This window comes from Vibrio anguillarum (genome assembly GCF_001989995.2).
Lineage (GTDB): Bacteria > Pseudomonadota > Gammaproteobacteria > Enterobacterales > Vibrionaceae > Vibrio > Vibrio anguillarum.
Genome location: NZ_JAHGUP010000049.1, coordinates 1 through 55462 on the forward strand (window position 1 = coordinate 1; position 55462 = coordinate 55462).

At 45.9% G+C, this 55462-nt stretch carries 45 protein-coding genes and 1 pseudogene; 21 read left to right on the plus strand and 25 right to left on the minus strand.

Annotation, left to right across the window (positions count from 1 at the left end; genetic code table 11):
• Nucleotides 1–18 precede the first annotated feature (18 nt).
• Together PL85_RS12155 and slyA are read right to left on the minus strand one after the other, a co-directional pair.
• Nucleotides 19–585: pseudogene (locus PL85_RS12155) on the minus strand (HlyD family secretion protein); the annotation flags it as partial.
• Between the two features lie 6 nt (nt 586–591).
• Nucleotides 592–1074 carry a transcriptional regulator SlyA gene (gene slyA / locus PL85_RS12160; protein WP_019283056.1) on the minus strand — a complete coding sequence of 161 codons (483 nt, stop codon included), beginning with the start codon at nt 1072–1074 and terminating at the stop codon, nt 592–594.
• Nucleotides 1075–1187: 113 nt separating this feature from the next.
• Between slyA and PL85_RS12165 the strand changes: the two genes are divergently transcribed.
• Entirely contained in the window at nt 1188–2216 is a 1029-nt protein-coding gene (locus tag PL85_RS12165) for a VirK/YbjX family protein (protein ID WP_115339980.1), read from the plus strand.
• Nucleotides 2217–2249: 33 nt separating this feature from the next.
• Here PL85_RS12165 and PL85_RS12170 read toward each other — a convergent pair whose 3' ends face one another.
• The 12 genes from PL85_RS12170 to PL85_RS12225 form a co-directional block, all read right to left on the minus strand.
• Nucleotides 2250–3008 (minus strand): EAL domain-containing protein, encoded by a 759-nt coding sequence (locus PL85_RS12170; RefSeq protein WP_026027758.1) that lies wholly within the window; start codon nt 3006–3008, stop codon nt 2250–2252.
• A 98-nt stretch (nt 3009–3106) separates the two neighbouring features.
• A complete protein-coding gene (locus tag PL85_RS12175; RefSeq protein WP_115339981.1) occupies nt 3107–4660 on the minus strand; it encodes a cryptochrome/photolyase family protein in 1554 nt (517 codons plus the stop codon).
• Between the two features lie 154 nt (nt 4661–4814).
• The gene (locus tag PL85_RS12180; protein WP_017049317.1) at nt 4815–5189 is read right to left on the minus strand and encodes a rhodanese-like domain-containing protein; all 375 of its coding nucleotides are present in this window, start codon (nt 5187–5189) and stop codon (nt 4815–4817) included.
• 50 nt (nt 5190–5239) lie between these two features.
• A complete protein-coding gene (locus PL85_RS12185; protein ID WP_017046838.1) occupies nt 5240–6337 on the minus strand; it encodes an ABC transporter permease in 1098 nt (365 codons plus the stop codon).
• Complete coding sequence (locus PL85_RS12190) at nt 6334–7260, minus strand: ABC transporter ATP-binding protein (RefSeq protein WP_017044975.1); 927 nt, start codon at nt 7258–7260, stop codon at nt 6334–6336. Before PL85_RS12190 ends, PL85_RS12185 begins: the two co-directional genes overlap by 4 nt.
• On the minus strand, nt 7260–8222 hold the full coding sequence (locus tag PL85_RS12195; protein ID WP_115339982.1) for an HlyD family secretion protein: 963 nt from the start codon (nt 8220–8222) through the stop codon (nt 7260–7262). Before PL85_RS12195 ends, PL85_RS12190 begins: the two co-directional genes overlap by 1 nt.
• A 91-nt stretch (nt 8223–8313) precedes the next feature.
• On the minus strand, nt 8314–8973 hold the full coding sequence (locus PL85_RS12200) for an HAD family hydrolase (protein ID WP_019280796.1): 660 nt from the start codon (nt 8971–8973) through the stop codon (nt 8314–8316).
• A 4-nt stretch (nt 8974–8977) separates the two neighbouring features.
• Nucleotides 8978–10027, minus strand: a complete 1050-nt coding sequence (locus PL85_RS12205; RefSeq protein ID WP_017046834.1) for an ABC transporter ATP-binding protein — start codon at nt 10025–10027, stop codon at nt 8978–8980.
• Nucleotides 10024–10827 (minus strand): ABC transporter permease, encoded by an 804-nt coding sequence (locus PL85_RS12210; protein ID WP_115339983.1) that lies wholly within the window; start codon nt 10825–10827, stop codon nt 10024–10026. The genes PL85_RS12205 and PL85_RS12210 overlap by 4 nt, the downstream gene beginning before the upstream one ends.
• Nucleotides 10814–11713, minus strand: a complete 900-nt coding sequence (locus tag PL85_RS12215; protein ID WP_026027756.1) for an ABC transporter permease — start codon at nt 11711–11713, stop codon at nt 10814–10816. The genes PL85_RS12210 and PL85_RS12215 overlap by 14 nt, the downstream gene beginning before the upstream one ends.
• Complete coding sequence (locus PL85_RS12220; protein ID WP_047687600.1) at nt 11713–12516, minus strand: alkaline phosphatase family protein; 804 nt, start codon at nt 12514–12516, stop codon at nt 11713–11715. The genes PL85_RS12215 and PL85_RS12220 overlap by 1 nt, the downstream gene beginning before the upstream one ends.
• Before the next feature lie 9 nt (nt 12517–12525).
• Nucleotides 12526–13587: an ABC transporter substrate-binding protein gene (locus PL85_RS12225; protein WP_047687599.1), complete on the minus strand. Its 1062-nt coding sequence runs from the start codon at nt 13585–13587 to the stop codon at nt 12526–12528.
• Between the two features lie 212 nt (nt 13588–13799).
• Between PL85_RS12225 and PL85_RS12230 the strand changes: the two genes are divergently transcribed.
• The 3 genes from PL85_RS12230 (at nt 13800) to PL85_RS12240 (ending at nt 17506) form a co-directional block, all read left to right on the plus strand.
• Nucleotides 13800–14552, plus strand: coding sequence for a UTRA domain-containing protein (locus PL85_RS12230; RefSeq protein ID WP_013868276.1), 753 nt, complete (start codon nt 13800–13802; stop codon nt 14550–14552).
• A gap of 45 nt (nt 14553–14597) precedes the next feature.
• Entirely contained in the window at nt 14598–15824 is a 1227-nt protein-coding gene (locus tag PL85_RS12235) for a DEAD/DEAH box helicase (protein ID WP_115339984.1), read from the plus strand.
• 446 nt (nt 15825–16270) lie between these two features.
• Nucleotides 16271–17506: a RidA family protein gene (locus tag PL85_RS12240; RefSeq protein WP_064626555.1), complete on the plus strand. Its 1236-nt coding sequence runs from the start codon at nt 16271–16273 to the stop codon at nt 17504–17506.
• 129 nt (nt 17507–17635) lie between these two features.
• Here PL85_RS12240 and PL85_RS12245 read toward each other — a convergent pair whose 3' ends face one another.
• Complete coding sequence (locus PL85_RS12245) at nt 17636–18292, minus strand: HAD family hydrolase (protein ID WP_064626556.1); 657 nt, start codon at nt 18290–18292, stop codon at nt 17636–17638.
• A 216-nt stretch (nt 18293–18508) separates the two neighbouring features.
• Here PL85_RS12245 and PL85_RS12250 point away from each other — a divergent pair, with 216 nt between their 5' ends.
• Nucleotides 18509–20245 (plus strand): SulP family inorganic anion transporter, encoded by a 1737-nt coding sequence (locus PL85_RS12250; protein ID WP_050934249.1) that lies wholly within the window; start codon nt 18509–18511, stop codon nt 20243–20245.
• Between the two features lie 253 nt (nt 20246–20498).
• On the opposite strand, the gene PL85_RS12255 is transcribed toward PL85_RS12250, so the two are convergent.
• The 10 genes from PL85_RS12255 to PL85_RS12300 all read right to left on the minus strand — a co-directional run bounded on the left by PL85_RS12255 (nt 20499) and on the right by PL85_RS12300 (nt 32652).
• Nucleotides 20499–21380, minus strand: a complete 882-nt coding sequence (locus PL85_RS12255) for a YjjW family glycine radical enzyme activase (RefSeq protein WP_115339985.1) — start codon at nt 21378–21380, stop codon at nt 20499–20501.
• Nucleotides 21380–22933, minus strand: a complete 1554-nt coding sequence (locus PL85_RS12260; RefSeq protein WP_115339986.1) for a YjjI family glycine radical enzyme — start codon at nt 22931–22933, stop codon at nt 21380–21382. The genes PL85_RS12255 and PL85_RS12260 overlap by 1 nt, the downstream gene beginning before the upstream one ends.
• 145 nt (nt 22934–23078) lie before the next feature.
• Complete coding sequence (locus tag PL85_RS12265) at nt 23079–23693, minus strand: glutathione S-transferase family protein (RefSeq protein WP_064626559.1); 615 nt, start codon at nt 23691–23693, stop codon at nt 23079–23081.
• Between the two features lie 13 nt (nt 23694–23706).
• Nucleotides 23707–24738: an NADP-dependent oxidoreductase gene (locus PL85_RS12270; RefSeq protein WP_094123575.1), complete on the minus strand. Its 1032-nt coding sequence runs from the start codon at nt 24736–24738 to the stop codon at nt 23707–23709.
• Nucleotides 24739–24821: 83 nt separating this feature from the next.
• Nucleotides 24822–25418: a TetR/AcrR family transcriptional regulator gene (locus tag PL85_RS12275; RefSeq protein WP_164996811.1), complete on the minus strand. Its 597-nt coding sequence runs from the start codon at nt 25416–25418 to the stop codon at nt 24822–24824.
• A 154-nt stretch (nt 25419–25572) separates the two neighbouring features.
• Nucleotides 25573–27870: a glycoside hydrolase gene (locus PL85_RS12280; RefSeq protein WP_115339988.1), complete on the minus strand. Its 2298-nt coding sequence runs from the start codon at nt 27868–27870 to the stop codon at nt 25573–25575.
• Between the two features lie 75 nt (nt 27871–27945).
• A complete protein-coding gene (locus tag PL85_RS12285; protein WP_115339989.1) occupies nt 27946–28773 on the minus strand; it encodes a DUF2861 family protein in 828 nt (275 codons plus the stop codon).
• Nucleotides 28766–29419 carry a response regulator transcription factor gene (locus PL85_RS12290; protein WP_013868288.1) on the minus strand — a complete coding sequence of 218 codons (654 nt, stop codon included), beginning with the start codon at nt 29417–29419 and terminating at the stop codon, nt 28766–28768. The genes PL85_RS12285 and PL85_RS12290 overlap by 8 nt, the downstream gene beginning before the upstream one ends.
• Nucleotides 29416–30861, minus strand: coding sequence for an ATP-binding protein (locus tag PL85_RS12295; protein ID WP_115339990.1), 1446 nt, complete (start codon nt 30859–30861; stop codon nt 29416–29418). The genes PL85_RS12290 and PL85_RS12295 overlap by 4 nt, the downstream gene beginning before the upstream one ends.
• A gap of 93 nt (nt 30862–30954) precedes the next feature.
• On the minus strand, nt 30955–32652 hold the full coding sequence (locus PL85_RS12300; protein ID WP_019283072.1) for an RluA family pseudouridine synthase: 1698 nt from the start codon (nt 32650–32652) through the stop codon (nt 30955–30957).
• Nucleotides 32653–33226: 574 nt separating this feature from the next.
• Between PL85_RS12300 and PL85_RS12305 the strand changes: the two genes are divergently transcribed.
• The 16 genes from PL85_RS12305 to PL85_RS12380 all read left to right on the plus strand — a co-directional run bounded on the left by PL85_RS12305 (nt 33227) and on the right by PL85_RS12380 (nt 55200).
• Entirely contained in the window at nt 33227–34315 is a 1089-nt protein-coding gene (locus PL85_RS12305; protein WP_115339991.1) for a sel1 repeat family protein, read from the plus strand.
• A 388-nt stretch (nt 34316–34703) separates the two neighbouring features.
• Complete coding sequence (gene tssB / locus PL85_RS12310; protein ID WP_017043584.1) at nt 34704–35213, plus strand: type VI secretion system contractile sheath small subunit; 510 nt, start codon at nt 34704–34706, stop codon at nt 35211–35213.
• A 49-nt stretch (nt 35214–35262) separates the two neighbouring features.
• Nucleotides 35263–36738, plus strand: a complete 1476-nt coding sequence (gene tssC, locus PL85_RS12315; protein ID WP_026027753.1) for a type VI secretion system contractile sheath large subunit — start codon at nt 35263–35265, stop codon at nt 36736–36738.
• A gap of 2 nt (nt 36739–36740) precedes the next feature.
• Nucleotides 36741–37178 (plus strand): type VI secretion system baseplate subunit TssE, encoded by a 438-nt coding sequence (tssE, locus tag PL85_RS12320; protein WP_115339992.1) that lies wholly within the window; start codon nt 36741–36743, stop codon nt 37176–37178.
• 6 nt (nt 37179–37184) lie between these two features.
• Complete coding sequence (tssF, locus tag PL85_RS12325; protein WP_013868296.1) at nt 37185–38954, plus strand: type VI secretion system baseplate subunit TssF; 1770 nt, start codon at nt 37185–37187, stop codon at nt 38952–38954.
• Nucleotides 38918–39940, plus strand: coding sequence for a type VI secretion system baseplate subunit TssG (tssG, locus tag PL85_RS12330; protein ID WP_026028436.1), 1023 nt, complete (start codon nt 38918–38920; stop codon nt 39938–39940). The genes tssF and tssG overlap by 37 nt, the downstream gene beginning before the upstream one ends.
• 4 nt (nt 39941–39944) lie before the next feature.
• Nucleotides 39945–41417 (plus strand): type VI secretion system-associated FHA domain protein TagH, encoded by a 1473-nt coding sequence (gene tagH / locus PL85_RS12335; RefSeq protein WP_094125344.1) that lies wholly within the window; start codon nt 39945–39947, stop codon nt 41415–41417.
• A gap of 2 nt (nt 41418–41419) precedes the next feature.
• On the plus strand, nt 41420–41899 hold the full coding sequence (gene tssJ, locus PL85_RS12340) for a type VI secretion system lipoprotein TssJ (RefSeq protein WP_013868298.1): 480 nt from the start codon (nt 41420–41422) through the stop codon (nt 41897–41899).
• Between the two features lie 4 nt (nt 41900–41903).
• Nucleotides 41904–43238, plus strand: coding sequence for a type VI secretion system baseplate subunit TssK (gene tssK / locus PL85_RS12345; protein WP_017044997.1), 1335 nt, complete (start codon nt 41904–41906; stop codon nt 43236–43238).
• Between the two features lie 2 nt (nt 43239–43240).
• Complete coding sequence (icmH, locus tag PL85_RS12350) at nt 43241–44014, plus strand: type IVB secretion system protein IcmH/DotU (RefSeq protein WP_026028435.1); 774 nt, start codon at nt 43241–43243, stop codon at nt 44012–44014.
• Between the two features lie 23 nt (nt 44015–44037).
• Complete coding sequence (tssH, locus tag PL85_RS12355) at nt 44038–46656, plus strand: type VI secretion system ATPase TssH (protein WP_094145617.1); 2619 nt, start codon at nt 44038–44040, stop codon at nt 46654–46656.
• Between the two features lie 2 nt (nt 46657–46658).
• On the plus strand, nt 46659–48221 hold the full coding sequence (locus tag PL85_RS12360; protein WP_174223856.1) for a sigma-54 interaction domain-containing protein: 1563 nt from the start codon (nt 46659–46661) through the stop codon (nt 48219–48221).
• Nucleotides 48218–48877 carry a type VI secretion system-associated protein VasI gene (gene vasI, locus PL85_RS12365; protein ID WP_115339993.1) on the plus strand — a complete coding sequence of 220 codons (660 nt, stop codon included), beginning with the start codon at nt 48218–48220 and terminating at the stop codon, nt 48875–48877. Before PL85_RS12360 ends, vasI begins: the two co-directional genes overlap by 4 nt.
• A 9-nt stretch (nt 48878–48886) precedes the next feature.
• On the plus strand, nt 48887–50284 hold the full coding sequence (tssA, locus tag PL85_RS12370; RefSeq protein ID WP_115339994.1) for a type VI secretion system protein TssA: 1398 nt from the start codon (nt 48887–48889) through the stop codon (nt 50282–50284).
• A gap of 17 nt (nt 50285–50301) precedes the next feature.
• Nucleotides 50302–53847, plus strand: a complete 3546-nt coding sequence (gene tssM / locus PL85_RS12375; protein ID WP_115339995.1) for a type VI secretion system membrane subunit TssM — start codon at nt 50302–50304, stop codon at nt 53845–53847.
• A 57-nt stretch (nt 53848–53904) separates the two neighbouring features.
• Nucleotides 53905–55200: a type VI secretion system ImpA family N-terminal domain-containing protein gene (locus PL85_RS12380; RefSeq protein WP_115339996.1), complete on the plus strand. Its 1296-nt coding sequence runs from the start codon at nt 53905–53907 to the stop codon at nt 55198–55200.
• The last annotated feature ends 262 nt before the right edge of the window (nt 55201–55462 follow it).

The following is a 55462-nucleotide window of genomic DNA, read 5'->3' on the forward strand; positions in this document are numbered from 1 at the left end:
TGTTCATGCGGTTTCCGTAGCCAATTGGTTCAAAGCGGCGCGAATGCTGACGTTACTCTCGTCACTATTACCTCGACTGACGTGCAATTCTTGCAGGTGAGCTTGCGCTGCAACCAAATTGGCTTTCGCGGCGGTAGCGCCACTTTGTGCATCGTCTTTAAGTTGTTGAGAAGTCCCATTGCGTGCAAACAGAGTGTTTAATCGGTTAGCTTCGCGCAACTTTTGATCGGCAACGATACGGCTTGCCGTGACATTAGCTTCTGCGGCTGCAATCGATGCATCCAATTGAGCATTACCTTGTACCGCACGTTCATAATTGAGTTGGGCCTGCTCTACCGCCAGTTGATAGGGTTGTGGGTCGATGGTGAAAAGTACTTCACCCTTGTGTACGGTTTGATTATTAGTGACAAAAACATCACTGATTTGACCATTAACTCGGGGAGATATTTTGGTCACAGTCCGCGTTGCCATGGCTTGCGGTGTTAAAGGCATAGCCAAATCGGCCACCAAAAAATAGGCAAAGAGCGCCACAAAAGCGACGATGGAATATTTGATCCAAAGTGCAAATTTTTGATCAGGTGTCATAAGTAATTATTGTTCCTTTGAAGGTGTTGCTATCGGTTTGCTGAGCGTATCTAGAGCGTTGTGTGAGATTTGTTCGAGCGTAAGAGTCAGTTGGTGCAATTGTTGATCGTCAATATTACCCAGTAAGTTTTGGCGAACTTGCAAAATACGGGTTTCCATCTGCTTGATAAGAGCACGCCCGTTACTCGTCAAACTGACGATTCGAGCGCGCTTATCGTTGTGACAGCAGTGACGTTCGATCAGCGATTGTTCTTCGAGCTGCTTTAAAGTTCGCATTAAAGAAGCCAGTTCTATTTCTAACGCTTCGGCTAAGGTTTTTTGACTGACGTTGTCACCGAGACGCTGTAATTTCCACAATGCGGTCCAACGAGGATGGGTAAGGCCCAAGGGTGAGAGTTCTCGGTCCGCCACCATTTTCCATAAGCGTGAGAGACGAGCAAACTGCTCAGCGAGTGATAATTCTTTCAGGGTGTGCGTATTTTCAATCATAACGAGTTACATATTACTTAGCGTGCTAAGTAATATAATTTAGTTAGCGCGCTAAGTAAATAGCTAATGACGAAGGCTGACATTTTCATACAAACTCAGGACAGCACCCCTCAATGAAACACTGTACATTATTTTCAATGAGCGACTCCCCAATGTTTGAGGTTGTCCTAGCTGCTGAAATTCTGGTCCATACTATGATAATTGAAAATAAACTCGACTACCTGTTTAGCCTGTCTGAACTCTCCGAAACGATTTACCCCAATACCAAAGGCTGGTCTAAAATCAGGAAGAATATCCGTTTTTGTCTATGGGGCGTGACCAATGCCTATGCTCTAAAAAGTATGCTGAGGCTGTTTTCGTGCTCCGAGTTAGCGGAGGTATTGAAGCAATGCCCACAGTTTTTGGAAAAACCATTAAAACCTTATCTCTGCGTCAATTGGTCTGCCAAAGAGCGTACATGGCACATTAATCAACATTTTATCTACTTAGTTGAACAGTTTGGCTTTAATGCTGCGAAGTTTTTCTCAGAATCAGGCTTCTCTATTTTTGATTTTTACGACAAAAATGGGGCGAGTTATTCATTAAGCCTGTGCAGTGGAGAGATAAGAGAAGGCTCGTTGGGGCTGCAACTGACGGATGAAAAAGGGCAGAAAATTTACTCGATCAGTTTCAATGTTTCTGATCAAGGGCGCAGTATTTACATTGGTTCACTACAAGGTCCAAGCAGTGGTGTGACCGATCGTAATCAAATCATTAAAGATTTGACGCGCACGACTCACGGCTTAAGAACTAAAGCACTGATGGTTGAAATGATCATGACGCTAGCGCGTATTTTAGGGGTTGAAAACCTGTATGCGATTTCTAACCGCGGCCATATGTATCAAGCGTTGCGTTATATTGGCTCAAAGCGCAAATCAGTAAGCTTTGATTACGATGAACTGTGGACAGAGTACGAAGCAGAGAAAATGAGCAAATATTTGTACCGTTTGCCAACCACGCCAAACCGCAAAGGTGTTGAGACGCTAAATCGCAATAAACGCCGTCTATATACTAAACGTTATGAGTGGTTAGCCGAGGTGGAAACAGCCATGTCGGGCCGTATTGAACAGTTGAAACTTATGCCCAAGCATTTCGTGGTTTGATGGATCCACAAAATTAGAGGCTGATGTTATGGTTCAAAACGTCACTGTAGGCAACGCTTCAAACTCAGGTTTCGCAAAATAGTAGCCTTGCATGAGTTCAATGCCGAGTCGTTTTAGCCATAACATTTCTTGTTGAGTTTCAATACCTTCAGCGAGTGGACAAATCCCTAGCTCAATGAGCATTGCGACAGTATGACGGACGATTGCTTGCTTCGTGATGTCTTGATCGATATTACGCAGCAGTGACATATCTAATTTTACTATTTTAGTTTGGAAGTTAACCAATAGCCCAAGCCCGGCGTAGCCTGCACCGAAATCATCAATCGCGGTAGTAAATCCTAGGTTGGAGTAATAAGCGACGATCCGTTTTATGTGCGCTGTGTCTACGATTTTTTCCACCTCAGTAAATTCAAACATGATCCGTTCTGTCGGGAAACCGAACTGCTTTGCTGCCTCTAATGTGGTGCGGATACAGCGCTCTGGTTGGTAAACGGCATTAGGTAAAAAATTAATGCTCAAAATACCTGACAGTTTTAGTTTAGCCGCGAGTTTAATCGCTTTGATTCGACAAAGTTGGTCAAAGCGGTATCGGTTGTCATCACTGACTTGTTCAATGATGGAGTAAGCCGATTCATTATTCAGACCTCGTACGAGTGCTTCGTAGCCAAAGATGGTGTTATCTGCAACGTTAACTATGGGTTGGAAAGCCATGGTGAAGTCAAAAGGCAAGCTTTGTTTTTCTGAGCATTGCTGGCAAATACGTTGGTCCATATGGACTTGCTGTTGTTGCATAATCACTCACTGATATTTAATCGAATAGCATGATTATAGTTACTTGCAGCGTGCTCACCAAATTGCATAAATCAAAACGTGACCAGTAAGCCGACGAGCTACAGCTCTTCAATATGGTGTAGATAGTATTGAGCTTGATCTAAGATTGCTTGTTGAGTGGCGTTTTCAGTGTTATCCCAATTTTTATAAATCATGCCTATCCTTGGATTTTTGGCTAACCGTTCACGATGAGTGAGCATGAACTGCCAATATAAACTATTGAATGGACATGAATTTAGACCACTACGGCTCTTTACTTGGTAGTGACAATCTTTGCAGTAATCACTCATTTTATTGATGTAAGAGCCGCTTGCGGCATAAGGCTTGGTAGCAACAATTCCCCCATCAGCAAACAGAGCCATACCTCGGGTATTGGGCATTTCTACCCATTGCAATGCATCAATATAAATACCTAAGTACCAGTCATCCACCTCATCCGGCTCGCAACCTGATAGGAGTGCAAAATTACCCGTGATCATCAAACGTTGGATATGATGTGCGTAGGAAAATTCCAGTGATTGAGTTACGGCTTGTTTAACACAATACATACGAGTATCCCCTGTCCAATAATAGTGAGGAAGAGGTCGTTGAGCGTCAAGGGCGTTGTGCTTGGCGTATTGGGGCATGTTCGCCCAATAAATGCCTCGAATGTACTCACGCCAGCCCAAAATTTGCCTAATGAATCCTTCGATTTGTGCTAAATCCATCGTATTGTCATTCTCAAATCGCATGAGTGCACTTTGAATGACTTCTGCAGGCGATAGTAGTTTGCAGTTGAGTGCAAAAGAGAGCCGGCTATGGTAGAGGCTCCAACGATGTGGGCTCTTTGCCGTCATTGCATCTTGAAAGCGACCAAACAGCGGCAAGCCGTACTGACAAAAGTGGGCCAATAATGACAGTGCTTGTGAGCGGTTAATCGGCCATAGCAATGAAGGAGTATACAGGCCGAAAACGTGAATATTGTGATGCTGTAAACGGTTATAAATTGCACTGACATTGTTTTGAAAGCTAAGTGGTTTGGGTAGGTTTTCTATGTCTTGCACGCTGAGCCTATTGCGATTTTGGTGATCAAAATTCCAACGCCCACCCAAAGGCGTTTGATGATCATCTTGCAGAAGAATACCGAATCGCTTACGCATTTTGCGATAAAACGGCTCCATAATAGTGGTTTTGTTGGTGTTAAAATGCTGAGTGATCTCGTCAAAAGGCAATAAAAAGTGTTCAGTATCAAAACAAGTCACTTGTGCATGAGAGAGGTTTAGCTCCTGCAACTGTTGCCAAACTCGGTATTCATCAGGTCGCTGATAGTGAAAGTATTCTGCGTTGATCTGATGACACAGATCACTGATCAATGGTGGTAGCTGCCAATAATCGGCAGTTTCATCAAGGGTCAAGTAGAGAACCTGGTGTCCCTCACTTTGCAATAATTCGGCAAAAGCTTCCATCGCGGCAAAAAAGGCGCAGATTTTTTGAATGTGATGTTTTACATAGCTTGTTTCTTGTTTAAGTTCAGCTACCACGTACAGTATGGAATCATCCGTTTTGTTAAACCAAGAGTGCTTGATATTGAGCTGATCGCCTAGGATCAAGCGTAAGGTTTTGTACGTTTGCATGCTGTATACCGTTGAGATTGGTTACCGAACATCTTCTACGTTCCAATCAAAAAATCGATCATTGTTGCCGAATAACAAGCTGTGTCTTTCTGTTGCGCTTTGAGAGCCAATTAAAAACAAACAGAGCGATAACGTGAATGTGAGTAGGCTAACATCAATTGAGCGGCTTTATTGCCGAAGGATGAATGATCATTTCCTCTAAACCGCCGCCGTTATGTACTTGAGTAAACCCTTGCTCGAGTAAATAGGCCATGGCTTGGCCCGATCGATTGCCGCTGCGGCAGTAAACCACAATCGGTTGTTGTTTATCGATGTGAGAAAAAGCACTGCTAACAGTATCAAGTGGGTAGTTTAGCGCACCTTCAATATGGCCAGCTGCAAATTCTGCTGCGGTTCGAACATCGACTAAAAGCGCGCCATTTTCAATCCATTGCCATGCTATCGTTGAGCGCTCTGATGCCAATGCATCTGAGGTATTGGAGATCAGGCCTACACACAATAACGCTTTGGTCATCAGTGACTTTAACATGTTAGTTTCCTTCTTTTGGCTTAAAAATTAGCCTTTAAATGTGAATGGCGTTAATCAAGGGATTTCTTAAATCTCAACGACGCGACGATAATCCCACCGACGGTAAAGCTCAACATCCATAGCGCATCTCGCCATAGATCCATGAGGTTAGCACCGCGCAACACAATCCCGCGGATCATGCGCATAAAGTGAGTCGCAGGCAACGCTTCAGAAATCCACTGCGCTGCTAGTGGCATGCCTTCGTAGGGAAACATAAATCCAGAAAGTAAAATCGAAGGCAGTAAAATAAAAACAGTCATTTGCATGGCTTGCAGTTGAGTGGAAGCAATGGTTGAAATCACCAAACCTAAGGTCAAACTGGCAGCGATAAACAGCAGCGTACCGAAGAGAATTTGGCTGATCGCACCATTAATGGGCACGTCAAAAATAAAATGCCCTAAGCCCAAGATGATGAAGACCTGAATTAATCCGACAAAAATATAGGGCACAATTTTGGCGACCATAAGCTCAATAGAGTGAATTGGCGTTGTGATCAGCAGTTCTAAATTGCCGCGCTCTTTTTCTCGCACAATCGCGGCACTGGTGAAGAGGATCATCGTCATGGTTAAAATGACCCCCAGCAAACCGGGTACGATATTGACCGCAGAGCGGCGAGTGGGGTTATAAAACAGCGTGACTTCAAAGGTTTTGACGGTAGCTGGACGAATGTCAAAATCAAAATCGGTCAGCGGCATGGATTGCAGACCTAAAATGGAGGCACTGATCATCGTATCGGAGCCATCAACAATCCACTGACCTAACACGCGTTTTTGCACCGCGCGCTGGGTGAGATCTTTTGGCAGGATCAGCGCTGCTCTCACGTTACCTTGTTCAATCGCATGTTCAGCTTGCTCTGCTGTGGCAAAAGTGTGTTTGACGCTCACAACCTGTGTGGCTTTGACTGACTCTACAATTAACCGTCCGAGTGTACTTTCACTTTGATCAACGATGGCGATCGGAATATTGCGTACGTCAGTATTGATGGCAAAGCCAAACAGCAACAGCTGGATCAGTGGGATCATCACTACCATGCCAAACGTAATTCTGTCTCGCGAGAGTTGGCGTATCTCTTTCACCATCACCGCTTTCATTCGAAATAGTGCTTTCATTGACGCCCCTTGCCAGTCACAGTGACAAAGACATCTTCCAAACTTGGGCGAGCTAGATTCATCTCAGCTTCAGCCAGTTCAGGGAAGGTTGTTTTTAGCCACGCGATAGGTTGTGTGACTTGTTGATGAATAAGGATCCGCAAGCGGATGCCAAGTTGCGCAGCAGAGCGAACCTCCGCCCGAGCCATGACTTTTTCTTTTAATTGGCGCAAATTATGGGCTCGGACTTCGACAATGTTGACGCCCATCGTGTTCATTAAGGTTTCTGGCTCACCATCTGCACGAATTAAACCCGATTCCATGATGGCTAAACGGTGGCAGCGTTCTGCTTCATCCATGTAGTGAGTGGTGATCAAAATGGTGGTGCCTTGGTCTGAAAGATCGAACAATTGTTCCCAAAATTCCCGTCTATTTTCAGGATCGACCGCCGACGTTGGTTCATCCAAAAACAGCAGTTCAGGTTTATGCATCGTGGCGGCTGCTAGTGACAAGCGCTGCTTTTGGCCGCCACTCATCCCACTTACGCGTTGTTTTCGGCGCTGATCAAGCCCATAAGTGCACAACTGTTCATTGAGCCGTTGTGCCAATGCTTTGCGCGGCATACCAAAAATTTGCCCAATAAATTGTAGGTTTTCCTCGACGGTTAAATCATCGTATAACGAAAATTTTTGCGTCATATAACCAATTTTTAGGCGCAATTGCTCGGATTGTTTTGGGATCGCTAACCCCAGCACATCAACACTGCCGGAGGTAGGGCTTAATAAACCCGTGAGTACGCGAATTGTGGTCGATTTGCCACAACCATTTGGGCCGAGAAAACCGTAAATGGTTCCTTTGGGGACACTCAGATTGATGCCTTCAATCGCAGTGAAATCACCAAATTTTTTGACCACATTACGGGCGTGAATGGCGAGTTCAGTCACTATTTTTGCCTCGCTAAATCGACTTGCGCTGGAATGCCAGAAGGGAGCGATTGCGCGGATTCGGGCAGATCCACTTCGGCTAGATACATTAAGCGGGCGCGTTCATTTTCGGTCAGTGCGTAGTAAGGCGTGAAAGAGGGTTCCGTTGCCACCCAACGCACTGTGCCTTGCAGCGGCTCTTTTATACCGTCGATATGCACTGGAAACTGTGCGCCCGGCACGACAGCTAAACGGTGTGGTGCGGGAACGTAGACGCGAGCATAAGGGGTGCGGCTGGCTTGGATGATAGCGACAATGCCGTTGTTTGGGACGCGCTCACCCAAGTTGTATGGGAGGTTATCCAAAATTCCATCGCGGGTGGCGACAATGGTTAACTCGTCGAGCTTTTGCTGTTGCAGTGAGACGTCGGCTTTGGCGGCGGTCAGCGCCGCTTGGGCTTGTTCGATATCTTCAGGGCGAGTACCAGCGGTTAGCTTAGCAAACTCTTCTTTTGCAGAATCGAGTTCGGCGCGAGCGGCATCACGCGTGGCGGTGGCGCTGTCTTTTTCTGATTGGCTGAGGAGCTTTTTACCGACCAGTTCTTCCACACGTTTGAAGTTTTGCAACGCCTCTGTCAGTTTGGCTTGTGCGCGATTGACTTTGGCTTGTGCGGCCGCCGTGTCTTCTTGGCGTTCACCATTGCTCAGTTTGAGCAAATACGCTTGCGCTTTGGCCGCCTCTGCGAGTGCATGGGCCAGCACCGCCTGCTGATTTCTGGTATCCAGTCGAACCAATACTTCGCCAGCATGCACTGCGCTGCCTTCCGCGACAGGAAGCGCACGAATGATCTCATTGGCGGTGGCGGAAAAAGTGATGCGGTCTCGTTCTAAAGTGCCCAATGCTTGCGCGCTATTTTCCGGCGAGCAAGCATTGAGAGTTGACAGTAAAAGAGAGATAAAGGCAATGCGGTGTTTCATGCTCATGGCGAGAGGCTCGGTTAACTTATTGTCTTCATACTAGAAGTTTACCGCCAGCGCCTCAAGCTACATGGTTCATCAAAAGTAGAGGATGTGATTAGCCCCACTTTAATATCGGCCATTGTTGGGGCTGCGCGTATTGGATGAGGCGCGTGCATGGGTTGACCAAATAGGTAAAATCGGCGTGTAGACACAAAGGTAAATCATTGATCGAGTCAGTGAAAAAATGCACTTGACCCACGTATTGTGGGCGCTTAGCTAGCCATTCATTTAAGCGAGTGACTTTACCGTCTCGGTAGGTGGGTGTTCCCAAAATATGCGTGGTGTAATGGTTGTTCTCTATGACCATATCGATACCCATCGCCTCTGCAACGCCGATTTTACGGGCGACAGCTTTAACCAAAAAACTGACCGACGCCGAAATAATGAGCATTTGGATACGCTCGTCCGTTAACTGTTTAATGAGTGCTTTGGCTTGAGGAAATAGCCTAGGTACGATGCGTGTAGCGACACAATCGTCCGCCAAGCGCTGGACTTGCTCTGTGGGCAGGGTGAGCAAAGGTTGCATCGCAAAATCGAGGTAATCTTCCATGTCCATTTCACCGCTGGCATAGCGTGACATGATCAGCCTATCCTGCGCGACAAAATCAGGGTCGCTCGCTATGCCCTTATCGGCCAAATATTCGCTCCAAATCATTGCGCAGTCGCCGTCAATCAATGTGTCGTCCATATCAAAAACGTATAGAGGTGTCGGCATCTATTTAGGCTCTCACAGGTTGTATTTCGTTAAGGTTAAACAGTAATTCTAGCTGACTGCCAGTGGCAAATAATCGCTCTGACGAACGATTGAGTAAATCGACCGTGAGCTCGCAGCCTCGCACATCCACATGGTAGCGAATGACATTACCCAGTAATTGGTGATGCTTGATGGTGCCATGTTGCGGCGCAGAAACATGGGCACCATAGCTCCGCCCAGCTTCCTTGACGTAGATGGATTCGGGGCGAATAGCCACTTTCCAAGCCGTGTCTATGTTAAACAACTGCTTGGCGGTGGCCGCCTCTACTAAATTGTAATGGCCCATAAAACCGGCCACAAACTCATTGGCTGGCTGAGTATAAATGCTTTCTGGGGAGCCTTGCTGAACGATTTCACCTTGGTGCATTAAAAAAATACGATCAGAGAGAATCATCGCCTCTTCTTGATCATGGGTTACAAATACGGTGGTGAGATTGAGCTCTTTTTGAATATCACGGATCTGCTGGCGCAAGTGTTTGCGAATTTTGGCATCCAGTGCTGAAAGGGGCTCATCAAGTAGCAAAATACGCGGTTTGACCACTAAGGCGCGAGCTAAAGCGACGCGTTGGCGCTGTCCACCCGAGAGCTGGTTGGGATAGTGTTTTTCTTTCCCTATCAGAGAAACCAGTTCGACCACTTTTTGCACTTCACGCGCGATGTAAGCTCTGTCTTGCCCTTGCATTTTGAGGCCAAAGGCGATGTTTTCAGCTACCGTCATATTCGGAAATAGAGCGTAGGATTGAAACACCATGCCAATGCCGCGTTGCTGTGGTGTTTGGTTAGTGATGTTTTCACCGTTGACCCAAATTTCGCCGTCATCGACGGGATTTAAGCCAGCCAAACTGCGTAATAGAGTCGATTTCCCGCAGCCGCTCGGACCAAGTAGCGTGACAAATTCCCCTTGCTCAATGGAAAATTCAATCCCTTCAAAAACGGTATTGTTGCCAAAGCGTTTGGTGAGGTTGGCGACGTGGACGTAATCAGAGCGAGAGGTTGTGTGGGTCGTGGAATTCATTGAGTGGATCCTCGGCTAAAACGACTGGCGAGCCAAGTCAGTAAAAAGATAAATAGGAAGTAAGTCATCACTAACGCGGAGGTGAAGTGACCACTAGTCTGACGCATGTTGTAGAGATAAATCTGCAAGGTTTCATAGCGCGTGCCGACCAGAATGTTCGCAAATACAAACTCGCCAAGTAGAAAAGAGAAGGATAGAAACAGCGAAGCCATCAACCCTTTTCTAATGTTTGGCAGTACGATCAGTAAAAAAGCACGGCTGGTGCTTGCGCCGAGCAGGTGCGCGGCGTCCATGAGATCGTGTAGATGGATCGCCTCAAAACTGTTGGCAATTGCACGGTACATAAACGGCAGCGCAATGGTGAAATAAGTGCCAATCAAAATCCAAGGTGTACCCACAATTGGAAATTGGCTATCGGCGTACAGTTGCAGTAATCCAACTGAAGAGACCACAGGCGGCACTGCAAAAGGGATTAAAATCAGCAGGTTCATCACTTTATCGAGACGAGGAAAATAGTAAAACACCACGAAGATCGCCGGAATAATCAAAACTGCGCTGAGTGTCAGAGAAGCGATGCCAATCAGCAATGAGCGGCTAAATGCATCGAGAAAGCGAGGGTCGGTCAGCAGTTCGAGATACCAGTCAAAGGTGAAGCCATCGGGTAAAATCGTTGCGCCCCAGCGTGAAGAAAAGGAATAAACCAAGGTGGCTAAAATGGGCAGCAACATCATTCCCACGATGGAATAGACCACACTTTTATGAAAGGTGATTTTATCAAGGGTAGGATTAGCGTTTTGCATGAGTGTTCCTTGCGCTATAGCTTTTCGCAATTAGCCACTGATTGATCACAGTAATGAAGGCTAAAATTAGCATCAATACCACGGAAATGGCGGCGGCCAAATTGGGCTCTAAGAACAGATCTCCCGCCACTAAACTGGCAATGCGTACCGTAATGACGTTGTAGTTGCCGGATGTGAGTGCGTAGACGCTGGCATATGCGCCCATCGCATTGGCGATTAGGATAATCAAGGTGCCGAGTAGGGCTGGTGAAAGCACAGGCAAGGCGATTTTTTGCCAATATTGCCATCCGTTGGCACCCAGAGTGGACGCCGCCGCTTGCCAGTCATCACTGAGCGCATCAAATGCAGGATAGAGCAGCAGCACGCCAAGAGGGATCTGAAAGTAGATATACATCGCCAGCAGTCCCCATTTGCCGTACAGGTTGAACTCTTCAATCAAACCGTATTGCTTGAGCAACAAAGTCAGTGCGCCGTTGACCCCAAGAATAATAATGAAAGCGAATGCCAAAGGGACGCCAGCAAAATTACTGCTCATATTGGTAAAGGCGATCACACCATCGCGCAGCTTGCCATCGACTCGGCGTAAGGAGGCGACCAACATTGCTGCAATCGCAAGGCCCGCGACGCTGGACCATATGGCGAGCCACAAACTGTTGCCCAGCCCTTGTAAAATAAAGGATGAGCTGAAGATTTCGCGATAATGGTCCAGTGACCATTGATCGTCAGAGATAAAGCTGTTGAACAAAACCCACAGCATGGGGGCGAGCTGAAATAAGTAGAAAAACAGCGCAAAAGGAGTAAGCCATAACGCAGGTTTGAGTTTGCGTGCCCAGTGCGTTGATTGGCTCAGCACGGCGCTAGGCTTGCTAATTACTTGGCTACTGATCATGCTAAGCACTCCGCAGAAAAGGGCTTATTGTGATCAAGATTAAGCAGTTGGCAGCATAGGCCGCAGAGCTCAGTTTGTTTGATCTCACAAGCTTGGTGCGAAAATTGATCGCCCAATACAAACAGCGGGACGTTGCGCTCTTCGGTTAATATTCCGCCGTGTGACTTGTCATTGTTCATGCCGTGATCGCTGGTCACCATCACTTGGTAGCCATCGTTTAGCCAGCTTTCTAAAAAGTGAGATAACAGCGCATCGGCCATGCGTGCACTATTACGATACTGTCCTGAATCAAGGCCAAACTTATGTCCAGCATCATCGATATTCATTGGATGGATCAGTAAAAAATCAGGCTGATGAGTACGACGTAAGTATTCGGCGTCTAAAAACAGTGCTTCATCGGGATAGTGATCCCAGTGATAAAAACAGCCATGCTGAATATTGAGTGTTTTATCACAGGTAAAACGATCGCGCGTTGCATCAAAAGGCGCGCGGTTATAGAGCTCGCTGACCCAATGATACGCCGCTGCGGCTGTTGTCAGCCCTTGATCTTTTGCCAAACTGAAGATGGATTGATGATGTGAAAGGCGCACAATGTGGTTATGAACAATGCCGCTTTCGACAGGCTTTACGCCAGTGAGTAGACATTCATACAAAGGACGCGATAGCGAAGGCAATTCACATTGTAGGGAGTATAAGGTTGCTCTTTGCTGCTCAATTAAGCCGTTTAAGTAGCCCATGCAATCACGGGCTACGGAATAATTGAGTCCATCAAGAACAACAAGGATCACCTTATTGTTCATGGTTACCTCTTACTGCTGGTGGATAATGACATTTTCTTGCCATTGACGTGGCAATTGGCGAGCTGATTTTTCCCAAGCATTAAAGTCGCTAATTGGGCTCACGTTCTGGTATTGATCGTTAGCAATCAATTTGCTTTGTACCGCAGCAGGCAGTGCAACGTTGCTGCGGATCGGGCGAGCATAGCCTTGTGCAAGGTTGATTTGGCCTTGATCGCTAAAGATGTATTCACGTGCTAGCTTGGCCGCATTTGGGTTTTTGGCGTATTTATTGATGATGGTGGTGTAGCCGGAAATCACAGAACCATCTTGCGGAATGTTAACGGTAAAGCGGTTACGGTCAATTTGGTCACGGTAACTTAGAGCGTTGAAATCCCACAATACGGCCACTTCAACTTCACCTTTTTCGAGGTTAGCGATACTTGGGTCTGTAAATGATAAGCGCCCTTGCTTGGCGAGTTTGGCAAAAAATTCGATTGCCGGATCGAGGTTCTTTTCACTGCCACCATGAGCAAAAGCAGCGGCTAGTACGGCATTATTTGCTTGCGCGGCAACACCGACATTACCAATACTGATTTTGTAATCGCCTTTGAGCAAATCGTTCCACGTTTTTGGCGCATTCTTGACTAGATTATTGTTCGAGATAAATGAAATGGTGCCCGTATAAGCCAGAGCCCAGTGGCCATCTTTATCTTTGGCCCAGTCCGGGATCTCATTCCAAGTGCTCGGTTTGTACGCTTGAGTTACGCCTTTTTTCACCGCCACGCGAGCAAATGCAAAGCCAACATCACCGATATCGGCGGTCGCATTTTTCTTTTCGGCTTCAAACTTGGCAATTTCTTGCGCTGAGCTCATATCCGTATCTTGGTGTTTTAGGCCATAAATCTTACCTAAATCGCTCCACGTATCTTGCCAGTTAGCCCAACTGCCGGGCATACCAATGCTGTACACTTGGCCTTCTTGTTTCGCTGCGTTGATCAAAGATTGTAAATCAGCCTCTTTAGCAAAAGCCGAAGTCGAAAGAGTCAGCGCAAGTGCTGTGGCAGTCGTTGCGCGGGTAAATAAGGTTTTCATTGTCGCTATCCTTCTGGACTAGGTCAGTAAGTTCGATTTTTATCCTAGGGAAGAACTGTGACGTTTTCGGTGTAGTTATTTGACATTTTTAATGATTTTCTATTGCATTTTTATTTCAAATTCAATCAATTAGCCTGTCATAAATCTGTTATCTGCCTTAAGTAGTCTAAAAGACGTTTATTCACTCTGTATAATATTGGACTAGGTCACGCATGAGATTTCGCAGCCCTTTGCCAGTGGCAAATGCTTCTTTAGAAAAGACCCAACTTGGTAACATTAAAGGCACCCTTCGTGAGCAAATTTGCAGTGGGATGCTGAGCGACAGACAAAAACTGCCATCTGAACGTGAATTGAGTGAATTGTTTAATACAACGCGCATTACAATTAAAGACGCTTTGGTTTCACTGGAAACCGAAGGGTTGATTTACCGAGAAGAGCGGCGTGGCTGGTTTGTCTCTCCGGCGCGAATTCATTATAACCCGCTATCGCGTTGCCACTTCCACCAGATGATCCGCGAGCAGCACCGAATCGCAGAAACTAAGCTAGTTGCGGTACGCAGCGTGATGGCTTCTCGTGAGTATGCAAGAGCGATGGATATTGACCGAATTACGCCCATTCATATTATTGAACGGTTGCGCTCGATTGACGGGCGAGCGGTACTGTTTGTCGAAAACTGCCTGATTGCGCAGTGGTTTCCAAAGATATTAGAGGAAAATTTAACCGCTTCGTTAACGCATCTCTATCAGCAAAAATACGGTTACATCACCACGCGTTCTCGTTTTGAAGTAATCCCTACGGCTGCACCTCTTCATGTGGCAAAAGCCCTTAACTTGGCTGCTGGCCAATCTGTAATGAAAATTTGTCGAGTTAATTACAAACAAGATGGCGAGATCATGGACTGCGAATTTGAGTACTGGCGGCCAGATTCAGTCCTGATCCGTATCGACAGTTGTGATGGAGAATGAATAGCTTTAGACTCGGCGCAACCTTTTTCACCCTGCTAGTCGTTTATGAATTTTTCTAAGCTTAACTTAAGCGCCCCTTTGATGGCAGCGCTGCCTGCGTCGCGACACACGGCGACCAAAATCCAACAATTGGCTATTCCAGCCGTACTTTCTGGGCAAGATGTGCTTGCCTTCGCGCAGACGGGCAGTGGTAAAACGTTAGCTTATGGTTTGCCTTTACTGCAACGGATTGAAGTTAATACTCTTGCAATTCAATCCGTTGTCATTGTTCCTACCCGTGAATTAGCACAACAAGTCAGCCAAGAGTTGAGTACCGTGGCAAGCAAAATGGGTATTAGCTTATGCACTTTATGCGGGGGAGTGGCCCAAGAAGAGCAGCTTGCGCAGTTGGCCAAATTACCGCATTTAATCGTCGCGACACCGGGCCGCTTGCTTGATTTACTTACACAGCAACTGATCTCATTGGAGTCGATGCACTGTGTGGTGTTAGATGAAGCTGACCGACTGTTAGATATGGGGTTTTGGCCGGATGTACAACGCCTGCTCAGTTTTATGCCCCAAACCAAACAAACGTTGCTGTTTTCCGCCACACTCGCCGCCGATCTCGAACAGATGGCATTGGCCGTGTTAAGTAACCCGGTAAAGATAGAGGCGAATCAAGCCAATCAAGTGGTGGAAGAAATTGAAGAGCAGCTCTACCTTGTGAATAAGGGCAGTAAAGCACAAGCATTAATTGCTCTGATTAAGCAGCGGGCTGGGCAGCAAGTATTAGTGTTCATTAGCGCTCGTGATAGTGCTGACGCGGTCGCGAAAAAATTACTCAAAGCGGGTATTCGTGCGGCGGCTTTGCATGGTGAAAAAGATCAAGTTATTCGCGAGCAAACGTTAGCCGATTTCAAAGCGAATCAAGTGGATGTACTGGTGGCCACCGATTTACTGGCGCGTGGTATTCACATTGACGCGCTGCCAGTGGTGATCAATTTTGATTTACCGCCTAGTGCGCCAGTTTATATTCACCGCGTGGGCCGCACAGCGCGTGCTGGTCAAGGTGGTGTGGCAATTTCACTGGTCTGCCATGGTGAAAGCCAAGCGCTGGAGGCAATCCGCAGCTTAACGCAGCGCGCTTTACCGCTGCAGGCGTTGACCGATTTTCCAGTGACAGACCAACCTACTAGCGGTGAACCGAAGCGCAAACCGCGCGATAAGCAAGCCAACCGCCGCAGTGCTCAAAAGCGCAGCGTGAAGCAGTTTCAGCAGAAAACAAGCCATTAAGTAGCTCAATATACGCATGCTATTGTGCGTTTTGATGGAGTAAGGAAACTAAGTGACTCAGGAAATTTATGCATTTATTACGATTGAAATGGCACATTAATCGAGTTTATGTGTAAATTTTCAGCAGCTTATTGTGAACAACCTATCATTATTGGACTAAATCAAGAAAATGCAGTATTCAGTTTCATGAGATTATATTCACAATTTTAGAATCATTTCTAGGATAAATATTCTTTAATCCACGTTATTAACACGATTGTGGATAATTAGTCGTTAATCAATCATTATCAATATAAGCGATGACTTTCTAGTCAAATAATATTTTAATGTATGTCACATTTACTGAAAATTTTTTAACTTACCATTTCGCCACTTTGATTGTTTTATCAAAAAACACTTATTAAATATAAATTCGTATTTCTACTAATAATAGGATAAATTTCGATATGGCTGCCGATATTGTAAAGGTTTCAAGAAACACAGAAAATGCACCTATATGTGCTGTCTCTACACAAACTGTCGCTTTTTCTCATTATAATAATATTTCAGCACAACTACCGATAGATCCTAAAACAGGTGAAATTGTTATTGGTTGTATAAATGACCAAACAAAGCAATGTCTGAATAATATACAGTCTATCGTAGAAAGTATTGGTCACGTTATGGATGATGTGGTCAAAATGAATATTTTTGTAAAGAATATTTCAGATATTGATGCCATCAAAAAAGTATACCCCACTTTTTTTCAGGGGCCGCTTCCTACAGTGACCATAGCGGCGGTTACGGCTTTACCTGTCAGTGATGCTTTAGTGCAAATTGATGCTCTTATTTCAAACGGTGAAGGCACTGCTCCACAAGCGCCTTGTGAGCTCATCAAAGTGTCAAGGAATACTGAGCATGCACCTCAAGGTCTATACTCTCAAACCGCGGCCTTCTCTCATTATAATAACCTCTCGGCTCAATTGCCGATTGAACCTAAAACGGGAGAAATAGTACAAGGTGGTATTAAAGAACAGAGTCAACAGTGTTTGAATAATATTAATGCTATCTTAGAAAGTATTGGTCATACGATGGCTGATATCGTTAAAACAACGATATTTCTTAAAGATATATCTGATGCAGAAGCCATCAATGAAGTCTGTGGACAATTTTTCCCAAGTTATGTGCCTGCGCGAAGCCTAGTTCGTGTTGCTGACTTGCCTATGAATGCATTGGTGCAAATTGATGTTGTTGTGTCACATGGTGATGGTACACCGCCACAGCTTCCTGAAGATGCTCGCTTACTTGTGATTGAAGCAAATAATACCGTGAATGCACCTAAAGTCGGCTATTCCCACTCTGTTGCTTTTTCTCATTATAATCATATTTCAGGTCAGTTACCTTTATCTCCAAAAAATAATGAAGTTGTTGCTTGTGGAATAAAAGAACAAGTTAAGCAGTGTTTAGAAAATATAAAGAATATTGTAGAAAGTGTTGAGCATGTTATGGATGATATTGTTAAAGTCAATATTCAAATAAAAAATATGGATGACATTAATATTGTCAATGAAGTTTACACAACCTTCTTTAACCATGAGCTACCTGCGAGAACCGTGATTGGTGTTTCAGAGCTGCCTATGGATGCGTTAATACAAATTGACGCGGTGGTTTCTAATTGTGAAGGTACGCCACCTAAACATTAACGAATCTTTATTATTGACTAAAGAAGGGGGTATCAACGATATCCCCTTGTTACTTGTTAGCTACCTGTAATTGCAATACCACGCTGCCTGGCTGTGGTAATCAAAATCAGCCGACGCATGAAAAACCGCTCAATTACTGTTTTTCAGGGCCGTTAAAACGTGATGTAGTGAGGGGACCACTTGGTGTCCAAGCGCCAAAACTTCTTCACTGGGTTCGACGAGATCAGGAATTTGGTAGGTGATCATATTCGCACTCACGGCGGATCGCACGCCGTTATTAGAATCTTCAAAGGCTAAACATTGGGTCGGTTCAGCGCCAAGACGTTGCGCAGCGAGTAGATAAATCTCTGGATCGGGTTTGCCATGTGTCACTTCACAACCGGTTGTGAACGAGTCAAAGTATTGCTCAAGGCCTGAAAGGCGCAGCTTAATTTGTGCCACGTCTTTTTGGGTTGATGTTGCGACGGCAGTAGGAACACGATTCGCTTTTAACCATTGTAATAACTCGATAACCCCTTCTTTCACTGGGATCGCCTGGTGTTTCACCACGGCATCGTAACGTTTACGCCACTCCGTATGTAATACCGGATAGTTTAATTCTGGCCCGTAGCCTGCGCGCAGTGCTTGTTCAATGCCTGCCGCATTGCGACCAATAGCCGAGAGATAAACCTCTTTTAAAAATGGGACGCCAACTGCGTGGCAAGCTTGTTCGAATATTGTAAGGCAGACACGTTCCGTGTCGAGTAACAGTCCATCCATATCAAAAATGGCAGCTTGAAATTTCATAAGTACAACTTTAGGCGAGTGAAATGGAGTGGGCTATTTTCACATAAGTCGACCTATGGAGGCGATCTTTTTCCTGCACTTTTTCTTTTTCTCATACTTCAATAAAATCAGCCAATTATAAGCGCTAGTTTGTTAGCAATGAGTTATGCTTAATGTGAAAACCTTGTTGCGAGAAGAGGGGGAAGCAATTTGAATAGTGCATTTGTACAACAGTGGATGCCGGGTTTACACCAACTGAAAGACTATGAAACTCGCTGGTTGATGGATGACGTACGTGCGGCGCTTTCTGTGGTTGCGGTTGCACTGCCTGTCGCGATAGCGTACGCGCAGCTCACTGGAGTAAGCGCGATTGTCGGCTTATATTCCTGCGTATTGCCGATGTTGGTTTACGCGATTTTTGGCACGTCTAGGCAGTTGATCTTAGGCCCAGACGCGGCAACTTGCGCAGTGATTGCGGCGGTAGTGACACCGCTGGCGATGGGCGATCCTCTCAAACACTGGCAGTTGGTCATGACAATGACGGCAATGACTGGTGTATGGTGTTTGCTGGCCAGTCGTTTCAAACTCGGTATTTTAGCCGATTTTCTCTCTCGCCCTATTTTACTTGGGTTGTTAAACGGTGTTGCTCTGACCATTATCGTGGGTCAATTTGCTAAAGTGTTTGGGCTGAAATATGAGCAGCAATATCTACTAGAGCGTATCGTGGAAGCGCCATCCTTACTGATTGATTTGCATTGGCAAACCTTATTGATAAGTGCGCTGACAGTGGTGGTTTATTTTCTGTGTAAGCGTGTCAGGCCCAATTGGCCAGCAGCGATGTTGGCTATCATCGCTGCTGCATTTTGGGTGTGGTTTTTTGGCGCTGAACATCTTGGCGTTAAAGTCGTTGGTTTAATCCAAGGTGGGTTACCGATATTCCAAACCCCTCTATTTGATCTAGGGGTGAGCCGCGAATTAGTCATGCCCGCTTTGAACTTAGCGATGGTGAGCTTTGTCAGTATGATGCTCACTGCGCGCAGTTTTGCGGCAAAAAATGGTTACGATATTGACGCCGACAAAGAGTTTCGCGCGCTTGGCTTAGCTAATATCGCTTCTGCATTTTCACAAGGTTTTGCCATCAGTGGGGCGGATTCACGTACGGCGGTGAATGACGCTAATGGTGGAAAATCGCAATTAGTTTCGATTATTGCAGCGATTGTGATTGGATTTGTCGCGATTGTGGCGTATCAGCCACTACAATACATTCCGATTGCTGCATTGGGAGTTGTGTTGATTATTGCGTCTATCTCGTTGCTGGATCTGAAAGGGATTTGGAGTTTACACAAGCGTGATAAAGACGCCTTCTATTTGGCAAGCTTAACCTTCATCGCTGTATTGGTTATTGGCGTTATCCCCGGCATCACTCTTGCGGTATTACTGGGTCTGTTCCAATTTTTACGCACCGTGATGCGGCCAAGTGATCAAACATTGGGTTTGGATGATAAAGGAACGATTCGCACGATTGATACGTCAGCGAAGGCGAAACCAATACCGGGTTTGGTGATTTATCGTTTCAACTCTCCGCTGACTTATTTCAATGCGCCTTACTTTAAACGTCGTATTTTATTTCACACTGAATCGGCGGGCATGAGTGTGGGGTGTGTGATTATTGATGCGGTGTCGAGTTTTACCCATTTAGATTTAAGCGTCATGGCGATGTTATCGGACGTGCAAAGCATTCTGAAAAAACGAGGTATTCGTTTAGTGCTAGCGGGGCGTAAACGCAGTTTGAGAAAATGGTGTGAAATCGCTGGAATTTCAACGGGTGATGGCGGCGTGGTGATTCGTGCGGACATGTATTTAGCCATTAAGCTAAGTGGATGTTACCAACACGCTGTAGAAGAAGGGCAAGTTCCGCCAGTACAAAAAGAGCCGCAAAAGGATATTGAAGGTGAAATTGCGGCTGCTATTTAAAATGAGGTTGGCTCTCGTTAATAATATTGGTTCTCGTTAATAAAAGATAAAGAGCTCTTGAGTATCGAAAAGATGTAAGAAATCCCATTCAATCATGATGCTTTCCTTTTTATGTGATGAGAGCGAGTGCTCGGCCTTTTGCTAAACGGTTAGTGCCTGTTTGGATAAGCATAGGTGAGCGTTATGCATTAGGCAAAATGGTACGGGTTATTAATCTAATATAGGTAGCCTATGGATATGGTGGTTTTCGACGCTAGGCGTAGCGTGTCGGCAGGTAAACAGTTCGCTGTACTTGAGCGGCCAGTTTCCGATGAAACTGTAGCATTTCACCTTCACTGCATGGCTGCCAAGTTAAGGCCTTGCCGACCACACCGTGATGTTGGAAGGCGTTGAGCCGAATGTTGACGTTCGCAGGCAACTGGTTTATCAGATGCGCCACTTCGGTAATTTCAGTCTCTAAATCACTTTTGTCCGGTATATGCAGCAGTCGCACTTCGTGCAGTTTATTCAGTGTAGCGAGGTGGAAAATAGTGCGTATCACTCTATGGTTACTGCGTCCGGTTAGCCACCGATGCGTTTCCTCTTGCCAAGCTTTTAAATCGATCATCGCTCCATCCAAATAGGACGAGATTTTGTCCCATCCCGATTCTGATAGTGAGCCATTACTATCAATAAAACAGCTGAGATGTTTCAATTCTTCATCGTGTTTGATGGCTTTGAAAAGAGCGATGATAAACGGAAGTTGTAGGGTTGCTTCCCCTCCTGAAATGGTAATACCGGCTAAGAAATAATGATTTCGGCGGATAAGTTCCACGAGTTGTTCAACGCTGTAGTGATGAATTTTTGGGTTTGATTGGTGCATGCAGTGCTCAATACAGCGATCGCAGTGAGTGCATTTATTCGCTAGCCATTCGACTTGCTGGTCAGCATTGAGGCGCAGTGCTTGCGATGGGCAGGTTGGCACACAATCACCGCAATGGTGACAGTGACGAATCGTATGTGGGTTATGGCAAGACAAGCAATTGAAGTTGCAACCTTGCATAAAAATGACCAGTCGGTTGCCCGGGCCATCAACGCAGGAGAAAGTCAGCACTCGGCTGACTTTTGCTCGGAGCGGCTGTTTTCCACTCACCATTAGTTGACAGAGTTTGGTTGATAAGCCGATTGCATTTCATGGCTAACCACGCGTGCTTTTCGCTTGAGCACGGCTGTGTTTTTGGCCGCTTCTGCCCCAAGAAATGTGGTGTTGGTGCGTGATCCGCGCTGCTCAAATTGCGCTATTTCAGATAATTTCACCATGTAACCCGTAATGCGAACTAAATCGTTCGAAGCCACGTTGGCCGTAAATTCGCGATAGCCCGAGTGGAGGGCTCCTTTACATAGGTTGAACATCGCCTCTGGGTTGGCCTTTATGGTTTCATCCAGAGTTAAAATATCGCTGATACCAGAGGTATAATATTGATGATGTCCAGCCGTTGCTTGCACATATTCAATCGGGTTGGGTTCGGTACCATAAGGGATGCGCACGCCCGGAGTGACATCAAGATCAAGGCTAATACCACCTTGCGCGTGCAGCAAAGCACGGCCGTTGAAGCCATATTTGACTGGTGAGTTTTGTACAATGTCGGCCAGCTTGGCGGAAATGGCGATGCCTAATTGGTTGGCGATATCATCATGGCCATAACGAGCGTTACTCTGCTCCTTTTCCAGTAATAGATTAACGGCTTCAGCCATGCCATAAATGCCAAACATCGGTGCGAAACGGGATTCTTCAATCAACCCTTCTTGAGTCAGAAAACCTTCAAAAAAATGAGATTGTTGGTGCAGATGAGCAGCTCGAACATCCATCAGCTCAATCATATACTGGCTGTAAGTGGGTAGAATCTGATCTAAAAATGTTTGGCGGTCACTGGCTTTTTTCGCGGCCTCTTTTAAATTCATTCTGACTAAAGTATTGCAGCCTCCCGCTAAAGGAAGCGAGTTGTAGCAACTGACAATACCAAAACCTTGCTCGCCATAGGCGGTGGCATGAATAGGATAGTTGGCGATGTGCGGTTTACTGCATTGACAGATATTGTTGGTTGCTTGGCGCAGCAAATCGTCAGGAGTGATAGAAGGGTCATACATGAAGGTGAGGTTGGGAGCGATCTGTTTCAGTTCAGCATCGATACGTAAAATAGTACGACAAATAATATTGTCGCTCGGGCCGATGTTGGCGTGCATGAAAGCATCGGGCAGAGTGCGATCAAGCATGATCCAAAACAGCTTCAATTTTTGATAAATCGACGCTTCGCTTAGTTCGCCCACATAGGGCAATAACACGCTATCCAATTGCCCCAAATAGACAGGAATAGAGGTCACTGAAGGCACGTGATGGTACAAAATGGTCAGCATATTGAGTGCTTCATCAAAATTACTGGCAGGCGAAAGCTCTAAATACTCACTGCCTTGTGCTAAAAATTTGGCGTAGTCAGGCAACACGTAACGTGGTTTAAAAGGGGTATGACCTTCAAACATATCGCAGATAATGCCTTGTTCCATTGCACGAGCCAACTCAGGAGAGAGTTTCAGATAGGGCAAGCTTGCTTCGGCCTCTAGCGCAAGGAAGTGTGACTTTTGTTTAGGCGAGAGGTGTGCGTCAGTAACGATGGCTTGGAAGCGTTGCTGTGTATCGAGTGAATGGCTCATGAATTAAACCCTTATATTATTGTGGTTTAATCCTAATGTGTTTGGTTACTTTTCACTATTGATAATACATCAAGTAGTCATTTCCATTATGGAAATAAAAACGCCACTTCGTTATCGTCGAAGTGGCGTCATCAGGAACCTAAGGTTAGGCGTATTGCGCTTCGATTTGGTTCGATTTTAGATAAGCAGGGTGAGTGGCGAGCTGCTCTAAGTAACGTTCAATATTCGGGAAGTGAGTAATCGCTCCGTTGGTCAGCAATATTTCAGCAATGAATGACATCATGAAATCAGCGCCAGTGAGTTGATCGGCCACTAAGTAGCGTTTATCCGCTAAACACTGGTCAAAATAACTCATCACTTTGGCCGTTTCGCTTTCTGCATAGCCACCAAGGAAATTGGTTTGGCAGCCATCTTTGGCAACAAACATCTTTAATAGCAGCGGCAATATGGCAGAGCTTTCCGCAAAGTGGAGCCATTGCTGATATTGCACATATTCCACGCTGCCACGCTGAGGCGCAAAGTGTTGGCCGTATTTTTCTATCAAGTAATCGGTAATGGCGCCAGATTCAGCAATCACCAAGCCATTGTCTTCAATCACAGGTGACTTACCTAACGGATGCACGCTTTTTAGCTCGGGCGGTGCCAGAAAGGTCACGCTATCACGTTGATATGGAACCACTTGATACTCAACCCCTAATTCTTCAAGTAACCAGATTATGCGCTTAGAGCGTGATTTATTTAGATGGTGAAGTTTGATCATTATGTGGTCCTTATTAAAGTGGTTGGTTGATTTGGATAACCAGTTTGCCAAAGTTTTTGCCTTCCAATAGACCAATAAAGGCTTGTGGTGCGTTTTCTAAACCGTCAATCAGTTGCTCGCGGTATTTCACTTTCCCTTCGCTTAGCCATTGAGTCATATCAGTAGCAAATTCGTTATAGCGATGGCCGTAGTCATCAAAAATAATGAAACCTTGCATGCGGATTCGTTTGGTAAGCAAGGTGCCCATCAGCATAGAGAGGCGATCAGGTCCTTCAGGCAGCGACGTTGCATTGTATTGAGAAATCAAACCACACAGCGGAACTCGCGCTGCTGTGTTAAGCAGAGGTAAAACCGCATCAAATACTTTGCCACCGACATTTTCGTAGTAAACGTCAATCCCTTGAGCACATGTTTTAGCCAATTGCTCTGCAAAATCGTCAGCTTTGTGATCAATACATTCATCAAAACCTAATACTTCTTTAGCGTAACGACATTTTTCCTCACCGCCAGCAATGCCCACCACTTGGCAGCCTTTGATTTTAGCAATTTGACCAACCGTTGCCCCTACTGGGCCAGTAGCTGCGGCGACTACCACCGTTTCACCTTGCTTCGGTTGGCCGATGTCTAGCAAACCCATATAAGCGGTAAAGCCGGGCATTCCCATGATGCCTAGTGCGTATGAGGGTGAGGTTGGATTTTTACCGAGTTTAAGTAAACCTTCGCCGTTAGAAATAGCGTAATCCTGCCATCCGGTATAAGCGAGTACCCACTCACCTTGCTCAAATTTTGGGTGGTTTGATACTTCCACTTGACACACGGTCCCGCCTACCATGACATCATCAATCGCGACAGGATCGGCGTACGATTTAGCGTCACTCATGCGGCCGCGCATGTAGGGGTCAAGTGAAAGATAAACACTACGCAGCAGCACTTCACCAGCGGCAGGTGTTGGTTTAGGCGCATGTTCTAAGCGAAAGTTAGCAGGCGTTGGTGCACCGACAGGGCGTGAAGCGAGTACAATGCGGCGGTTAGTTTGTTCAGTCATTGGAGAGTCCTTTATTATTTTAAATTAGACCAGTCGTCTAGTTTGGGTTTCAAAAAAACCGCTATCGAAATAGCGGGTGAATCTTAACTAGGGCACTGGCCTTGCAAAATGTGTTCGGTGCTCGTAAGCGCTTGTGCAAGCCCTTGGTTATCTTGACGCAGTTTACTGAGCAAACTTGCGCCGAGCCAAAGGTTATAAAGCAATTCTGCGGTTTGCTGGCTGTGTTGTACGTGAATGGAGCCGTCGTCGATCCCTTGCTGGATACATTTTCCGACCGCCTCAATAATGCTATCTGCACCTTTAAGTAAAGCAATACGCATCGCATCAGACAAGTCTGAAACTTCAGCGCTTAATTTCACCACCAAGCAGCGCTGTGCGTTACATAAGCCATTGCTCTGCTCATACCAACATTGCCAATAATGCATCAAGTGTTGATAGGCGTTTCCTTCTTTTTGGTTAAAAAGGGCATTAATCCGTACTAAATAGTGCTGAAAATAGTCCGTAATCAGTGCCTCGCCAAATTGCTCTTTTGACTTAAAGTAGTGATAGAAAGAGCCTTTGGGCACATCAGCGGTTTTTAATAATTCAGACAAACCTACGCTGGTGAAGCCTTTGGTTACGACAAGTTGGTAACCGACCTCAAGGATGTGTTGGCGAGTATCATGGGTTTTTGTATTCATGGACGGCACTATAATTCAAATTAGACCAGTCGTCTATTTTTGTTCGTTCATATTGTATTTGTGCTACTGGCTATGGTTGCTGAATAACAGAAATGGACACTTCCTCCTTGAAGTGTCGCACTATTATTTATCTTTTAATGAGTGAGAGATGAGACTATTTTTCTGTCTTTAGCGTATCCGATGCCCAAATGAGGTTTTGCCCATTGCTGAGCTCAGCTTGAATACTCAAGGCTGGAACTATTTTCTTATCCTCTTTTTTATATGGCTGCGTAGAGAAATTGGCGGTAATTTTACTGCCATCACCAAAGGTTGTTTGTTGTACCATCCCTTGTTCATCAAGCCATTTAAAATCGACTAAAGGTTGGTTCCACACGACTTCATGGATTGGTGCAAACCCTTGCTGATAACGGCGTAATGCGTTGACTCGTGCGCTGTTAGGCGTCGCTTCATCACGGCTAAGGTGAATCATCGCTGGGGTGTTATACAGCATGGCGATTAAATCTCGCTCCGCTTGCACGTTGGAAAACTTCACGCTGTCGTTGTGCCAGTGGTGACTGTTGATCACCTCATCATGGAACACGGTCTGATAGAGAGGGATACGGTATTGCGGTGCAAATAACAGTGTTTTGTACGGCTCTTTGACTTGCGCGGGTTTAAAGAAAAAATCTGGGCTCGTTGTTGGGAACCATGCTCCAAGAAAGTAAGGCGATTGGCGGTTAGTTTTCATATCAGGATCTGTCCAGCCAAATCCTACCGTTTCTAAACCATGAGCAAAAGAGAGCCCTTGTGTCGTCAGGCTGTTACCATCTTCAGAGCCGAGAACCACATTCTGTTCATTGGCTATCCAGCGCATGCGTTGATTAAATGCCTCCAGCATCGCGCTTTCTTTCATTCCTTGGCCCTCTTGGTATGAGTAATCTTCACGGGCCATTCCGGTCCCATCCACATCAAGAAACAGGCTGTTAAAGCGGCCATATTTTAAAATTGCCTCAATGCGTTGCTGCACAAAGCCCAATTGGCAGGCTGGGTTAAGATAAAAGCCGTTGCCACGAAACCCTTTTTGTTTTTTGCCGTCGGCGTTTTCTATCGAACATTGCTCACGCATCGAATCCGGTAGCTGCGCGGTAAGCCAACCATCGTTGATGCCTTTTGCAATGGCGGTATTGTAGGAGTCGTACACCCCAACTAAGTAGCCAGCCTGTTTTGCTTGATCAACCACTTGTGGCTGGTAAAAGGCGGGCATCCAATTATCCAAACCTAGCCAGAGGTGTTGTAAACCTGCTGAGCTGAGTGCGTCAATCATGGATGTCGATAGCCCTTGTCCCCAAGTGCTGGCATCATGTAGAAACGGTAGTTTCTGCTCTGCGAGCCATGCTTTTCGTGCCTGAGCGGCTTGGTATTGGCTAGCTATCCCTGCTTCTTGGGTTGAAGGTTGCTCTTTTATCCAAGCATTGAGCGAGCGGTTCACTTCGTCAATCAACAACCGCTTATTGTAGTTGTTGAAAAAATCTTTTCCTTTAACGAGTGGCTTAAGCTCTTTGAGCGCTTCGTTTGATGCTACCCACTGGGGCTGCTTAAAATACCATTCTTTAAGTGCCCAGAAATCAGTCACATCTTGTTTGGCCACTAAGTCTTGGCCAAACAAGTAAACATGGCTTGCGCCGATAAGCTGTTTTATGGCTGGGTTTTGCTGCGCTTTTTGTTCGAGCGTTTGTGATAGCCCATTCTCTTTTCGCCACTGACGGTAGCGTTTGGCACCATCTAGTGGTGAGTTGCCAAGGGAGATTTCCACCTCAAAGGGCTCATCTTTGTTGAGCACAGTGAAAGCGTGCGTGGCTTGCATGTCCAGCTTGTTTTGCTTGGCGCTAAAATTGAGTTTGTTGTTGGTGGCGGTATTGAGTTGGTAGCTCACATACTGCTCATTGCCAGCTTCTACACTCCAAAATGGCATTTTGAGATCTTGCGTGGTATTGCTGGCAGAGCGTTCCGCTATGAGGTAGTTCACCCACTGTGGGTTATCGGTTGGAATCCGCATTCCTTCACTAAAAGGAAGAATGAGCGTTTTGCTTTGCTGCTCAGGCAGTTCAAACCACTGCACGGTTAACGGTTTAGCACGAGAGATTTTACTCTCGGCGCTCGCGGTAATCGACAGCTTCAATGTTTGTTGTAAATTGGCCTCGACTTTTAACTGGCTAGGAACAAGCAGCCAAGAGGCGTGATGTTGATTATCTTGTTGCAGTTGGCTGACTTGCTGTGGCTGGCCATTAACGGTTAGCTGGCCTTGGTTAATGGTTAGCTGGGCATTTTGCTGCCAATCAATAGCAAAATTTTGTGGCTCTATTTGCACGGTTTGGTTTTGATTATGCAGTGTAATTGACGCCGGTTGTGATTGGCTAGCCAACGCTAAAAGTGGCGTACAAGTGATCAATAAAGAACAAAGTGGTTTATACATGGTTTGTCATTTCCAGTGTGTCTCGGTGTGTTGATTACATAAGAAATCGACAACTAAATTGTCACCCTGATGTCTTCATTGAGCCTGATTTGGCAGAGTCAAACGTTGTACATATTCCACTTTGATTGCTCCTTGATATTCGACAGTTTTGATCAGAGTACTGAGCCATTTAGCCGAGCTGGGGGATGAGCTTGGTTTGCCCAATAATTGCTGAGTATTACTTATTGCCACCATATCTTGCTGCTTGATTAACTGAAATTGGTCGTCAAACCATTGCCAAGCAAGGCTTGTTGGGGGGCAATTTGTCAATGCAGTGGGGGACTCAAGTGCTAGTGGGTAGCCACCGTTGGGAGAGGCGGATTGCAACCATGTGGAGCCAAAAGGCATGGTAAGAACTAACCAATAGTGTTGTTTGTCGAGTGTCAGTCGATAAACGCCATCTTGCGGAGCAAAGAGCAGTTCTGGGCTTTCTAATTCTATATAAGGGGCGGATGACGTTACTTGGCTCTGTGAGATGAGCAAGCTATTGTCAGGGCCAAGAAGTTCAACCTTGCTAGGCAGCTTCGCTCCCTCCATTGATAATTTGAACTGGTAACCTTGCTGCATCACGTTGGTTTTTTTTTGTATCGAGACTTTGATCAGCGCCGCATTTGGTACCACATCGCTTAAGAGCTGTTGGCCACATTGGGTTTGTTCAATAATGGCATGCTTGACGCTTGCCCAGTGTTGCGTGGCAATGGTTTGGTTATTGAGTGCGAGGATCAACTCTTGCCAGGCAAGCTGTGGCTGATGGTTCACTAAAGCGCGATAGGTTGATTGCAGTGGTGTGGCCATAAACCAATCATCACTCACGGCGTGGCTTGGACTAACGACGAACAGTACAAACAGCCAAAGGTTACGCATTGGACACCTCGACTAAACGATACCCAACGCCACGAACGGTTTCGATATTGAGTGAGGGTAACTGCTGCCTTAGCTGTAAAACATGGTTATCGACGGTTCGAGTTGAGGGAAAGGCTTGGTAGCCCCACACTTTATTGAGTAGTTCATCACGGTGAAAAACACGTCCTTGGTTTTGAACCAGCAGCAGTAATAGCTGAAACTGTTTCGGTTTTAGCGTCATCAACTGCTCACCTAAGGTAACGCTGCGCTTTGAGAGATCAATGGCAATGTCAGCGTAGGAAAGCAAGCTTTCTCCTAATGGTCGCAGTTGCGCTTGAATTCGCGCCAGTAATTCTTGTTGCGAAAATGGCTTGGTGACGTAGTCTTTCGCCCCCGCCATCAGACCTGCTATTTTTTGCTCAACCTCGATTTTGGCCGTTAGGATGATCACTGGCACGGCTTTGGCCATTAGCCATTGAGGCAGATGATCCAAGCTGTCTCCTTGAGCCAGTTGCCTATCTAAAATCACCAAATCGGCGCGAAACCATGCTTTTTTGACTTGTGAGAGCTGCTGTACCCACAAACAATCAAAACCTTGCTGTAGCAAGTAATCATGCAAACCTTGCCCGAGTAGAGGATCATCTTCGACCAATAACAGTGTGTTCATAATGGTAATTCCAATTGGCAGCGAGTGGGGTGGGCTTTACACGTCAGTTTGCCGCCCATTTTAAGCATCAAATGGCTCACAAGACGGAGCCCAATCCCCATATTGGAAGCCGTGCGAGAACGGGAAAATAGCCGTTTTAGACGAGAGGGAAACTCGCCTTCATCGCTAACGCAAAGCCGCAGTTGAGTGTCAGTCACGCTGGCCGTTATTGAGATTGTCCCTTGACCATGTTGCTTGGCATTACGGATCAAGTTATCCAAACAGATCCCAAGCCAGTAATACGGTAGTGTGAGCTCGATATCTTGTGTCAGTTCATAGCTGAGTTCGTGTTTCGCTACGCAGTGATCTAACCAATCTGAGAGATAAGCGGTTTGACATTGAAACGGCTCATTTGGGTCGCTACTCAAAAATCCTTTACTGGTCTGAGCAAGCTGAGCTAAACGTTGGTGATCGGCCAGTAAGCGGCCGAATGTATCTTGGGCTGGCTCTGGCAGAGTATCAAATTGCTGGCGAAACTGCTCAACGGTCAAGCCAAGACTTGTGATAGGGGTGCGTAGTTCATGCGTCAGCAACTGTAAAATAAAGCGTTTTTCTTTGGCTTGTTGGCGGCGTAACCAGAGCGTCCTACTCAGCGTTGCTGCGAGTAACAGCAGTAATATGACCGATAACCACAGTGAGATATTGGGTTTTTCTTGGCTAGAGACACACAGATTACTGTAGCGTAATTGGCAACTTTGAGTAGCCTCTGTGATGGCCGACAATACCAATTGCTGATCGAGCGCGACTTTTTTCCATTGCAATGCGCTCAGTACGCGAATACCGAAATCGCCACTGATCCATAGCCGTTGTTGATGGTCAATATAAGCGCGATAACCGCTGACCAAGGCATCTCGCCCTGCCGTTTCTAAATCGGTAAAAAAGGTGTACAGCGGATGATGAGGGTTAGAGAGAGTCGTGTAGGGCTGTAGCTTGGCGTTTTGCTCGGCCGTTATGTTATGAGTCGAAAAAGCTACGTATCGCTCTGCGTAGCTCCCGCCTGCAGGATGCAGAAACGGAGCAGTCTTAAACCAACGGATGGGCAATTCATCGCCTTGGCATAAAGCGAGTTCAAACGACGCTGCTTTTTGCAATTCAGGGCGTGATGCCAAGATTTTTGATAAACCGGGCGACAGTGCGCACTGTGAGGCTATCGCTTTGAGCTCAGTTATCGTTTGCCATGAATAACGGGAAAAATCAGGATAGGCGCTGGCGCTGAGCAGAAGATCGACAGGGTATGAGTTAATACTTTGCAATGGCAAGGCTCGCGCAGCCGATAGCGATTCGGCTTGGCGTAGAAAATGCTGCCAACGATCTTGCAGCGTTTGCTCTTGCCCGTGTGCTAGGTTTGATTGCCCTAGCACTGCGGTGAGTGTGATCAAAAGGTACAGCAGCCGTGTTCTCAACGTTAAGCACTTAGAAAAAGGTTCGCATTCACGAAATTATAGCTGTGCTAAGTCAGGATTTGTCACCTCAATGTCACTAAAGCGGAATGTCGATCAAAACTCGGCATCCACCGTGAATGCCATCCTTTGCTTGGTATAAGGATGATCAAAGCTCAGCGACTCAGCATGTAGATGTAAACGCGCTCCTTTCGTGCCATAAAGATCGTCGCCAACGATGGGCAGGTTGAGTCCTTCCACATGAGCGCAATGCACGCGCAATTGGTGGGTTCGTCCTGTTTTGGGGTAGAGGTAGACTTTACTGAATCCATCTCGGCATTCAATTAATTGCCAGTGAGTGTCAGCGGGTTTGCCATGTTCAAAACAGACCAATTGACGCGGCCTGTCATCTAAATCGCCCCGCAGCGGTAAGCGAATGTCACCATGCGATTGCTGTAATTCACCAGCGAGTAAGGCAAGATAGCGTTTTTCAACGCCGCGAGTAATAAACTGCTTCTGCAGGCTTTTATTGGCTCGGCGGGTGAGAGCAAACACCAATAAACCTGAAGTAGACATATCGAGGCGGTGGATCACAAAAAGCCCTTCATCTGAGCTAAACATTTGTTGCAGACGAGTATAAACCGAGTCCTGAATGTTGACTCCGGGAACGGATAGAAACTCGGCAGGTTTGTTGACGACAATAATGGCTTCATCCTGATAGATGATGTCGATCTCTTTGCCTTGCGCTGGGTTATGCAATAGCGGGTTATCATCGAGCTTCAGCCCATCAAGCATGTGAGCCAAAATCGGTTGGCACTTGTTTTGACAAGCAGGATAGAATTTCTTGTGCTGACGAATTTCAGATTTTGGTGACGCTCCCCACCAGAATTCGGCGAGTGAAATCGGTGTCATCTGATGTTGAAACGCGTAGTGCAGCAATTTTGGTGCGGCGCATTCTCCAGATCCTGCTGGTGGAACAGGGTTAGCCGTAAGACGGAAAATCTCCCCCAGAGATTTTTCAGTGCCGTATTGATTGAGAAATCGATAGTGAGAAAAAAGTCGTTGCTGCAACGCATTAGAGAGATTTTTACGCTGCTCTTTTAACGCATCAATCTTTTCTTGAAATGCGTCTATTTGCGCTTGTAGTTCGTTGAGGTTGACGTCCCATTTTCGTTTTAATTGCTTGAGGAACGTTTTTTCAGCCACACTTTGTTTGGCGAGACAATCTAAGGTTTCACGCAATTGTTGGGCATCATTTGATTGTTCGGCAAGGATGCGTTGCTGTTTACGCTGTTCACGACCTTGAATCATCAGTTGGCGATGCGCTTCTAATTCATCTTGCGCCTGCTGTTGGGCCGTGGCCCATTGCCGCTGAAGTAGCGCACGCTGTGGATCGCACTCCAATTGTTCAACTTGCTGATTAATTTGATTGATTGGCACGCTGCCTTCCAAGAAAAAACCATCGTTAGTGAGCATGTCAAATATAGGCGGCACAAAATGCGGCAGCAGGTTTTGCTCAGCTAACTTCCCCGAGAATGCAGACAGGTACCCTAGCTCTCCACTTTGTTTACGCACCACTAAAACGCCAAACATTTTCCCGATAGCTTCCGGATGCTGGTTTAGCACGCCGTGATTATCGAGCCCAAAATTATGTTGCCAATTCTGCTGGTTCAGCAGGTGTTGTTGCAGCTGGCTTGCCGCTAATTCGCTTAGCGGATGCGGCTCGTAACAAAATGGGAAAGTAAAGCGCTCAGGCAGAGAGTAGCCTTCAATAGGTTTTTTAAAGGCAGTAAAACAGGGCGCTGGTGTTGGCATTTTCTCTGGCTCGCAGTGGATGGTGGTGGAGAACGCAGAATTGTACTGATTTGACCTAGAAATGCCAGTTTCTGGTTGAACGGCGATGATGATACGATTAATTAATGTAACTAGCTTATTAATATCATTAATATAGCTTAGTGAATCCCAAAGAAATAAGTTAACAGTGTCGATTTAACCTGATGCTATGCGTTTATTTAAAACATATAGAATGATTGGAGGATTAATTCATTTTATTTCTATGCAAAACAATGTCAGCTTTATGTTAATTTTTTTTCATTAATTCTATTTGTAGTGATTGGTTCCTGATTCTATTTAATTTAATGAGTGTATTGTTTTTAATTTTGATGGGTAAAGGCTGAGTATTGATTATCATATAGGCAATATTATGCCCGCTCGGGCAATTTGTTGCTCGGTTGGGCAATTTTTTGCCCGCTCGGGCTGTGGGGCTTTATTCTTAAGTAAGCGTAATTGAAGGGAATGATTTTTGCTTACGTGTTTATGGATAAATGGTTAGTCAGTTAAGGAAATATAATGAGTCAGAGTATTGTAGTGGGTAATATGGAAACGGTTCATGATGGATTTCTGCCAACGTCTATCATTGTGTGTTCCGCAAGCGTCAAGTTTGGAAGTTGCGTCAATGTGGATTAATAAAACATATGCCATTTTAGCGCTCTCCTTATTTCCTTCGATGGTGTTACATGCTGAGCAAGAAACGTCTGCAGCAGAAGTGTATGAAGTAGGAAATATGTCTCCAGAAAAAGCGTTTGCTACCGGACGACTGCTTCGAGCGCAATACAAAAATATGGAATCGCGACCATACCTCCAGTACGCGGCAGACAACGACAATTCGGATGCCGCCTTTCTCTACGCGATGGAGCTTTCGAACTACAAAACGACCATTAGAACGCCTCCTGAAGCGCGTGAATATCTGCTTAAAGCCGCAAAATTAGGCAATCGTCGCGCCATGAAACATCTTTATACCGATGCTAAGTGGTTAAGAGAGCGCGATGTGCAGTACTGGAAAAGCCAGTATCACGATAGTTTGATTCGTTTAGGACGAGATGATCCTGCACAAGCCACTTACGAGCTTGCCCAGTTTTACAAAGGTATGGATAACGAGATGTATAGCTACTATCTCGATAAAGCGGTCAGTTTTAGTCATCCACGAGCATTGATGGATAAAGCAAAGCAAGTTCAAGCTGGTGGAGGCCTGTTTTTAATGCCTGGAGAAAGGGAGACCAAGGTGAGAGAGCTCTATCTCGCGGCTGCGAAGACAAATTATATCCCTGCGATGAGACGCTACATCGGTATTTTAGAGAGCAAAGGCCGTTTTGAAGACGCCTATCAATGGCGACTGATGGCGTTAGAGCAAGGTGATATTACCTCTTTGGCCACGGTGATTAAGATTCTGCTCGGCGATAGCGCACCCTATCATTTTGTGACTCCAGACAGGATCAAAGCGCAAGCCTATTTAGATTTATATCTCTCTGCTGCTGGTACTGAACGTATGCAGTCGCTCTACTCAATATTGGAATTAGAGGAAGAAAGCCTTGCTGGTAAGATGAGTGAGGAAGAAAAAGCACAAGCTAATGACATATTTGTTAACTATAAGAATAGTCTGAGTTTTTATTATCATGATGTCTTTTGGGATATTAATTAGTTAAATTATACAGTATTAGAAACGGCATATTTTTTTGGGTAAAGATCATGTTTTTGTGATTTTTTATATTTAAAATGCTCCTATATGAATAGAATGTGCCGAGAATTTTAAATCCCCACGAAAAATATCGATAAATCTGATGGGGTAATTTAGGGAAGAATTTAATAGCTAATGCTAATTAATGGGATTTATTGTTTAAATGCTCATTAAAATCTACCAGATAATAAATATTAAGAGACTTGAGTTCTATTAGAACTTAAGTCCAATAGATTTAACTTTAATTTTTACAACGTTATGTAACCCTCGGCCTGAGTAAGTGGTAACTAAGTTTAGCTACGCTCTTGTCCGTAATTTTGACAATGATTGGCATAGGTATTGGAGACGTAATATGTCTAAAGAAGGAAGTGTAGCTCCTAAAGAGCGGATTAATATTAAGTATATTCCAGCAACGGGAGATGCACAGGCTGAAGTTGAGTTACCGCTAAAAACTCTGGTGGTGGGTGATTTTAAAGGCCATACCGAAGAGACCCCACTTGAAGAGAGACAGACCGTTTCAGTGGACAAGAACAACTTTGAAGCGGTTATGCGTGAAAGCGATTTGAAACTGACCACTACAGTGCGCAATAAACTGAGTGGCGATGAAAATGCTGAGCTTCCTGTTGAGCTTAGTTTCAAATCTCTTGCTGACTTCGAACCGGATTCAGTGGCAGCACAAGTTCCAGAATTAAATAAATTGGTTGAGCTACGCCAAGCTCTTGTGGCCTTAAAAGGTCCTTTGGGCAATATTCCCGCGTTTAGAGAGCGTCTACAAGAGCTACTAAATTCGGAAGAATCGCGTGAAAAACTTCTATCTGAGCTAAGCCTAGTGAGCGGCAAAGAAGAAGAGCCCCAAGCATAAGGCTTGATCAACCCAACTTTTTATTTAATCAAATTTAGGAACGAAATTGATGTCTACTACTGAAGCCGTCTTAGAGAGACAAAGTGCCACCCAAGGCAGTTTACTTGATGAAATCATGGCACAAACGCGCATTGCACCGACTGAAGAAGGGTATGATGTTGCGAAGAAAGGGGTTGCTGCGTTTATTGAGAATCTCATCGGTTCGAATCAAACGGAAGAGCCGGTTAACAAATCACTCGTCGACCAAATGCTGGTTGAGCTTGATAAGAAAATCAGTGCTCAAATGGATGAGATTTTGCACGAAGAGCGTTTCCAGCAGATGGAATCGTCATGGCGTGGTTTGAAACTGTTTATTGACCGTACCGATTTTCGTGAAAACAACAAGGTCGATTTGTTGCATGTAACGAAAGGCGAGTTGCTTGAAGACTTTGAATTTGCACCAGAAACGACGCAATCCGGTCTTTATAAGCACGTTTATTCTTCTGGTTATGGCCAATTTGGTGGTGAGCCGACTGGCGCTATCATCGGTAACTTTGCTTTCACGCCATCAACCCCTGACATGAAGCTACTGCAATACATGGGTGCACTTGGTGCGATGGCTCATGCTCCATTCATTTCTAGTGTAGGCCCTGAGTTTTTTGGTATCGATTCTTTTGAAGAGCTACCAAATATCAAGGATCTTAAGTCAACATTTGAAAGCCCTAAATACACTAAATGGCGTTCTCTACGTGAATCAGAAGATGCGCGTTACCTTGGCTTGACTGCGCCTCGTTTCTTATTGCGCGTGCCTTATGATCCAACAGAAAACCCAATTAAATCATTTAATTATGTGGAAAGTGTCAGCGCTTCACACGAACACTATCTATGGGGTAACACCGCGTTTGCTTTCGCTACTCGTTTAACCGATAGCTTTGCCAAGTACCGTTGGTGTCCAAACATCATTGGCCCACAAAGTGGCGGTGCGGTTGAAGATCTGCCAGTGCACGTGTTTGAATCGATGGGTGCACTGCAAAGTAAGATCCCAACTGAAGTGTTGGTGACTGACCGTAAAGAGTTTGAATTAGCAGAAGAAGGTTTCATTGCTTTAACCATGCGTAAAGGCAGTGATAACGCCGCATTCTTCTCTGCAAACTCGATCCAAAAGCCAAAAATATTCCCGAATACCAAAGAAGGCAAAGAAGCAGAAACCAACTACAAGTTGGGTACGCAATTGCCATATATGATGATCATCAATCGCCTTGCACACTACGTCAAAGTGCTACAGCGTGAGCAAATTGGTGCTTGGAAAGAGCGTCAAGATCTTGAACGCGAGCTTAATGGTTGGATCAAACAGTACGTGGCTGACCAAGAAAATCCACCAGCAGACGTACGTAGCCGTCGTCCTCTTCGTGCTGCAAAAATCGAAGTCATGGATGTTGAAGGTGAACCAGGTTGGTATCAGGTCTCTCTCTCTGTTCGTCCTCACTTTAAGTACATGGGTGCGAACTTTGAATTGTCATTGGTTGGTCGATTAGATCAAGCATAACCATGACTTATATTGCACCTGAAGAGAGTGCATTTGGTGTCGGCTTCTTTGAACGTTTAGAAGCTGGCACCAAGCCTATATCTTTGACCCAAGGGCCAAATGCATGGGATGTGCTCCAATCAATCAAACGCAATGTTTCCAATATTTTGAATACTCGCATGGGTGAGGCACAAAGTGCTCCAACGTTAGGTTTAGTGGATTTTAACGATGCAACGTTAGAAACCTTAGACTTATCGCTGCGGATTAAGCTTGCGATACAAAGCTGCTTAGATGTGTATGAGCCCCGTTTACGAAATATTGTGATTCGATCCGAGTCGGACGTGTTTAGCCCTTTGATGCTGCGCTTCCATATTGTGGCCGAAATAAACAGTGATGCGTTACATGAGAAAGTGCAGTTCAACCTGCTACTGGATCAAAACCGAAAGTACCGAGTATATTAGAAAATTATGGCTCAAGATAAGTACTTCAGAGAAGAGCTTGCTTTCCTTAAAGAACAAGGAAAGCATTTCACTGAAATTCATCCTCAACTCTCTCGCTTTTTACACGGTAAAACGACGGATCCTGATGTCGAACGTTTATTGGAAGGCTTCGCCTTTCTCACCGCTCGCTTGCGCGAAAAAGTTGAAGATGAATTTCCTGAGCTAACGCACTCCATCATCAATATGCTGTGGCCAAACTACTTACGTCCTGTGCCAAGCATGAGTATTGTCTCGTTCACACCGGATAAAAGTGTCAGTGATAAGCAGCAAATCGCTCGTGGCACTCAGCTCGATAGCAAGCCTGTTTTCGGCACCAAATGCCACTTTAGAACCTGTCGTGACGTGCAGATTTACCCACTGAAATGTACTGACGTCACTGCGCAACATACTAGAGAAGCGACCATCATCGAAGTGTCGCTTAATATGTTGGGTGAGATAAGCGTCGGTGATGCGCATCTTGATGATCTGCGCTTTTACTTAGGTGGTGATAAATACAGCTCACAAATGCTCTATTTATGGCTCAACCACTACCTCGATAAGATTTCTGTTGAAGTCGCGGGGGTAGAATTTACGCTGCCGCGCAATAGCTTCCAAACGGTCGGATTTGATAGCGAGCAGTCGCTTTTGCCCTATCCTTCCAATGTGTATGAAGGTTATCGCGTTTTGCAGGAATACTTGTCGTTTCCTGAAGCATTTCATTTTGTTGACATTACCCGTCTGGCTAGCGTAGTGCCGAAATCAGTGCATGGTGCGTTCAAACTGAAAATCAGTTTTTCGAAAACCTTGCCAGCGGACGTTCGAGTGCGTCAGGATAATTTCCAGTTGTACTGCACCCCTGTCATTAATTTGTTTGAACATGATGCCGATCCGATCGATTTAACGGGCAAGCGTTCAGAGTATCGCATTATTCCCTCTAGTCGTTACCCTTCTCACTATGAAGTGTTCAGCGTTGACGGCGTGTTCGGTTGGCAAGACAAAACTCAAGCCAGTCAACGGATTCGGGGTGAAAAACGTGTCTATTCAGCATTTGAAAGTTTTCAGCATGAAGTGGAGCGGGTTCGAAATCGTGAAGCGCTCTACTACCGCACACGAGTGAGAGACAGTATCCGTGGCGATGGATTTGATAATTTCATCTCTTTCATTCGCGGAGATGAAACGCAATCCATGCATGTCGATGAAGCCATCTCGCTCAAGCTCACCTGCACCAATCGCTTATTACCGCTCGAACTCGGTGTCGGTGACATTTGTGAGCCGACAGACAGCTCGCCCCCCTTTGCCACTTTCAGCAATATTACCGTGCCTTCACAATCTCTGCGCCCAGTACTGGATGGCAGCCTATTGTGGGTATTGATTTCTAACTTATCGCTGAATTATTTATCGCTGCTGTCCAAAGATGCCTTAAGTAGTGTGTTGCGAGCTTACGATTTCAGAGCCTTGGTGGATCGCCAAGCGGAGCGTGTTGCGCGTTTGCGTCTTGAAGGGATCCAAAAAATTGAGTCGCAACCCGTGGATAAAATATTGCGCGGTTTGCCAGTGCGAGGGCTGCAATCGACGATTCATATTGATCAAAACTGTTTTGGTTCAGAAGGGGAGCTTTACCTCTTTGGCACAGTGCTTAGCCACTTTTTTGCCCTCTATGCCAGCATCAATTCGTTTCATGAGCTGATCGTTATTAACGCGTCCAATCAAGAGAAGTACACATGGGGAACACAGACAGGAATGCAGCCATTGATCTAGAGATGGCTGCGGCGGCTGTGCCGGAGCCTCTACTGGGTTTACCAAGCGATGTACGAACGTACAACTTCTACCAATTGGTGGAACTGCTGCAAAAACTTAATGCGTTTAATCCTGAATCAGAAGATTGGGAGCGGACATGCCAGTTGGTATTCAGTGCCAACCCCAGTTTAGGCTTTGCACCAGCAGACGTAACGGATTTACGTGAGTTCGCGGATGAGCGCCTGATTTTGCAAACCAATTTTTTTGGATTAACTGGGGCACAGTCACCGTTGCCTGGTTTTATTTTGCAGCAATTGGTCGAAGAAGATCCCGGTGGTTTCAAGCGGCCTTTTTTAGATTTTTTTAATAACCGGTTGATTAACCTTGTGTATCGCGTATGGCGAAAGTATCGCTATTACGTCCGTTTTCAAGCGGGTGCGCAGGATCAATTTTCATCACAGCTGTTCGCTTTGGTCGGTTTGGGTGATGCGGACTTGCGCGGCGAAACACCGATAAATTGGTGCAAGATGTTGGCTTATGCGGGCACTTTGGCTGGCCGAAGTCGTTCACCGCAAGTGGTGTCTGGCATCATCGCGCACTGCTTTGATCTACAAGAAGTCAGTATTCGCCAGTGGGTTCGACGTAAAGTCCGGATAGAGCCTTATCAGCAGTTTTGCTTAGGTAAGCAGAATGGTGAGCTTGGGATCAACAGCATGTTGGGTGAGTCAGTAATGGACTGTAATGGTAAGTTTGTTATCTGTATCAAAAACTTAACTCGAGAACGATTTGCCGATTTTTTGCCATCAGGCAAAGAACATCAACCGCTGTGTAAGTTGGTGGAGTTTATTTTACGAGAGCAGATGGCTTACGACCTTGAGCTGACCATGCACGAGAGCGAGGCTCCGGTGATGAGTTTATGCCATGACAGTGGTGTGGCTTTGGGTTGGTCATCATTTTTAGGGCGCGATTTGGCGGACAAAAGTGTGCTTATACAAGTAAGGCAATAGCGATATGCAGAAGAAGCAAACGCTTTCAATGGTAGTGACGAATGTGCAACTACTGGAATCAGGATTATCCGCACAAGCGATGTTTAATGTGCAAGGCGGTGTGATTGGCTCTGCAAGTGATGCGCATTGGCAGCTTCGTGACGGTAAAGGGAAAATTCAAAATCATCACTGTGCCATCCGTGTGATTGATGGTGCGTTTTGCATCCAAGATCTGGTTGGTAATACCTATGTTAATGGTTCCCATAAGCCGTTAGGGCAAGGTGCCTCGGCTAAGTTGGAGCATAAAGATGAAGTGGCCATTGGACCTTACCAAATTCGTGTCATTTTTGGTCAAGTGGGTGAAGACGATTCTCTGATTAATGGTTCTTTGGATCAGCTGTTTGCTAAAGAGGGGCTCGATCTACTCAAAGATGGTCCATTGGATGATATCAGCCGCGACGAGGATGAACCAGAGCCGAGTTCAATGGACCCTATCGCCGCTTTAGATGATTTATTGCAAGGCATTAAACAAGAAGAGTCGTTGCTTGAAGAGACGGAAAAACCACTCGCACAAGCACAACATTCATTAGTGCCAGAATACGATAGCCAGCAGTCGCAACTGCAGTTTACGCCTCAAGCTGACAGCGAGTATGAGATGACGTCATCGATTCGATTAAAGAAAATTCTCGGTTTTGGCAAAACCTCCACCGATTTACCACCTATTCCGGCTGTTGAGCACCATGAGACTGCGCAACCACCGACTCATTTGAACATTAATAACAGCATTTACAACGTACCTGAGGGCTTAGCGATGGACGATAAAGTATTAGATCTACTTGAGGAAGAAGTGGCGAGAAGCTACCACCCTCACTCCGAGCAACACAACAGCTCGTCAAACAATGCATCACACTTATTGACCGGCCCCATGCTCACTGGGCTAGGTGTTGACGTTGGTAATAGCCACGATATGGCGAAAATGCACATGCTTTCAGAAGAGCTTGGGCAATCGTTGCAAGCGTGTGTGCAAGGTTTGCTTGAGCTTCACCAGCAAGTGAGTGAAGGGCGTTTTGGTATGATGAATCGTAACTTGCAACCGATTGAAGATAACCCACTTCGCTTGGGGCTATCATACGAAGAAACCATTCGTACTCTGTATGATGCTGATAAAAGTGTGGTGCACTTGTCTGCCCCAGCGGCGATTGCCGAAAGCCTAAAAAATGTGCGCGACCATAACGAAGCAATGCAGCACGCCACTAGCGAAGCCCTAAATCAGATTCTTAATGCCTTTTCTCCTCAAGTGCTACTGCGCCGTTTCCAACATTACAAGCGCAATAGTGATGCACAGAATCACTCTTCAGATGCTTGGGCGTGGGAGATGTATTGCCACTACTACCAAGAGCTCACTTCTAATCGCCAAAAAGGATTTGAGAAACTGTTTTGGGAAATTTTCGAGCAGTCTTACGACAAGAAAATTCGTGAAAAACAGCTGGAGCTATAACGGTGAACAAGCGGTCTTTTGTCCTGCTGATGCTACTGACGGTATTAACCGCCTGTAGCTCATCAGAAAAGTATGAGCCAGCCACACAGCCGACCAAGGTAACGTTCAGTCTCGTTAGTGATGAAGGTACTAACCCTAATATTTGGGGTGAAGCGTCGCCGATAGAGGTTCAAGTGTTTGAGCTCAAAGATGATTCGATGTTTATGTCTGCCGATTATGACCAAGTAAAAGCAGACTACAAAAAAGCGTTACGCAGCAATTTTATCGCCAATTACGATTATGTAATGACACCAGGCCAGTTTAAGTTTGTGAACGCGTTCGAGATTGATGAAGGCACGAACTACATTGGGGTCATGGCGCATTTTGCTGAACCTGAGCTGAGTGAATGGAAAAAGGCCGTCAAAGTGCTTAACAAAGGTAGGGAATATCATCTTTTGATGTATTTCAAAGACTACGATGTAAAACTGGAAAGGGTGGAATAACAAGATGTTTGCGCGTAATCGTGTCATTTGGAATGAAGGTCTATTCATTAAACCGCAGCATTTCCAGCAGCAGCAACGCTATTTTGAATATCATATTGATGAACGCATCTCATCAGTCAGTGGCTACCTTTACGGAGTATCAGAGTTATCACTTAACCCTGAATATCTCTCTTTTGGTCGTATCGCGATCGAACGTGCGGTCGGCATTATGCCTGATGGAACTGTTTTCCGTATTCCTCAGGAAGATGTGCTGCCCGATGCGCTTGAGATTGCCGATGCTTCGCTTGCAAACCAGTTGGTCTATTTAGCGGTGCCACTTCGCAGTGAATCGTTAATGGAGATTAACTGGCCTGAAGAGCGTGGAACCGGGCGTTATTTAAGCAATCGTTTAGAAGTGCGTGATGTGCATACCGTGCGCGGTGACACCACGACGCTAGATGTCTCACCTGTTCGTGTGCAGTTGATGCTTGAAAAAGAAGACAGAAGCTCTTATGCCTCAATTGCGATCGCTCGTATTTTAGAAAAACGTCCTGATGGCAGTGTCGTGCTCGATCCGGACTTTATTCCGTGCCATCTTAATGTTGCGAGCAATGCGGCTTTGCACCGTTTTATTAACGAAATATCCGGGTTAATGCGCGAACGTGCCAAAAACATTGCTCAACGTATCAGCTCTCCCTCTCAAGGCGGGGTAGCGGATGTGTCTGATTTTATGCTGTTGCAAGCCCTGAATCGCTTACAACCCCAGATGCAACACTTGGCAGAGCTACGCAGTTTGCACCCGGAACGTTTATTTGAGTGCCTGTCATGCGTATGTGGAGAATTGGCTACATTTACCGATGAAAGCCGTTTACCACCGAGCATCCCGAGCTACAACCATGAAATGCCGACCCACTCTTTTGGGCCGCTGATCCGCAACTTAAGACAGAGCCTAAGTATCGTACTTGAGCCTAGAGCGGTCTCGATTCAGTTGGATAAACGTAAGTACGGCCTGATGGTTGCCCCAATCCACGACCCTCAACTGGTTGAAAGCGCAGAATTCATCATCGCGGTGAAAGCACGCATGCCATTAGATGAACTGCGTCGTCTCTTTACTCAGCAGACCAAAGTATCGTCAGTGGAGAAAATCCGCGAGCTCATTTCACTGCAATTACCGGGCATTCCAATTACACCGTTACCAGTGGCACCAAGGCAGTTGCCTTACCACGCCGGTTATACCTATTACCAATTGGATAAAACCAGCTCAGCATGGTCGATGTTAGGTCGCTCAAGTGGTTTTGCTTTCCATGTCGCGGGTGCGTTTGAAGATCTTGACCTGCAATTCTGGGCGATTAGGAGCTGATGATGGCCATTGATAAAAAAAACACCCAATACAGCGGTCTGCTTTTTGACAGCGTCGAGCAGATCAACCACGACCAAGATTACTGGTTTCAACTGCGTGGTGATAACCCTAATGTTTTGATTGATGCTGCTACCCCTCTGTTTGGTTTGTCGCTGCGGGTACGCAGCTTGTCAGAGTGCGAAAACATTGAGCAGATCTACAAACAGACGGTGGAAGAGATTAAAGCGATTGAAATCGAGCTTGCCGAGCAAGGGTTTGAGCATGCGATTTTGATGGCTTATCGCTACATTCTGTGCGCGTTTTTGGATGAAGCCGTCATGGGAACCGAGTGGGGTGCATCCAGTGTGTGGGCTGAACATTCTATGCTGTCTCGTTTCCACAGTGAGACTTGGGGCGGCGAAAAAGTGTTTACCATCTTAAGTCGCTTGGAAGGTGAACCTAAACGTTATCGCGCGTTGCTAGAGTTTATCTATCAATGCCTAGTGTTAGGTTTTGAAGGTAAATACCGTGTGATGGAAAGCGGCCACAACGAGCGTGAAAAGGTGATCAGTCGTTTACATGACACCGTCAGTTCGTTGGATGAAAACGAGCCGAAGGAACTGACCTCCGCCACGGACCATGTGGTGAAATCAAAATATAAGTTAAGCAGGCAGTTACCGGTTTGGTCAGTACTGCTTGGTTTTGTCATTATTTGGGTCGGTGTGTTTTTAGGCTATTCCTATTTACTGCACAGCCAATCGGCAGACGTATTAAACCAATTGAACCAAATACTCTAATTATAAAAGGCTAGGTGATTGTAGTGATCCGTATTGAATTACCCACATTAATTTCAAAACTCAATGAACAGAGTAAGCTAGCCCTAGAGCAAGCCGCTTCATTATGTATTGAACGTCAGCACCCAGAAGTGACCTATGAGCATTTCCTGCATGTGCTGTTAGAGAACCCACTTTCGGATGTGCGTGTGATAGCTAAGCACGCTAACTTAGATGTGGAAACCGTAAAACAAGCCATCAGTGCAAGTTACGCTCGTGAGCAAGTGTTAGATACCTATCCAGCATTCTCGCCACTGTTGGTTGAGCTATTGCAGGAAGCTTGGTTGCTTTCTACCACTGAGCTGAATCAGAATCAGCTTCGTTCAGGTGTGGTGTTTTTAGCCGCGTTGATGCGCGCTGATCGTTACCTACCACTTAAACTAATCCGTCTTTTTGAACACATCAACAAAGAGAGCCTAAACAAAGGGTTTGATACGCTGTTGCAAGACTCTTCCGAGTCGGCGGTTGAAAAAAGCAAAGCGGGTTCTCAAGCTCCTGCCGCGCTGGATGCAGCGTCATCTTCGCCACTGCATAAATACTGCACCAATGTCACGGCGCAAGCGCGTAACGGCGAACTGGACCCAGTATTGTGTCGTGAAAACGAACTCAATTTGATGATCGACATCTTGTGTCGTCGTCGTAAAAACAACCCCATCGTTGTGGGAGACGCTGGTGTCGGTAAAAGCGCCATGATTGAAGGGCTTGCATTGCGCGTCGTTGCGGGTAATGTGCCGACACAGTTGCAAAATGTAGAGTTGTGCTCACTCGATCTAGGCTTGTTGCAAGCGGGTGCTTCAGTCAAAGGTGAATTTGAAAAACGTCTTAAAGGCGTGATTGACGCGATCAAAACTTCGCCTAAACCGATCATTTTGTTTATCGATGAAGCGCACACTTTAATTGGTTCTGGCAACCAAGAGGGTGGTAGTGATGCGGCCAACTTGCTCAAGCCAGCTCTTGCGCGAGGCGAGCTCAGTACTGTCGCAGCCACCACATGGAAAGAGTACAAAAAGTATTTTGAAAAAGATCCTGCGCTGACTCGTCGTTTCCAATTGGTGAAATTAGAAGAGCCGAGCATCAGCCAAGCAGTAGATATTCTGCGTGGCTTGAATCGTGTTTACGAAAAAGCCCATAACGTATTGATTACTGATGATGCATTGAAAGCCGCCGCCGAGCTTTCAGCGCGTTACATTTCAGGTAGACAACTGCCGGATAAAGCGATTGATGTGTTGGATACTGCTTGCGCGCGTATTGCAATTAATATCACCACACCGCCGAAGCGCTTAGCGCAACTAGAGACCGCTTGCCATCAACGTCAACTTGAAATTGATATGCTTGAGCGTGCTCAATATTTAGGTCAAGTGGTTGATTCGCATCGCTTGGATGAGCTATGTAGCCAAGAAGTGGCCGATGAAGCTGAAAAAGCGACCTTGACTCAAAGCTGGCAAGAGCAAAAAGCGATCATTGAGCGCATTATTACCCTACGCGATCAGCTCTTAGATGGCGCTGAGGATCATGGTGAGCTGACCCAAGTTGAGCGTGATGAGTTACTTGTTCAATTGCAGGAGCAATATCGAGCTTTAGAAGAGATCCCTCATAATGATCGCCTCATGCATCCACAAGTCGATGCTCAGCAAATAGCGGAAGTGATTGCGGACTGGACGGGCGTGCCCGTTGACCAAATGAACAGCGATGAGCTGCATAAAATCACCCACCTGACGGCTATTTTAGGTGAGGCAATCAAAGGGCAAGATACTGCGATTGAGCGTGTTCACCGTAACTTATTAACGGCGCGCGCGGATTTGCGTCGTCCGGGGCGTCCAAAAGGTTCCTTCCTGCTCGTGGGTCCAAGTGGTGTTGGTAAAACCGAAACTGTGGTGCAACTGGCGCAACAACTTTATGGTGGTAAACAATTTTTAACCACTATCAACATGTCGGAATATCAAGAAAAGCATACCGTTTCACGTTTGATTGGTTCGCCCCCGGGTTATGTTGGTTATGGTGAGGGCGGTATTCTTACCGAAGCGATTCGTAAAATGCCGTACTCTGTGGTGCTGTTAGACGAAGTTGAAAAAGCACACCCAGAAGTGCTTAATATTTTCTACCAAGCCTTTGATAAAGGTGAGTTAGCCGATGGTGAAGGTCGAGTGATCGACTGCCAAAACATCGTCTTCTTCCTCACCTCGAATTTAGGTTACCAAACTATAGTCGATTACGCGCAGCAGCCTCAGTTGCTTGATGAGCAGCTTTACCCAGAACTTGCGGCTTTCTTCAAACCCGCCTTACTGGCTCGTATGGAGATTATTCCGTATCTACCGCTCAGCAAAGAAGTGCTAGAGCAGATTGTGCGTGGCAAGTTAACCCGCCTTGAGCAGCTCTTTAAACAGCGTTATGCCGCTGACGTGGTGATTGAAGATAGCTTGATCGAAGAGATCTTAAGCCGTGCCACGCGCTCTGAAAATGGGGCTCGTATGCTGGAAGCGATCATCGAAGGTCAATTACTACCACCGATTTCATTAGCTTTGTTAAATAAACTGGCTGATAAACAACCAGTGCAACGCATCTATTTAGCGGCGGAAGAGGGTGAGTTTATTGGAGAGGTTGAGTGATCATGAGTCACTGGTTAGCTTACGCAACCGAGCTTGTTGTCGCGAGAAAGCCTAGCCAATTGGCCGCATTGTTTGTAGAAACGCTGCGCCGAGAGCTAAGGCTCGATACTTGCTTGTTACTGGTTCCCAGTTCAGACGGCCGTACCTTAGTGCCACAGGATAACCCGCTGAATTTAAGCTGGTCGGTCACCGATTTTGATTGTCCGTTTGCCCATGTATTGCAATCAGCCAAATCGATGCACTTAACCGCTGATGAATTGGTTTTTTGGCAATCTAATCGCCTGTTTAGTCAACTCACTAGCCGGGTCGGCATGTTAGATAGCGTGGTTGTACACCCGTTACCAAATGGGGATACACAAGTTCAGTCTATTTTGCTGTTGATTGGTGAAACCCATACCTTGGAAGGCCTATTTGAGCAGCCAGATTTTATCAAGTATGTGGATGTTTTTTGCCATCAGTGGTCGTTGCTTAATGAGATGCAACGGGAAGAACAAAATCGACAAAACTTATCGGAATCCTTGTCTGACGTTCAGCGAGACAACGCTCGTCGCTCATTAATTGCGAGCCTCTCTGAAACCTTAATCGGTAACAGTTTGGCGATGAAAAAATTAAGAGAGCAGATCATCAACGCCGCGCCATCACAGCTTTCAGTGATGGTGCAAGGTGAAACAGGGACAGGTAAAGAGTTGGTCGCGCAAGCGGTGCACCAACTCTCGCCCCGTAAACAAGCGCCATTTGTTGCTATTAACTGCGCGGCTATCCCTGAAAACTTATTGGAAAGTGAACTGTTCGGCTACTGCAAAGGGGCATTTTCCGGCGCGGATAGCGATAAACAAGGGTTGATTGCGCAAGCCGATGGCGGAACCCTGTTTTTGGATGAAATCGGTGATATGCCCTTGAGCCTGCAAGCCAAATTACTGCGGGTGTTGGAATCTCGATCTTTTCGGCCGATTGGCGGTAAAAACGAACAATCTTCTGATTTTCGTTTGGTTTCAGCAACGCATGTCAATCTCCTCGAACAAGTGCGTAATAAATCGTTTCGTCAGGATCTTTATTACCGCTTATTTCAGTACCCGATCACTTTGCCACGCCTTGCGGCAAGGATGGATGATATTGAACGGCTTAGCCAACATTTTGTACGCAGCTTTAATCAGCAGCATGCAACCAACATTCGGGGTGTGCACTATAAAGCGATCGATTGCCTAAAACGTTATGACTTTCCCGGTAACGTGCGTGAACTCAAGCACCTTATTGAATTTGGTTGTGCGCAAACACTGGATGGCACACAGGTGGAGGAGTCCTGCTTTACACAACGTTTAGCATACACTAAAGCCGATCAGCAGCCAGAGACTGAACGACATGGGCATAAGGTCGCTAAAGCTGAGTCAGGTGTCAGCCGAGTGGTGGATGATTTAAAACAAGCGGTGAATGAATTTGAGTCTCGTATTATCCGTGAGCGCCTCCAATATTTTGCTGGTGACAGGGCCAAAGCGGCCCAAAGCCTCGGTATTCCCAAGCGGACCTTGGCCTATAAATGCCAAAAATTGGAGATTAAAACACCATGAATAAACGGTTGTTTAGGCTCACAGTTTGCCTCTCTATGACGTTGTATTTCCCCATGGCAAATGCGGAAAATGACGCTATAGCACAAGCAGAGCAATGCACTACGATCACATCTCGGTTAGAGCGATTGAGCTGTTTTGACCACCTGTTTAAAACGCCTTCTGACGTGGTGATGCCCCAAGCGGCAACGCCCAATGCGCCGCTATCTTGGCAACGCGCCTTTGATAGCATCAGCCAGTATCAAGACGGGGAAGCAAGTCACTTAACCGTTGAGGGCGACGATGATAAAGGGAATGCGTGGATTACTTTGGTTGCGTTAAAGCAAAATACAAAGTTTGACGATAACGCTAAACCTGTGCTGCTGATGAGCTGTATCGACAATTTGAGTCGAGTGGAATTGGCGTTTCCTAGCGCGATTGATGACCCTCGCATCCAAGTTTCGATTGCTAATATGCAGGCACAATCTTGGCGTAGTGACGATTTAGGTTTGCTCTTTTCCTCAGGCAGAGGCATGCCAGCGATTGAGATGATGAAAGCGATGGCGCGAGAAAATCGCCTTGTGCTGCGTTCAAACTCTCCTTTTGTTGATGGGTTGCAGTTTGATGCGAGCGAGCTTTCGCAATCATTAACGGCACTAAAAACACGCTGTGGTTGGTAAGGAGTTCCAATGGAGTTAACCGATTATCGCCGCTGTATTACTCAGCCTATTCAAGCCGATAACCCTGTGGGTGAGCGGCTGATTGATGATCCACTGTTTGATTTTGTTGAAGATCAAATGATGAAAGTGGGGTCACTCTCCCACGCTAGCGTGCAATGGGATGAAGTCGAACACAGTACGCTCAAACTGCTCAGCGAAAAAAGTAAAGATCTCAAATTATTGATCTACTTGTTGCAGTGTTTGCATAACCAAGTCACACCGCTACGTTTCACTACGTCGCTGCAGCTGCTGAGCGATTTCATGTCCCTTTACTGGGAAGATTGCTTCCCTGCGCCAGGCAAAAGAGGCAGTTTGCCACGTCGCAAATTCTTCAGCCAGATTGTGCAGCGGTTAGCCTTAGTCCTCGACAAGTTAGATTTCGCACAATTTGATGGACCAGATCGTGATGAGTTAAACACCGCGATCGACGCGCTACAGCAAGCGACTACTCAAGCCGGACTGATGTCTGAAAGCGTTGAAAGTCTAGTGGCTAAAGTTCAAGCCCAACTGCGCCGTGCAACAGAACGTGAGCAAGCCACTCAACATGTGCAAGAGACTCCGGCGGTTGAACGTAAAACCACCACCCAGAGCGCCATCTCAGTCGACAGTTCAAGTGACAAAGCCACTAAGCAGACCTTACTAAAGGTAGCTGAGTTTTTGTCTGAACAAGAGTTCGGCATTGCCTTGGCAATACGAGTCAGGCGTTTTGCCGTGTGGTCAAGTATTACCTCATTACCTGAGCATGACGTCAGCGGTGAAACACTGTTACGGGCGATGGCGCAAGAACGAATCAAAGAGTATCACGACCAAATGCGTAGCCCAGATTTAGCCTTATGGCGCAAGGTAGAGCAGAGTTTGACCATGGCACCTTACTGGTTTGAAGGTCAAATGATGAGCTATCAAATCGCGCAAAGTTTAAGCCAAAAGGCGTGGAGTGAAGCCATTTTGAGTGAAAGCCAGCAGTTTGTGGCACGTCTACCTGCGCTGCTCGAGTTGAAATTCAAAGGAGGCGAGCCTTTTGTCAATGCGAGTGTAAAAGAGTGGCTACTCAGCCAGCAGCAAAGTAGCGCCCAAGGCCAAGTAGCAGGTGATTGGCAAGACAAACGCAAAGAGGCGTTTAGCTTAGCGAAAGAGGGAGGCATTGCGGTGGCGCTCTCTATGCTCAACGATGGTCTGGTCAGCGCCAGTGAGCCAAGGGATAAATTCTATTGGCGGTTATTATCGGCTGATTTGTTAAATAGCAATAATTTAGATGCGATGGCGAAAGAACAGTACCAAACGTTACATGCTCAGGTTAGCACCATGAGCGTTACCGATTGGGAACCCTCATTAGTTGAGCAATTAGAACAATACACAACGTCAGAGTAAACGAAGGACACAAACCCATGTGGAAATTTATTGTTGGGATCGCAAGAAAGTTAACACCGGGCATTGCCGCGGCGATGCCTATTTTGCTATTTAGCACATTCATTCTATTGAATGTTGCGATTTGGTGGGCAGGCCCTTGGCTAGAGATCGCGGGTAATAAGCCACTTGAATCGATAACCGCTCGCGCAGTGGCAAGTAGCTTGTTCACTTTAGGTGCATTGGCCGCTTGGGGTGTTTGGCAGTGGCGAAAATTGCAAGGTTTTAAAGCCGAGCAAAAGCGTGAAGATCAGCTTCGCCAAGATCCAATTAAAGCCTATGAAGAGCGCCAAGAGGTTGAGCTGAACCAAGTGATGGTCAGCATGAAAGAGAACCTCAATAAACGTAATTATCTTTATGCGTTGCCATGGTATTTAGTGCTCGGTTTGGAAAATGCCGGTAAAACCAGCCTCATCAACCGCTCTGGGCAAAACTTTGTTTTTTCTTCGGTAATGCGAGCCTCGGGTCAAAAAAGTGAAAACCCGTATTCGTTTGATTGGTGGATTGGCGATGAATCGGTATTGATCGATCCAGATGGAGAGCTACTGACACAAGGTAACCACAGCAATGATAACGATGGTGCGATGGAGCGCCGTTTGTGGCTTCATTTTGTTAATTGGTTGGAGAGAACGCGTAGCCGTCGTCCACTCAACGGGATCGTTTTAGCGTTAGACGTTTCTCACTTAGCAACCGCAACTGCAACCGAGCGTAAAGCTTACGCCAATTTATTGCGTGCTCGTTTACGTGAATTGATGGAGACGTTATCCACGCGTCTACCTGTCTATATTGCATTGACGAAATTGGATTTATTACACGGTTTTGAACCTTTCTTTAAACATTACTCGCGCAGTCAGCGTGAAGATGTGCTGGGCTTTACCTTTTCGCTCGACTCTATTGATGACTTGGATAACTGGCTCAACGAGTTTTCAAAAGACTACAGTCAGTTTGTTGAGCGCATTAATGATGTACTGCCGCACGCCGTTTCTGTGCCGATGGATTTGGAAGAGCGCAATGCTATTTATAGCTTCACGCGTCAAATTTCTGGTTTAAAAGAGATCTTATTACAATTTTTCAACGATGCATTGGCCAGTGATCAGTTCTCTACGTCGGCTTTGGTGCGTGGTGCGTATTTCACTTCTGTGTATCAACAGGGCGTACCCACAAACGCATTTGATGATGCCGCTTCACGTCGTTACGGGCTAGATCATGCGATCAACAAAGCGCAGCAAGCCAAAAACTCAACGGTTTATTTCACACAAAAACTGTTTAATAACATCATCTATCCTGAAGCTGGGCTTGCCTCAGATAATTTTCGTGTTGCGAAGCAAAAACGGCGCTTGATTGGTTTGTCAGTAGTGGCCGGCTCTATTGCAACTGTGTTATTAGTTGGCACTTGGCATCGTTATTACCTTAGTAACGTGAAGCACTCTGATGCTGTGTTAGCGAAAGTAAACGAGTACAAAAACGAGTTCCCCTCTAATCTTTATTTAGCCTCTCAGCAAGATGTTCTCGTGCCGCTCAATAAAATTCGAGAGGCGACATTGGAGTTTGGCTTCTTCCGTGATAAACCACAGTACATTTCCGATTTTGGTTTGTACCAAGGCCACACGATTGGTCCAATGGTTGAAGCGACCTATTTGAATCTATTGGAAAACCGCTTTTTACCTCTGCTAATGGCTGATGTCGTTGTGCAGCTTAACCAAGCCAAAACAGATGAAGAGAAACTGGCCGTGCTGCGTGTTTATCGCATGATGGTAGATAAAAGCGGCCGCTATAAGGATTATGTACTCGATTATTTCTCCAAATACTGGCAGCAAGAGTTCGCTGGGCAACGCGTGATCCAAGAAGAACTACTGGGGCATTTAGACTACGCCATGTTACACACGGATTTAGCGGGTGATCGCGCTCGCGGTGATCGCAATGCAGAGTCGGTGATGAAGCCTTATGATCAGGTGGTGGCGAAAGTGCAGTCTGATCTTGGTTCTATGCCTAACGATCAACGTGTTTACCGTAATTTGAAGTTGAATGCACAAACGGTTCTTGGCCCCTCGATCAATTTACGCAACTTGATTGGCCCCGTCTTTGATGTGGTTTTTGAAGAGCGAGTGGTCAACAGCAGCTCGCTGTATATTCCGCAAATGCTCACCAAAAAAGGGTTTGAAGATTACTTCATGCCGCAATCAGAATCCGTTTCTGAGCTGGCCTTGATCGACAGTTGGGTACTAGGGCAATCCAAATCGGCTCAATTTAGCGAAGCGGATAAGCATGACCTTCGTAACAAAATCCGCAGCTTGTATGTGGCGGACTACACCAATACCTGGCGTGCGGCTCTTAATGAAATCAGCGTTAAGTATTTTAGCGACATCAATGACGCGGTGTCAGTATTAGAAAACTTTACTGGCAACATTGAACCGATGCAGCGTTTGCTTCGCACTTTAGAAAGCAATACTCAAATGTATGCCAGTGTGCCTAAAGATGAAGCCGCGCAAAAAGAGCTGTTAAAAAATCCAAAATACAAAGTTGCTTCGCAGATTGATGCGCCCTTTGCTGAACTAAACGCTATGCTCAAGCCAGTCGGTGATAAGCCAGCGTACATCAATGAAGTATTAGTGGCGGTGGAAGAGTTACAAAATTACCTCAAATCTATTCAAGAAGCGCCAGATGTTGGTATGGCTGCGCTGGATGCCACCAAAGCACGCGTAAAATTAGTGAACGCTGATCCAATTTACACGGTGAAACGTATTGCATCAGGTTTGCCTAAACCGCTCGATACAATGGTGTCTAAACTGGCGGATGAGAGTTGGTATGTTGTCAAACAAGAAGCGATTAAGCACCTTGAAGTTCGTTGGCATGATGATGTTTACAAAACCTTTGAAGAGAAATTGGCTGGGCGCTATCCATTTAATGAGTCTTCCAACAAAGACAGTTCTCTTTCTGATTTTGAAGCATTTTTTGCGCCCAACGGCACATTAGACAACTTCTACAACAACCAGCTAAGAATGTTTGTGGAAGAAAATATTGCGGTCAATGATGACGATAACGCGCAGTCGATTATTCGCAAAGACGTTCTAGAACAGCTCAAGCAGGCGAAGAAAATTCAGCAAGCTTTCTTTAACCGCAAAGGGGTCTTAGACGTTAGTTTCTCAGTTGAACCGCTACGCTTGAGCAACAACAAACGCCGCAGTGTGCTGAATGTTGACGGTCAATATCTCGCTTATAGTCACGGTCCAAGAGACAGTGTCGAGTTGATTTGGCCAAATACGCTGCGTGATTCTGCGATCTCTAAAGTAACGTTAGTGCCGACTAAAAATAATATGTCGCCACGAAGTATTAATATCCAAGGTCCGTGGGCATTTTTCCGCTTGCTTGAACAAGGTGATGTGGTGGGTGCTAGTTCCACGTCGGTTGACTTTAAGTTTGCAGTTGACGGTGGTGAGATGATTTATCGACTCAATTCAGAGGCAGATATTAACCCATTCACCGAGCGGTTATTTAAGTCATTCAAACTCTCGAAAACCCTTTACTAAAATAATAGTGAGGAGCGATTGGTCATCGCTCCTCAACTCACTTAGGACGCTGTAGTCATGTCCAATATTGTATTTATCGACCACGCTCGTTTTCATTTGATAGATGATGCTGCCGCTGTTCGTCACATTGATGCCTACCAAAAGGTGAGAGATGAGATCAATCGTCGTAACAACCCATTATCAGGTGGTCCAGACTGGGCTGTGGTGAAAGTTGCTTGTGAAACATTAGCAAAAGGCCCGGGGATTGACCTTTTGCTGTGCGGTTATTACACCGTAGCCTGTTTAAAAATGCAGGGCTTAGCGGGATACGCCAATGGTGTTGAACTGCTGTGCTGCTGCTTAAGTAATTTGCCAAAACCGGACGTAAAATCGGCGAAAATGCGCAAGGAAGTGCTCGATTGGGTTAATGCTCGTGTAGTGCGGGAGTTAAAAGATCTGCGTCCGAATCATGAAGCACTGCGTGATTTATACCGTTGTGAGCGCTTTTGTGAGCGTATGCATGCCATTTTAGAGCTGCAACAGCCGGACTATTTGGTTGATTTCGAAGGAGTAGGTTTTGCTATTTTTGAACATATTGATCGTTTAGAAACGCAATATCATTCGCTGCTAAAGCGCCATACCCAAACGGAACAGGTTGAGCAGGTGCGTAATCAAAAGCGCTCACGTGTTACGCATGTGGCCGCTTTTATATCCGGTGTTCTTGGTGTTGTGATGGTGTATGGGGCCGTCACTTATTTGCCGTTTTTCAACTCAATATCTTATGCAACCAACCTAAGGTTACCTGCTTTACATACGCCAGAGCAGGTCAATGCGTTTCAACAGGCTAACTCGCCAGCCAAGCTTGAACAGTTGTCAAATGAGATTGTGCCATTGTACCGAGAGGCGATTGAGCAAAAAATGGCGCGCTCTTTTGAATCGGCTCGTGTTGAAGCCCAGCAAGTGTTGGATGCGTTATTGCAACTTTATCCCCAAACCGAATCGGTGCTGGAGGTTGATCAAGCGTTTGCCGATGCTAAGCGTGAAGCTCTGCAACAAACTGAGCGCTTTATGGAGCGTTTTAGTGAAACGCGAACCAAGATGGCTAACATCGCGCTGCTCGCGCAAAAAGGAAAATTAACCGAACTGCAAAGACAAACCAAATCGTTGGAGGAGTTCGCTATTAGTTTGTCTCCTATTTACGGGAGAGCTGCATATGTCGAAGAGTTGCTCAAAAAAGGTGATGTTGTACAGGCTGAACAGGAGTTTATGATTCTGAAGCAGCGGCTTAATAATTTGAGCTGGAAAATGGCCGAGCTCGACAAGCAGTTTGAGCATTTGAGTGTGACACATAATCAGGAAGCTCAGGCTCAATAAGCTGAGCAACAATTGGTTATTGAAGGGCAACTTTTTGCTCATATCAGGCAGTTTGTTGCCTTTGTCAATCGAGCTGTTTATAAGCTAATGAATATCAAAGAAAAATATCTGGCACTGCACTTGCTGTACTAGTGTCATTTTGCGATAAAAGAGTGGAAGGGAAAAAGATGGCAAGGTTAAGTTTTAGGCTCACCGTGGAGGGTTTGGCAGACGACACGTTAGTGGTGCGTGAATACCAAGGTGTGGAATCGCTGTCTGATAG

Bases quoted from the DNA above. Each gene is read 5' to 3' on its own strand.
- tssA (WP_115339994.1), top strand. From the start codon at position 48,887: ATGGAGTTAACCGATTATCGCCGCTGTATTACTCAGCCTATTCAAGCC.
- PL85_RS12250 (WP_050934249.1), top strand. From the start codon at position 18,509: ATGCCGGGTTTACACCAACTGAAAGACTATGAAACTCGCTGGTTGATG.
- tssG (WP_026028436.1), top strand. From the start codon at position 38,918: ATGGGGAACACAGACAGGAATGCAGCCATTGATCTAGAGATGGCTGCG.
- PL85_RS12380 (WP_115339996.1), top strand. From the start codon at position 53,905: ATGTCCAATATTGTATTTATCGACCACGCTCGTTTTCATTTGATAGAT.
- tssF (WP_013868296.1), top strand. From the start codon at position 37,185: ATGGCTCAAGATAAGTACTTCAGAGAAGAGCTTGCTTTCCTTAAAGAA.
- tssB (WP_017043584.1), top strand. From the start codon at position 34,704: ATGTCTAAAGAAGGAAGTGTAGCTCCTAAAGAGCGGATTAATATTAAG.
- PL85_RS12270 (WP_094123575.1), bottom strand. From the start codon at position 24,738: ATGACTGAACAAACTAACCGCCGCATTGTACTCGCTTCACGCCCTGTC.
- PL85_RS12280 (WP_115339988.1), bottom strand. From the start codon at position 27,870: ATGTATAAACCACTTTGTTCTTTATTGATCACTTGTACGCCACTTTTA.
- PL85_RS12360 (WP_174223856.1), top strand. From the start codon at position 46,659: ATGAGTCACTGGTTAGCTTACGCAACCGAGCTTGTTGTCGCGAGAAAG.
- tssE (WP_115339992.1), top strand. From the start codon at position 36,741: ATGACTTATATTGCACCTGAAGAGAGTGCATTTGGTGTCGGCTTCTTT.
- PL85_RS12260 (WP_115339986.1), bottom strand. From the start codon at position 22,933: ATGAGCCATTCACTCGATACACAGCAACGCTTCCAAGCCATCGTTACT.
- tagH (WP_094125344.1), top strand. From the start codon at position 39,945: ATGCAGAAGAAGCAAACGCTTTCAATGGTAGTGACGAATGTGCAACTA.
- tssM (WP_115339995.1), top strand. From the start codon at position 50,302: ATGTGGAAATTTATTGTTGGGATCGCAAGAAAGTTAACACCGGGCATT.
- PL85_RS12205 (WP_017046834.1), bottom strand. From the start codon at position 10,027: ATGAATTCCACGACCCACACAACCTCTCGCTCTGATTACGTCCACGTC.
- PL85_RS12180 (WP_017049317.1), bottom strand. From the start codon at position 5,189: ATGTTAAAGTCACTGATGACCAAAGCGTTATTGTGTGTAGGCCTGATC.
- PL85_RS12185 (WP_017046838.1), bottom strand. From the start codon at position 6,337: ATGAAAGCACTATTTCGAATGAAAGCGGTGATGGTGAAAGAGATACGC.
- PL85_RS12275 (WP_164996811.1), bottom strand. From the start codon at position 25,418: ATGAATACAAAAACCCATGATACTCGCCAACACATCCTTGAGGTCGGT.
- PL85_RS12210 (WP_115339983.1), bottom strand. From the start codon at position 10,827: ATGCAAAACGCTAATCCTACCCTTGATAAAATCACCTTTCATAAAAGT.
- PL85_RS12230 (WP_013868276.1), top strand. From the start codon at position 13,800: ATGAGATTTCGCAGCCCTTTGCCAGTGGCAAATGCTTCTTTAGAAAAG.
- PL85_RS12195 (WP_115339982.1), bottom strand. From the start codon at position 8,222: ATGAGCATGAAACACCGCATTGCCTTTATCTCTCTTTTACTGTCAACT.
- vasI (WP_115339993.1), top strand. From the start codon at position 48,218: ATGAATAAACGGTTGTTTAGGCTCACAGTTTGCCTCTCTATGACGTTG.
- PL85_RS12225 (WP_047687599.1), bottom strand. From the start codon at position 13,587: ATGAAAACCTTATTTACCCGCGCAACGACTGCCACAGCACTTGCGCTG.
- slyA (WP_019283056.1), bottom strand. From the start codon at position 1,074: ATGATTGAAAATACGCACACCCTGAAAGAATTATCACTCGCTGAGCAG.
- PL85_RS12245 (WP_064626556.1), bottom strand. From the start codon at position 18,292: ATGAAATTTCAAGCTGCCATTTTTGATATGGATGGACTGTTACTCGAC.
- PL85_RS12220 (WP_047687600.1), bottom strand. From the start codon at position 12,516: ATGAACAATAAGGTGATCCTTGTTGTTCTTGATGGACTCAATTATTCC.
- icmH (WP_026028435.1), top strand. From the start codon at position 43,241: ATGGCCATTGATAAAAAAAACACCCAATACAGCGGTCTGCTTTTTGAC.
- PL85_RS12300 (WP_019283072.1), bottom strand. From the start codon at position 32,652: ATGCCAACACCAGCGCCCTGTTTTACTGCCTTTAAAAAACCTATTGAA.
- PL85_RS12290 (WP_013868288.1), bottom strand. From the start codon at position 29,419: ATGAACACACTGTTATTGGTCGAAGATGATCCTCTACTCGGGCAAGGT.
- PL85_RS12285 (WP_115339989.1), bottom strand. From the start codon at position 28,773: ATGCGTAACCTTTGGCTGTTTGTACTGTTCGTCGTTAGTCCAAGCCAC.
- PL85_RS12235 (WP_115339984.1), top strand. From the start codon at position 14,598: ATGAATTTTTCTAAGCTTAACTTAAGCGCCCCTTTGATGGCAGCGCTG.
- PL85_RS12175 (WP_115339981.1), bottom strand. From the start codon at position 4,660: ATGCAAACGTACAAAACCTTACGCTTGATCCTAGGCGATCAGCTCAAT.
- PL85_RS12255 (WP_115339985.1), bottom strand. From the start codon at position 21,380: ATGGTGAGTGGAAAACAGCCGCTCCGAGCAAAAGTCAGCCGAGTGCTG.
- tssK (WP_017044997.1), top strand. From the start codon at position 41,904: ATGTTTGCGCGTAATCGTGTCATTTGGAATGAAGGTCTATTCATTAAA.
- PL85_RS12170 (WP_026027758.1), bottom strand. From the start codon at position 3,008: ATGCAACAACAGCAAGTCCATATGGACCAACGTATTTGCCAGCAATGC.
- tssC (WP_026027753.1), top strand. From the start codon at position 35,263: ATGTCTACTACTGAAGCCGTCTTAGAGAGACAAAGTGCCACCCAAGGC.
- PL85_RS12200 (WP_019280796.1), bottom strand. From the start codon at position 8,973: ATGCCGACACCTCTATACGTTTTTGATATGGACGACACATTGATTGAC.
- PL85_RS12305 (WP_115339991.1), top strand. From the start codon at position 33,227: ATGATGGATTTCTGCCAACGTCTATCATTGTGTGTTCCGCAAGCGTCA.
- PL85_RS12265 (WP_064626559.1), bottom strand. From the start codon at position 23,693: ATGATCAAACTTCACCATCTAAATAAATCACGCTCTAAGCGCATAATC.
- PL85_RS12240 (WP_064626555.1), top strand. From the start codon at position 16,271: ATGGCTGCCGATATTGTAAAGGTTTCAAGAAACACAGAAAATGCACCT.
- PL85_RS12165 (WP_115339980.1), top strand. From the start codon at position 1,188: ATGAAACACTGTACATTATTTTCAATGAGCGACTCCCCAATGTTTGAG.